This window comes from Caballeronia temeraria (assembly GCF_001544795.2).
Lineage (GTDB): Bacteria > Pseudomonadota > Gammaproteobacteria > Burkholderiales > Burkholderiaceae > Caballeronia > Caballeronia temeraria.
The window spans coordinates 283,755-341,425 of the sequence record NZ_FCOI02000005.1; the positions used below are offsets into that span (position 1 = coordinate 283,755).

Genomic DNA, 57,671 nt, shown 5'->3' on the forward strand with positions numbered 1-57,671 from the left:
CGCGCGGTCGACCTGCTCGCCGAATCCGTCGGTGCCGAACTCGCGCACGTAGCTGTCGGGATCGTGCTCCTTCGGCAGGAACAGGAACTTGATCGTCCGGTTGTCCGCCGCGTGCGGCAGCGCCGCTTCCAGCGCGCGACGCGCGGCGCGCCGGCCGGCCGAATCGCCGTCGAAACTGAATACGACCGTATCCGTCTGACGAAACAGTTTTTGCACGTGAATCGGCGTGCAAGCCGTGCCGAGCGTCGCCACCGCGTTCGCAAACCCGAGCTGCGCGAGCGCGACGACGTCCATATACCCTTCGACGACGAGCACGTAGCCCAGTTCACGAATCGCGAGACGCGCCTCGAACAGCCCGTACAGCTCGCTGCCCTTGCTGAAGAGCGGCGTCTCCGGCGAATTCAGGTATTTGGGCTCGCCGCCGTCGAGCACGCGACCGCCGAAGCCGATCACATTGCCCTTCACATTGCGGATCGGGAACATCACGCGTTCGCGGAAACGGTCGTAGCGTCGGGCCTGCCCTTGGGCGTCGGTTTTCTCGCTGACGATCACGAGACCCGCTTCGACCAGATTCTCGTCCCGATAATCCGGAAAAGCCGATTCGAGGTTCTGCCAGCCATCCGGCGCGTATCCAAGTCCGAAACGCGCGGCGACCTCGCCGGTCAAGCCGCGTTTCTTCAGATAGGCGATGGCCGTCGGCGCGCCGCGCAGTTGCTTGCGATAGAAATCGCACGCGGTCTGCATGACCTCCGTCAGCGCGACGCTGACCGCTTTGCTCGGCGCGCTCTCGCCGCCTCCGCCCCCACGGAAAGAGTTCGATGGCTCCTGCGGCACCGTCAGGCCCGCGCCTTGCGCGAGATCCTTCACGGCCTCGGGAAATGTGAGGCCGGTGTGCTCCATCAGAAAGCCGATGGCCGTGCCATGCGCGCCGCACCCGAAGCAGTGATAGAACTGCTTGGTCGGACTGACGGTAAACGACGGGCTCTTCTCGTTGTGAAACGGGCAGAGTCCCATGAAGTTCGCGCCGCCCTTTTTCAACTGGACGTAGCGGCCCACCACGTCGACGATATCGACGCGGTTGAGCAAATCCTGCAGGAAAGCGTGCGGAATCACCGATTCAGAGCGGCGGTGGTTACTTGGCGAGTGCGGCTTTCACCTGCGCGGAGACGGCGGTCATGTCCGCCTTGCCGGCGAGCTTGGGCTTCAGCACGCCCATCACCTTGCCCATGTCCTGCGGTCCGGCGGCGCCCGTGGCGGCGACGGCGGCCTGAACTTCGGCGGCGATCGCATCGGCGGAAAGCTGTTCGGGCATGTAGGCCGCGAGCACCGCCAGTTCTGCTTTTTCCTTGTCGGCGAGATCGGTGCGCGCGGCGGCCTCGAACTGGCTGATCGAGTCCTTGCGCTGCTTGATCATCTTGTCGATGACGGCGGTGATGCCCGCATCGTCGAGCGTGACGCGATCATCGACTTCGCGCTGCTTGATTGCCGCGAGCAGCAGGCGAATCGTGCCGAGGCGCTCGGTTTCTTTCGCGCGCATGGCAGTCTTCATGTCGTCGTTGATCTGGTCTTTGAGGCTCATCGTTCACCCGGTGCAATTGCGAAAATTTGGATTCCGGCCGGCGCCCGGCTATCTCGCGAACGCGAAAACCCGCCTGGGAACGCCCCGTCCACGGGACTTTCAGCGGACCTTTCCGAGATGCAGCGAAGGGATGCGGCGGCACTTGCCGCGATAGCCGTTTCAGCGCCTGCCAGAGCGGAGGGAATTCCTCCGATGACCGTCTGAGTATAGCAAACGGGTTCGCGTTTCGAGACTCGCCAAAACCCCCGTAAAGACGCGCTCAGGCGGTCGTCGCCGCGCCTCGCGCGAACTCGGCGGCGGCCTTGCCCGCCGCGACGCCCGATGCCCATGCCCACTGGAAGTTGTAGCCGCCGAGCCAGCCGGTGACATCGACTGCCTCGCCGATGAAATAAAGCCCGGCGACGCGCTCGCTCATCATCGTCGCCGACGACAGCTCGCGCGTATCGACGCCGCCGCGCGTGACTTCCGCCTTGCGATAGCCCTCGGTGCCGCTCGGCGTGAGCGTCCAGTCCGACAGCGACGCGCCCACTGCCTTCAACGTGCGATCGGGCAGATCGGCGAGGCGCGCATCGACTGCGACATGCTGCGCTTCGAGCCACGCGTGCGCGAGGCGCGCGGGCACGTGTTCGGCCAGAAAATTGCCGATCTGTTTTTTCGAGCCGGCTTTGGCTTCGATCAGCATGTCCGTGGCGTCGACCTCCGGAAGCAGATCGACGTGAATCGGCTCCGACGTGTTCCAGTAGCTCGATATCTGCAGCACGCCCGGCCCCGACACGCCGCGATGCGTGAGCAGCAGGTCTTCGTCGAATTCGCCGCGCGTCTTGCCTTTGCCCGTGCTGATGCGCACCGGCAGCGACAGCCCCGACAACTCGGCGAACGGCGTCCAGTCGGCGGATGTGAACGTGAGCGGCACGAGCGCCGGACGCGTATCGATGAGCTTGTGGCCGAACTGCTTCGCGACGCGATAGCCGAAATCCGTCGCGCCGATCTTCGGGATGGACAGACCGCCCGTCGCGATCACGAGCGCCGCCGCGCCGATCGCGCCCGCGTTCGTATCGAGCGTGAAGCGCGCGCCGTCATGACGAATTTCGTGCACGGCGACCGGACGCCGCCACACGACGCCGCCCGCATCGCACTCGCTTTTCAGCACGTCGATGATGGTTTCGCTCGAGTCGTCGCAGAAAAGCTGGCCCTTGTGCTTCTCGTGCCACTTCACGCGATACTGCTTGAGCAGCGCGAGAAAATCGCGCGGCGTGTAGCGCGCGAGCGCGGAGCGGCAGAAATGCGGATTCGCCGACAGAAAGTTGGCCGGCTGCGCGTTGATGTTCGTAAAGTTGCAGCGCCCGCCGCCGGAGATGCGGATTTTTTCGGCGAGACGCTCGGCGTGGTCGATGAGCACGACGCGGCGCCCGGACTGTGCGGCCACGGCCGCGCACATCATGCCGGCCGCGCCCGCGCCGATGACGGCGATATCAAAAGATTCCATGCCGCGCATTTTACCTTCGACACGCTCGATCACGCCCGCTGCTATACTTTTCTGTTCCCTCTAAAGCGTTGAATCCATGCTAGTTCTAGGCATCGAAAGCTCCTGCGACGAAACCGGCCTCGCCCTCTACGACACCGGGCGCGGCCTGCTTTCGCACGCGCTTCATTCGCAGATCGCGATGCATCGCGATTACGGCGGCGTCGTGCCGGAGCTGGCTTCGCGCGATCACATCCGCCGGGCGCTGCCGCTGCTGGAGGACGTGCTCGAGCAATCCGGCGCGCAACGCAGCGATATCGACGCCATCGCGTTCACGCAGGGACCGGGGCTCGCGGGCGCGCTGCTGGTCGGCGCGAGCATCGCCAATGCGCTGGCGATGGCGTGGGACAAGCCGACCGTCGGCATCCATCATCTGGAAGGGCATTTGCTGTCGCCGCTGCTCGTCGATGCCCCGCCGCCGTTTCCGTTCGTCGCGCTGCTCGTGTCGGGCGGACACACGCAGTTGATGCGCGTGACCGATGTCGGCGTCTACGAGACGCTCGGCGAAACCCTCGACGACGCCGCCGGCGAAGCCTTCGACAAAACCGCGAAACTGCTCGGCCTCGGCTATCCGGGCGGACCGGAAGTCTCGCGGCTCGCGGAATTCGGCACGCCGGGCGCGGTCGCGCTGCCGCGCCCGATGCTCCATTCCGGCGATCTCGATTTCAGCTTCAGCGGCCTGAAAACCGCCGTGCTCACGCATAGCCGCAAGCTCGGCAACACCGTCTGCGAGCAGGCGAAGGCCGATCTCGCGCGCGGTTTCGTCGATGCCGCGGTGGACGTGCTCGTCGCCAAATCGCTCGCCGCGTTGAAGAAAACCGGCTTGAAGCGGCTCGTCGTGGCGGGCGGCGTCGGCGCGAACCGGCAGTTGCGCGAGGCGCTGTCGGCGGCGGCGAAAAAGCGTCGCTTCGATGTCCACTATCCCGACCTGTCGCTGTGCACCGACAACGGCGCGATGATCGCGCTCGCGGGCGCGTTGCGCCTGTCGCGCTGGCCGGATCAGGCCGTGCGCGACTACGCGTTCACCGTGAAGCCGCGCTGGGATCTCACGTCGCTCGCGCGCGCCTGAGCCTTTTCATCGCGGCGGATTGAACGGCTGCACGATCGCCCTGAAGACCGGCAGCGTCTCGCAGCGGTCGCTATGGCCGATGAGCGCCGGCCAGCGCGTCGAGCTGAACATCTCCGGATGCGCCTCGCGCGCGAAACGCAACGCGCAGGCCACGGCGATATCGGCGTGGCCGATTGCATCGCCGAACCAGTAAGGCGTCGCGCGCGCGGCGCGATCCGCTTCCAGCGCATTCAACACGCGCTCGACCTGCCCCGTGCAGCGATCGAGCCACGCCTGCGATTTCTCCTTGTGCAGCACGCGTTCGTAGACGAGCGCGACGGCTTTGTCGGCGAGGCCCGTCGCGAGCGCGCAGACCTTCAGCGCCTGACGCCGTTCCGGCCCGCTTGATGCGACCATCGCGCGCGCGTCGCCCGCCTGTTCGTCGAGATAATCGAGGATCATCGTGCTTTCGATGAGCGTATCGCCCGAATCGAGCACGAGCGTCGGCACGCGGCACAGCGGGTTGAAGGGCGCGATCTTGTCGGCATCGGAGAACGTCGACCACGGGCGATGCTCGAACGGCATGTCATAGAGCTTCAGCGCGATGGCGACGCGCCGCACGAAGGGGGAATCGTATTGGCCGATGAGGATCAAGGTGCGCTCCGCTGAGTCGTGATGACGTGGACGGCCAGTTTAAGCGCGCGCGGGCCTCGGGAACAACGGCCACGCAAACGACGCGCACACGCCCGCCACGAGCCAGATCATCGGCCAGGAGCCGATCGCGAGCACATGCGGAATGGCGAGCGGCGTCACGAAAAAGCCGACGAAGACAGCCGTGTTCGCCATGCCGAGCGCCGTGCCGGCGCGTTCGGCGCCCGCGAGCGTCGCCAGTTCCGTGTACGCGACGCCGTGCCACGCCGACACACACACGCCCGCGAGAATCAGCATCGCCGCCAGCAGGACGGGCGCATGAGCAGCGCCGAACGCCGTCGCGATGCCGAGCGCGACGAACGACGCGCACGCCGCGATCGTCGATACGCGCAGATACGCGCGGCGATTGCCATGACGGTCGGTGTGGCGGCCGCTCCAGACGCGCATCGCGATGGCGCCCGTCTGGAGCGCGGCCATCGTCGCGCTGATCGCGCCCACGCCGAAGCGCGCGGCATCGTGCATGAAGATGGTCGCGAAGCTCAACACCGCGAACTGCGGCACGCACAACACGCCGATCCCGAGCACGACGCGCCAGACCAGCGCGTTCTTCAGCGGCGCGGCGCCTTCGCTCCGGATCGCCCGAGCATGGGTTCCGGGCGGCTCGTGCAGCCAGCGCCAGGCGAACACGCCGGATAGCGCGCACATCGCGGCGAGCACGCCGAACACCGCGCCGAATCCATGCGACGACGCGAGCCACGGCAGCAACGCCGCGCCGATGCCGCCGCCCAACGGCACGGCCGTCTGCCGGATGCTCATCGCGAGGCCGCGCTCGCCTTCGCCGAACCACGCCATCACCGCGCGCCCGCTCGATCCATTGACGCTGCCGCCGAGCAGCCCGAGCGCGCACATCGCGAAGACGAGCCAGCCGAAGCTCGCCGTGGCGGGCGTCGCGAAGAGCGTCATCGCGATGAGCACGGCTGCCGTCGAAAAAAGACCGGTCAGCAGGACGGGACGATCGCCCCATTTGTCGGTCAGCAGGCCCCACGGTAATTCGGAGAGCGCCACGCCCAGCCCCAGCGCGCCCAGCACCACGCCCAGATGCCCGTTACTCAGGTGGTAGGCGCTGCGCACCCAGACGGCGGTCGTCGGGAAGCCGGTCGCCGCCGCGGATACGCTCGCGTTCGCCGCGACGCCGACGCCCAGCACTTTCCATCGATGCGCGCCATCGAGCGCGGACATTCGTTTCGAGTTCAATACGAGAGGAGCGGCCATGTTGCAGTCCATCGAAAGAGTTGACTGCGGCCAGTTTGAAGGCTTAGGATCGTCCTGAAAATCGCGAAATTCGCGACTTATCGTTCATTTAAACAGGATGGTTAGCGTGTCCCAGACCACCTTCGATCTCGCCGTGCTGCGCAGCTTCGTCGCGGGCGTGGATCTCGGCAGCTTTGCGAAAGCAGCGGATCGCGTCGGGCGCTCGACGTCCGCCGTCAGCGCTCAGATTCACAAGCTGGAAGAGCAGGCCGGCACGCCGCTCTTTCGCAAGTCGGGGCGCGGCCTCGCGCTCACCGATGCGGGCGAAGTCATGCTCAATTACGCGCGGCGTCTGGTCGAACTGAACGACGAAGCCGCCGTCGCGGTGCGCGGCGTCGATCTGGAAGGCTGGATTCGGCTCGGCCTGCAGGAAGACTTCGGCGAAGTCGTGCTGCCCGATGTGCTCGGCCGTTTTGCGCGCGCGCATCCGAAAGTGCGCATCGAGGCGCGTGTGGCGCGCAATACGGAGTTGCTGGAACGCATCGGCGGCGCTCAGCTCGATCTCGCGCTCGTGTGGGGCGCGGCAGGCGTGCCCGACGAGAGTCAGGCGTCGAATCTGCCCGAACCGATCGCTGCGCCGCCGATGCGCTGGATCGCGTCATCGACGGTTCCCTGGCACTTCGACGCCGATGAGCCTTTGCCGCTCATCGCCTTCGATCGTCCGTGTCTCTTTCACAGCGCGGCGGCGGCGGCGCTCGATCGCGCGGGCATCAAATGGCGTGTGGCATTCACGAGCCCGAGCCTGTCCGGACTGTGGGCCGCGGCGGCGGCCGGGCTCGGCGTGACGGTGCGAACGAGCTACGGACTGCCGTCGACGGTGCGTCCGCTCGATGGCGGCGAAGGCGGTCTGCCCGCGCTGCCGTCGATTCCGCTGGCGCTGCATCGCGCGTCGGGCAAGGGATCGCCGCTGGTCGAGCGGTTGGCGTCGCTCGTGGTGGAATCGGTGCGGGAAGCGCACGTGTCCTCGGAAACGGCGCTCGCATAGAAAAAGAGCCGGTTCGAAACCGGCTCTCGTTCAGAAGCTCAGACGATCAGGCGTCGCGGCGCTTGTCGCGCTCGATCACCGCATACGCGCTGTGATTGTGGATCGACTCGAAGTTTTCCGCTTCCAGCGTATAAGCGACGATGCGCGCGTCCGCGTTCAGGCGCGTGGCGATATCTCGCACGAGGTCTTCGACGAACTTCGGATTTTCATACGCCCGCTCGGTCACGAACTTCTCGTCGGGGCGCTTGAGCAAGCCCCACAGTTCGCACGACGCCTCTTCTTCCGCGATACGGATCAGATCCTCGACCGGCACCTCTTCAGCCACTTCCGCCGCGATCGTCACGTGCGAGCGCTGGTTATGCGCGCCGTACTGCGAGATTTGCTTCGAGCACGGACACAGGCTCGTCACCGGCACGAGCACTTTGATCGACATGCGCGTGTCGCCATCGCGCCGCTCCACGATGAACGTCACTTCGTAGTCCAGCAGGCTTTTCACGCCCGAGACCGGCGCGGTCTTCATCACGAAATACGGCAGCGTCACTTCGATACGGCCCGCGTGCGCTTCGAGCTTCGCCAGCATCAACGCCAGCATGCCGCGCAGCGCGTGCTGATCGACGGGCAGGCGATTCTCTTCCAGCAACGCAACGAAACGCGACATGTGCGTGCCCTTCTGCTCGGCGGGCAGATGAACGTCGAGATTCCATGTACCGACGGTCGGCTTCAGCCCGTCTTCCGTCAACACCGTCAGCGGATAACGCACGCCCTTCACGCCGACGCGCTGAATCGCGATCTGACGCGTGTCGGGCGTGCTCTGAACGTCGGGCATCACGAAGGCGGGATTCATCTGATTCATTTGTTTTGTCCTTATGCGCCGCGCGTCGCGCGGGACGCGAGCGGTTCGAAACGTTCAAGCGCACACGGCGCGGGACGATGCCCGCGCCGTGTGCCAAAGCGTTGTTGCACGGCGCGCCCCGAGCGCGCCGTTCGAGCGAAGCGCCGTCAGGCGACGCGCTTCGTCAGCTTGCCTGCGTTGGCGCTTTCGATAGCGTCGATGAAGCGTTCGCGAATCGACTTGACGATGCCGGCTGCGTCCAGTCCGACGCTCGACAGCAGCTTGGCCGGATCGCCGTGATCGATGAATTCGTCCGGCAGACCGAGTTGCAGCACGGGCTTCAGGATCGAGCTTGCGAGCAGCGCTTCGACGCATGCGGAGCCCGCGCCGCCCATGATCGCGCCTTCCTCGATCGTCACGATGGCGTCGTGCGTCGCGGCCAGTTCGCGCAGCAGATCGGCGTCGACTGGCTTCACGAAACGCATGTTGGCGACGGTCAGATCCAGCGCTTCGGCGGCGGCGAGCGACGGCGCGACCATCGTGCCGAACGCGCAGATCGCGATGCGCTTGCCCGAGCCGAGCTTCTGCGTCGACTCGCGGCGAATCTCGCCACGGCCGACGGGAATCGCGGTCATCTGCTTGACGGTCGCCACGCCCGTACCCGCGCCGCGCGGATAGCGCACGGCCGTCGGGTTCGGCTGCTGGAGCGCCGTGTAGAGCATCTGACGGCACTCGTTTTCATCCGATGCCGCCATCACCGTCATGTTCGGGATGCAGCGCAGGAACGCGAGGTCATAGTTGCCCGCGTGCGTCGCGCCGTCCGCGCCGACGAGGCCCGCGCGGTCGATGGCGAATACCACCGGCAGGTTTTGCAGCGCGACGTCGTGGATCAGCTGGTCATACGCGCGTTGCAGGAAGGTCGAATAGATCGCGACGACCGGCTTCATGCCATCCGCGGCCAGCCCGCCCGCGAAGGTCACGGCGTGCTGCTCGGCAATGCCGACATCGAAATAACGCTCCGGGAAGCGCTTCTCGAACTCGACCATGCCGGAGCCTTCGCGCATTGCCGGCGTGATGCCGACCACGCGCGAGTCCTGCGCGGCGGCGTCGCACAGCCACTCGCCGAACACCTGCGTGTAGGTCTTCTTCGAAGGCGCCGTCGACGGCTTGATGCCCTCGGCCGGATTGAACTTGCCCGGGCCGTGATAGAGCACCGGATCGGCCTCGGCAAGCTTGTAGCCCTGGCCTTTCTTCGTCACGACGTGCAGGAATTGCGGGCCGCGCAGTTCCTTGATGTTCTGCAGCGTCGGGATCAGCGAATCGAGATCGTGACCGTCGATCGGGCCGATGTAGTTGAAGCCGAACTCTTCGAACAGCGTGGCCGGCACGATCATGCCCTTCGCGTGCTCTTCGAGCTTGCGCGCGAGATCGAGCACCGGCGGCGCATGGCGCAGCACGCGTTCGACGCCCGCGCGCGCGGCGGCGTAGAAACGGCCCGACATCAGACGCGCGAGATGGCGATTCAGTGCGCCGACCGGCGGCGAGATCGACATGTCGTTGTCGTTGAGGATGACGAGCAGCGGCACGTCGTCGGCGACGCCTGCGTTGTTCATCGCCTCGAAGGCCATGCCCGCGGTCATTGCGCCGTCGCCGATCACGGCGATCGAATAGCGGTTGTCACCCTGTAGCTTGTTGGCGATCGCCATGCCGAGCGCCGCCGAAATCGACGTGCTCGAATGCGCGGTGCCGAAGGTGTCGTATTCGGATTCGACGCGGCGCGGGAAGCCGGAGATGCCGCCGAGCTGGCGCAGCCCGGACATGCGGTCGCGGCGGCCGGTGAGGATCTTGTGCGGATACGTCTGATGACCGACGTCCCAGACGATGCGGTCACTAGGCGTATCGAACACATAGTGCAACGCGATCGTCAGCTCGACCGTGCCCAGATTGGACGACAGATGGCCGCCCGTCTGGGACACGCTGTCGAGCACGTAGGCCCGCAGCTCGTCGGCCAGCGGTTGCAGTTGGCGACGATCGAGGGCACGCAAATCGGCCGGATCGTCGATGGTTTTCAGCAAGTCGTACATCGTCGTCCCATTTTAGGAAAACTGGCGTGATTCGTTCGGCGCGATTGTTTCGGGTTTGCCCGATCGCGCCGTGGGGTTCGTCACGCGTTCAACAATCAATTCGCCCGGTTCACGACCAGGTCGGCAAGCTCGGCGAGACGCTGGCCGCGCGCGCCGAACGGCTCGATCGCGGCGTGCGCGTCGCGGCCGAGCTGCGCGGCGAGCTCACGCGATGCATCCAGCCCGATGATCGACACATACGTGGGCTTGTCGTGCTGCGCGTCCTTGCCGGCGGTCTTACCGAGCGTGGCGGAATCGGCGGTGACGTCCAGGATGTCGTCGACGACCTGGAAAGCGAGGCCGATCGCGGCCGCATACTGATCCAGCGACGTCAGCGCGTCGGCGCCCGGATGCTCGCCCGCGAGCGCGCCCATGCGCACCGACGCGCGCAACAACGCGCCTGTTTTCTTGCGATGCATCGTCTCGAGTTCGGGGCGCGACAGCTTGCGCCCGACGCTTTCGAGGTCGATTGCCTGCCCGCCTGCCATGCCGAGCGAACCGCTCGCAACCGCCAGCTCGCGCACGAGCGCGGCTTGCTGGGCATCGTTCAGACCATTGCCCTCGGCCGTCAGCGCGACGAACGCCTGCGATTGCAGCGCGTCACCGACGAGCAGTGCCGTCGCTTCGTCATATTGGATGTGTACGGTAGGCTTGCCGCGACGCAAGGCGTCGTCATCCATGGCGGGCATGTCGTCATGCACCAGCGAATAGACGTGAATCATCTCGAGCGCGGCGCTCGCCGCTTCCACGGCCTGCGCGTTCGCGCCGGTCAGCTCGCCCGCTGCGTGGACGAGCAGCGGCCGCACGCGCTTGCCGCCGCCCAGCACCGCATAACGCATGGCCTCATGCAAGCGCGCCGGCGCGACATCCGTGCCCGGAAGATAGTGTTCGAGTGCCGTCTCGACGCGATCGAGCGTCGCGCGCATCCATTGTTCGAAGGTCATAGGTCGTCGTCCCCGTTGTCGTTCGTGGCTCCGGCACCCTGGGTTGCGCGCTGTACCTCGGCGGGCAGCGGCTTGAGCGTCTCGCCGTCGAGAACGCGCACCTGCTGCTCGACTTTTTCGAGCTGCTGTTGGCAAAAGCCGACAAGCGCTGCGCCGCGACGATACGCCGCGAGCGATTCCTCGAGACTCAGCGCGCCCTCTTCCATGCGCGCAACGAGCGATTCGAGTTCTGCGAGCGCCGCCTCGTAGTTTTCGGGGAGCGGCGTGGGGTCTGCGCGCTGCGCGCCGGCGCCGGTGTGCTCGTCTGCTTCCTGAACAGCGGTCTTCGCCATGAATCGTGGATGTGCAATTGAATTTTTGGAACCAAGTCGCACATTCTACGGCAAAAGCCAAATTTTCGACCCGCATCCCGTTCATGCAGAGCGGCTAACACTGCTTTTCAGGATTGTCCGTCAAACGTGACGGCGCGCGCCATTCACACGCGATCGCGCAACGATTGCGCGGAACTCTCGCGACAATTTATACCCAAATCAAGACCTTAAGCACCCCAAGGATACGGATTTCGGTATAATCGCGGGCTCCCTAAATCGAATCTTCGATGGTTGGGTTGTTCACTGCTTTCACGTTTTCATCGGGAGTGGGAATGTCCAATCTGAGCAATGCATTGCAGCTGAACGCCATTCATAGTCAGCTGCCAGTCACGGCTTACTTTGACGAAGCGCTTCTTACGCGCGAACTCGACACACTTTTCAAGCAAGGTCCACGCTATATCGGGCACGAACTCATGGTTCCCGAGGCGGGAAACTATTTCGCGCTTCCGGGCGAAGGCGAAGGGCGCGTGCTCGTCCGTAATCAGCAGAACAATATCGAACTGCTGTCGAACGTGTGCCGCCATCGCCAGGCGATCATGCTCAATGGCCGCGGCAGCGCGGACAACATCGTCTGCCCGCTGCATCGCTGGACCTACGATCTCAACGGTCAACTGCTCGGCGCACCGCATTTCGCGGACAAGCCCTGCCTGAACCTCGGCAAGACTTCGCTGCAGAACTGGCAAGGCCTGCTCTTCGAATCGGAGGGCCGCAACGTCGCCGCGGATCTCGCGAGGCTTGGCACGGCGAAACACTTCGACTTTTCGGGCTTCATGTTCGATCACGTCGAAGTGCACGAGTGCAACTACAACTGGAAGACCTTCATCGAGGTCTATCTGGAGGACTATCACGTCGCGCCGTTCCATCCGGGACTCGGCAGCTTCGTGTCGTGCGACAACCTCGAATGGGAATTCGGCGACTGGTACAGCGTGCAGACGGTGGGCGTCCACAAGAATCTGGAAAAGCCCGGCAGCCCGACGTACCGCAAGTGGCACGACGAAGTCCTGCGCTTTCGCAATGGCGCACCGCCCGAATTCGGCGCGATCTGGATGGTGTACTACCCCGGTCTGATGATCGAGTGGTATCCGCACGTGCTGGTCGTGTCGTGGCTCATTCCGCAGGGCACGCAGAAGACGACGAACATCGTCGAGTTTTATTATCCGGAGGAAATCGCGCTGTTCGAGCGTGAGTTCATCGAGGCGGAGCGTGCGGCGTATATGGAAACTGCCCGCGAGGACGATGAAATCGCCGAACGCATGGACGCGGGCCGTCGCGCGCTGATGTCGCGTGGCGAGAATCAGGTCGGGCCGTATCAAAGCCCGATGGAATCCGGCATGCAGCACTTTCACGAGTTCCTGCGGCATCAACTCGGCGCGATCTGACATAGGCCATTCGGCCAGTGTTACGAAAAGGCGGGCTTTCGGGCTCGCCTTTTTGTTTAGACTAACGGTACAAGTCCTCGCCTATGAGCGACGTTCAGGAGCCGTCATGCCGCACACTCACTACACCACGCTCATCTCGGCGACCAATCTCGCCGAACGGCTCGCCGCCGCGCCCGGCAGCATGCTCGTCTTCGATTGCCGCTTCGATCTCGCCGCGCCGGAGTCGGGCGAAGCGGCCTACGCGCAAGGACATATTCCCGGCGCGCATTATCTTCATCTGGATCGCGACTTGTCCGGTGCCAAGACCGGGGCGAACGGCCGCCATCCGTTGCCGGAGCGTGCCGCGCTCGTCGCCAGACTGGCGAGCTTCGGCCTGAACGAAGGCCAGCAAGTCGTTGCTTATGACGCGCAAGGCGGCATGTACGCCGCGCGTCTCTGGTGGCTCCTGCGCTGGCTCGGGCACGATTCCGTCGCGCTGCTCGACGGCGGCCTGCAAGCCTGGGAAGCCGCGGGCAATGCGCTCGACGCCGCCGTGCCGCCGAAAACCCAGGGCACGTTCAAGGCCGGCGCGCCGCTTCAGGTGACCATCGACGCTCAGGCGATCGAACGCAGCATCGGCACGCGCGATCATCTGCTGATCGATGCGCGCGCCGCCGATCGTTATCGTGGAGAGAACGAGACGATCGATCCCGTCGGCGGCCACATTCCGGGCGCGCTGAATCATTTCTTCAAGAACAACCTGACGGCGGAAGGCCGCTTCAAGACGGCTCACGAGTTGCGCGAGGCATTCGGCTCGCTCGTCGGCACGACGCCGGCGGATCGCATCGTCCTGCAATGCGGCTCGGGCGTGACGGCGTGCCATAACGCGCTCGCGATGGAGATCGCCGGCCTGCACGGCGCGGCGCTCTATCCGGGCTCGTGGAGCGAATGGAGCGCCGATCCGGGCCGCCCGGTCGCGACCGGCCCGAATCCCTGAACGCCGTTATTTGACGCCGTGCTCGCGGAACCACGCGAGCGCGCGCTTCCAGGCGTCATCCGCGTCCGCCTTGCGATAGCTCGGCCGATAATCCGCGAAGAACGCATGCCCCGCGTCGTCGTAGACGACGAACTGCGAATTCTTCGCGGGCGGCGGGTCGTTTGCGAGCGCCTGCTTCATCTGCTCGAGCGTGTCCTGCGGGATGCTCTGATCCTGCCGTCCATAGAGTCCGAGCACGGGCACCTTGAGCTGACTCGCGAGGTCGATCGGATTGCTCGGCGTGTTCTCGGTCTTGCTGCCGACGACCCGCCCGTAGAAAGCGACGGCGGCCTTCAGATTCGGATTGTGCTCCGCGTAGAGCCACGAGATGCGTCCGCCCCAGCAGAAGCCGACGATGCCCACGCGCTTCGGATCGCCGCCATGCTCGCCGGCCCATTTGACGGTCTGATCGATGTCGGAGATCACTTGCGAATCGGGCACTTTCGACACGAGTTGCTCGTTGAGCTGCTGCATCGACTTATACGCCGATGCATCGCCCTGACGCGTGTAGAGATCCGGTGCGATGGCGAGATAACCGAGTTTCGCGAAGCGCCTGCACACGTCGGCGATATGCTCGTGGACCCCGAAAATCTCATGGATCACGATGATGACCGGCAAATGCGTCTTGCCCTTCGGTTGCGCGCGATACGCCGGCACGAGCGTGCCGTCCGCGCCGCGAATGCCGATCGCGCCCGCGTCCAGGCCGTCGCTGTCGGTATGAATGGTTTGCGCGGACACCGGCAGCACGGCGGCCGCGAAGCCGGTGCCGAAAGTCGCCTTGATGAAAGTGCGCCGGTTGAACGGAACGTGCGGAATGAGGCTGTCGACTTCAGGGTCTAGCATACGAAGCTCCCGCGGCAAGGCCGTCGCGTCGTGTCGCACGGCATGCGACGGCGTGGATCGGATCGTGGAATCGCGCGGCGCGCTCAAGGGTGCACGCAACGCGGCGCTGCTGAGTAATGAACGCGCGTCCTAAATTGGACGCGCCGCCCATTCTAAACAGCTTCCAACGAATGACGCAGGCGTTCTATTCCGTGTCAGTGCAGCTTGACGCGCGGCGCGGTGGAACGGCGCAGCCAGTGCGCGACGGTATCGAGCACCATGCGCGCGTAGCCGTGCAGCGCCGCCACGTGCAAACGGTACAGCGACATGTACATGAAGCGCGCGAAGAGCCCTTCGATCAGCATGTTGCCGCCGATCAGCCCGCCCATCAGATTGCCGACCGCGCTGTAATGCCCGAGCGACACCAGCGAGCCGAAGTCGCGGTAGGTGTACTCGGGCAGCGGCTTGCCCTGCAGCATCCGCTCGAACGACTTGAACAGAAAGCTCGCCTGCTGATGCGCGGCCTGCGCGCGCGGCGGCACGTTGCGCTCGTTGCCGGGCCACGGACAGGCGGCGCAGTCGCCGAGCGCGAAGACGTTGTCGTCGGTTTCGGTTTGCAGCGTGCGGCGCACGACGAGCTGGCCGAGCCGGTTGGTCGGGAGACCATCGAGATTGGCGAGGATCGCGGGCGCCTTGATGCCCGCCGCCCAGACGGTGAGATCGGCGCGAATCGTCTTGCCGCTCGCCGTGCGGATCGTGTCGCGCGAAACCTGCGCGACCGTTTCCGCCGTCATCAGCTTCACGCCGAGCTTGGTCAGCAGTTCCGCCGTCGCAATGGACACGCGCTCCTGCAACGCGGGCAGAATGCGCGGCCCCGCTTCGATCAGCACGATGCCGATATCGTGCTTCGGATCGAGCTTGTGCAATCCGTATGCGGAAAGCACCTGCGCGGTGTTGCGCAATTCCGCCGACAATTCGACGCCCGTCGCGCCCGCGCCGACGATCGCCACCTGGATGCGCGGCACCGGATCGACGCCCGGCTCGTCCTCGGCTTCGTCCACGCCCGCCGCGACCGGCTCGGGCGCGAAATGCTCCGCGCGCATGCAGGCCGCGATCAGGCGCTTGCGAAAGAGTTCGGCCTGGCCGACGGTATCGAGCGCGATGGAATTCTGCTGCGCGCCTTCGACGCCGAAGAAATGCGTCGTGCTGCCGATGGCGATAATGAGCGTGTCGTACTCCAGCTCGCGCTCGGGCAGGAGTTCGCCCGCTTCTTCATCGCGCAACGGGCCGATCGTGATGCGCTTCGTCGCACGGTTCAGTCCGACGAGTTCGCCCTGCTGAAACTCGAAGCCATGCCATAAGGCTTGCGCGGCGTATTCGAGCTCTTGCGTGAACGGGTCCATGCTGCCCGCCGCGACTTCATGCAGGAGCGGTTTCCAGATGTGGGTCGGATTGCGGTCGACGAGCGTGACTTGCGCTTTTGGCGGCGCTTTGCCGTCCGTCGAGCCGAAGCGGTCGCCGAGACGCGTCGCGAGTTCGAGGCCGCCGGCCCCTCCGCCGACGATGATGAAGCGATGCATGGAACTCTCCCTGTGCTTTTATATTCGATCGGCCTTCGTGCTTGTCTTCCTCGATTCAAACATTGTGCGGAGCTTCGATGACAGTCACAAGCGCGTCACCAACATGTAGGACATACGCGACATGTGCCGCATATGTCCTTGCGCAAAGAATTTCAGTGCGCTTCTTCCCAGTTATTGCCGACGCCCACTTCCGCGACGAGCGGCACGTTCAGCTTCGCGACGCCGCACATCAGTTCAGGTAAGCGCTTCCTGACATCGGGCAGCGCTTCCTCGGGCACTTCGAGCACGAGTTCATCGTGCACCTGCATGATCATCTTCGCGCCGTTGCCCGATGTTTCGAGCCAGTCCTGCACGGCGATCATCGAGAGCTTGATGAGATCCGCTGCGGTGCCCTGCATCGGCGCGTTGATCGCGGCACGTTCCGCCGCCTGCCGGCGCGGGCCGCTGCCGCCGTTGATTTCGGGCAGCCACAGGCGCCGGCCGAACACGGTTTCGACGAAGCCGTTCGCCTTCGCGCTCAGACGCGTGTTCTCCATGTATGCGGCCACGCCCGGATAACGCGCGAAATAGCGGTCGATATAAAGCTTCGCCGCATCGCGCGTGATGCCGAGATTCGACGCGAGCCCGAACGAGCTCATGCCGTAGATCAGCCCGAAGTTGATGACCTTCGCGATGCGGCGCTGGTCGTTGTCGACTTCGAGCGGCGTCACGCTGAACACTTCCGACGCCGTCGCGCGATGCACGTCCTCGCCTTCCTTGAACGCGCGCATCAGCGATTGGTCGCCGGAAATATGGGCCATGATGCGCAGTTCGATCTGCGAGTAATCCGCCGATACGATCTTGCATCCCGGCGACGCGATGAACGCTTCGCGAATGCGCCGCCCTTCGCCCGTGCGCACCGGAATGTTCTGCAGGTTCGGCTCGTTCGACGACAAACGCCCCGTCACCGCGACGGCCTGCGCGTAGTTCGTATGCACGCGCCCGGTCGATGCGTTGACCATGCGCGGCAGCTTGTCCGTGTACGTGGACTTGAGCTTGGACAGCCCGCGATGTTCGAGCAGCACCTTCGGCAGCGGATAGTCTTCGGCGAGCTTCTGCAGCACTTCTTCATCGGTGGAGGGCGCGCCGCTCGGCGTCTTCTTCACGACCGGCAATTGCAGCTTCTCGAAGAAAATCTGGCCGATCTGCTTCGGTGAGCCGAGATTGAATTCGCCGCCCGCGAGCTCGTACGCCTGCGCCTGCAAATCGATGAGACGCTTCGCGATCTCATTGCTCTGCTTGTCGAGCCGTTCGCGATCGATCAGGACTCCGTTACGTTCCATCTTGCGCAGCACGCGCGAAGTCGGCAGCTCGATGTCGCGATACACGCGCAACAAGCCTTCCTCCTGCGCCACCTGCGGATAGAGCGCGTGATGCAGACGCAGCGTGATATCGGCGTCTTCGGCCGCATAAGCGGAGGCCTTGTCGAGCGGCACTTCGTCGAAACCGATCTGCGATGCGCCCTTACCCGCGACGTCCTCGTACTTGATTGTCTTCACGCCGAGATGACGCAACGCGAGGTTGTCCATGTCGTGCGGACGATGCGACTCCAGCACGTACGATTGCAGCAGCGTGTCATGTTCGACGCCGCGCAATTCGATGCCGTAGTTGGCGAGCACCTGCTCGTCGTACTTCAGATGTTGACCGACCTTTTTCTTCGATGCATCCTCGAGCCAGGGCTTGAGCTTCGCGAGCACTTCGTCGCGCGGCAACTGCTCGGGCGCGTCCGGCCCGCGATGCGCGACCGGAATGTAGGCCGCATGACCTGGCTCCGTCGACACCGACATGCCGACGATCTGCGCGGTCATCGGATCGAGCGACGTGGTCTCGCTGTCGAAGGACGTGATCTCGGCTTCGTTGATGCGCTTGAGCCAGGTATCGAACTGCTCCCACGTCTGCACCGTCTCGTAGTGATGCACGATTTCGGTGACCTGCGCGGGCGGCGTGTCGGTCGGACCTTCGACGGCATCGGCGATTTCGATCTCGCGCAGCCAGGTCTTGAAGCCATGACGCATGAACACGTCGCGCAGTTCGTCGCGCGACTCGGGACGCGCGATGAGCGTGTCGCCGATGGATTCGATCTGCGAAGTGAGGTCGCATTCCGTGTGGACGGTGACAAGTTTCCGCGCCATCGGCAGGAAGTCGAGAGCCTTGCGCAGATTGTCTCCTACCGCACCCTTGATCTCGCCCGCATGTTCTACGATGCCATCAAGGGTTTCGTATTGCGTGAGCCACTTGAGCGCCGTTTTGGGACCGCACTTTTCGACGCCCGGCACGTTGTCGACGGTATCGCCGATCAGCGACAAGTAGTCGACGATACGCTCCGGCGGCACGCCGAACTTGGCGAGCACGCCGGCGCGGTCGAGCGTTTCGTTGGTCATCGTATTGATGAGGGTGACATGATCCGTCACGAGTTGAGCCAGATCCTTGTCGCCCGTCGACACGATCACCTTCATGCCGCGCTTCTCGGCTGCGACTGCGAGCGTGCCGATGACGTCGTCCGCCTCGACGCCTTCGATCATGACGAGCGGCCAGCCGAGCGCGCGCACCGCGACGTGAATGGGCTCGATCTGTCTGGAGAGGTCTTCCGGCATCGAGGGCCGGTTGGCCTTGTAGTCGGCGTACCAGTCGTCGCGGAAAGTCTTGCCTTTGGCATCAAATACGCACGCGCTATACTCTGCATTGATTTCGCGCCGCAAGCGCCGCAGCATGTTGATCATTCCATACAGAGCGCCGGTGGGCCCGCCGTCGGGGCCTCGCAGGTCCGGCATTGCATGGTAGGCCCGGTACAAGTAACTAGAACCGTCGACCAATAGCAGGGTCTTACCTTCAAGACTTAGTTCTTCAGGCATTATGAACAAGAGAAAAGTGATTCCGAGTCTGCGATCACTCGCAGATCAAGAGCGCGCGACGGCCAAGAAGGCTCGCGCATCGTGGCAGATGTTCACGATTATGGCAGAGTTTATCGAGGCGACCGAGTACCTCTCGGAGATCCGGCCTGCCATCAGCATCTATGGTTCGGCGCGGCTGAAACCGGAGTCGCCGTACTATCAGCTCACGATCGAAATCGCGCAGAAATTCTCCGACGCGGGCTTCGCCGTCATATCGGGCGGCGGACCGGGCATCATGGAAGCGGCGAACAAGGGCGCGCACGCGGGCAAATCGCCTTCGGTGGGCTTGAATATCGAACTGCCGCACGAGCAATCGGGCAATCAGTGGCAGGACATCTCGCTGCGTTTCCGTCACTTCTTCACGCGCAAGGTCACGTTCGTGAAGAACTCGGACGCGGTCGTCGTGATGCCGGGCGGCTTCGGCACGCTGGATGAACTCGCCGAAGTGCTGACGCTCATCCAGACGAAGAAGTCGCGCCATGTGCCGATCGTGCTCGTCGGCGCGGAGTTCTGGGCCGGGTTGCTCGACTGGTTCAAGAACACGCTTCTGACCAACGGCGTGATCAGCCCGAAGGATCTGGATCTGATGCAGGTCATCGACGATCCGGATCAGGTGCTCGATGCCGTGCTGCGGTTCTATGAGGATCGTGAGGATTCGGTCGAGCAGCCGGCGGAAAGTAAGTCGGATGAAGATCGGATGTTCTATTTGTAATCATTGCCCAAGAGCGAACGCCGCGAGATCGCGGCCGTTCGCTTTTTTATCTGGCGAGTCTCGGTGAAAAATATAGTTATCCAAATTAGTGGGACATTGCTTGAGAAGTCCTGCGCAACTCGCTAAGATCGCGCGCCGTAATACCTTATAGTCAGTCGCCGCATCCAGCGGCTATTTTTTTGTCTCGCTCATAGTTTTTATCAATCTACTTCAGTTTTTGAGATAGAGACTCAATTGTGAGGCAGTCTTCCTTGCATCAGGCAATACCAATGAAACGCACCCGCCGGAATCTTTCGCTGCGGCTGGCAATCTCAGCCGCCGCAATGGCATTTGCCCTCTCCGCTTGTCACGATAAAAATCCGGACCGACCTGCGCCCGAGACGCCTGCGCAAAAAGCCGCGGCACTCGCTCAAAGAAAGAAGGACTTGCTCGACAGTGTGTCGGGAGTCTGGAAGCCCCTTGAAGGTGATGGCCTGCTGACTGTCTACGCGTCTGCGGGCAAAGCGCAAATGGCAGATGGTGACGATCCGCTTCCCGTAGGCCTTGGCGATGTGGATCCAGACAATCAGACTGTCGTCATCAAGATAAATTGGGCGACCAGGGATGAGCTTCGCACGCTCGCGCTCCACGATCCAACTGAAGGATCGGCGCCAGCCACTCTTCAAGTCACGGACGGAAATGGCAATCAGACTGAGTACACCTTCGTGCGCAAAGTCAGCAACGACGATCTGAATCGAATCTCTAGGCTCGGAGCCTCGCCAGTGAAGGCGACAACCGACGCAAACGCGGCGCCTCAAGCACAGCTCGCCGCTGCAACGAACCGCGGGGTGGTTGATATGTGGCTCGGCGGTATTGACATGAACCTGCGCTCGTGTCCCGGTTCAACGTGCGCAGCAGTGCTGATTGTCCCGAAGGATTCGAAGCTGAGCGTGGACACGTCCACTATGCGGTACGTCACCGAAACATCCGGCAATAACACGCCTTGGGTGCGTGTGACGTATGAGGGCGCCTATTGCACGGCGGACGAGCAGGATTCGCAGACTGGCTGCGCACCGTCTCACGGAACCGAAGCCCCCGTCACCGGCTGGATGAACTACACGCGGCTGATGGCAACGCCGCGCCCACAGCAGTAATCGACGATGGGGCGGCCTTGCAACCGCCCCATCGCGTTACTGAAACGCCACCTCCGCGAAGCTCCGCAACTTCCGCGAATGCAGCTTCGACAACCCATTCTCGCGCAGCAGTTCCATCGCCTTGACGCCGATCTGCAAATGCTGATCCACTTGCGCCCGATAAAACTGATCGGCCATTCCCGGCAGCTTCAATTCCCCATGCAGCGGTTTATCGGAGACGCATAACAACGTCCCGTACGGCACGCGAAACCTGAAACCATTCGCCGCGATCGTCGCGCTTTCCATATCGAGCGCCACCGCGCGGCTTTGCGACAAACGCCGCACCGGCTCGCGATGATCGCGCAGTTCCCAGTTACGGTTATCGACGCTTGCGACCGTGCCCGTGCGCATCACGCGCTTCAGGTCGACACCCTCGAGCTGCGTCACCTGCGCGACCGCGCGTTCCAGCGCAACCTGCACTTCCGCGAGCGCAGGCACCGGTACCCACAGCGGCAGGTCGTCATCGAGTACGTGATCCTCGCGCACGTAACCATGCGCCAGCACGTAATCGCCCAGACGCTGCGTATTGCGCAAGCCCGCGCAGTGCCCGAGCATGATCCACGCATGCGGACGCAGCACCGCGATGTGATCCGTAATTGTCTTCGCGTTCGACGGCCCCACTCCGATGTTCACCATCGTGATGCCGCTGCCATCCGCGCGCTTCAGGTGATACGCGGGCATCTGCGGCAGACGCGCGGGCTGCGCGCCTTCCTCGGGCTGCTCGCCGAGGTTCGCGTTATACATGACGACATCGCCCGGCTCCACGAACGACGAATACTCGCTGCGATACGCGCGCGTTTCCTCGTCGTCGGCGCGCGACATCATGGTGCGGCCGAGCTTCACGAACTCATCGATATAAAACTGGTAGTTCGTGTACAGCACATAGTTCTGGAAATGCGTGGGCGACGTCGCCGTATAGTGTCTCAGCCGATGCAGCGAGAAATCGACACGCGCCGCCGTGAACAGCGCGAGCGGATGCGGCTCGCCCGGCCCCGGCTCGTACGTGCCGTTGACGATGCGATCGTCGAGCAGCGCGAGGTCCGGCGTATCGAAGATATTGCGCATCGCGAGCAGCCGATCGCGGTCGAGATCGCCTTCGAGATGAATGCCTTCGGCAAACGCGAAGTGAATCGGAATGGGATGCGCGGACACGCCCACTTCGAGGCCCACGTGATGGTTTTTCGTCAGCAGTCGCAACTGCTCGCGATAATAATCGCCGAACAGATCGGGCCGCGTGAGCGTCGTCTCGTAGATGCCCGGCCCGGCCACGAAGCCGTACGAGCGCCGCGAATCGATCTGCGAGTTGAGCTCGGTGCGCACGCGCACGAACGGATAGCACGCGCGCACGCGATGCGTGAACTGCTCGTTGCGGCGATAGCGCGCGAATGCATCGCGCAGAAATGCGGTGTTCGCTTCATAGATCGCAGAAAGGCGCGCGACGGCCGCGGCGGGATCTTCGAAGGATTCGGTCGGAAAGTCGTTGGCGGGCGTGCCTTGCGTGCTCTGAGTCCGGTCGTTTGTCATGATCTTGTGTCTTCTTCAAATGCCCTCGTAATGAATCGACATTAACACGGAAGAATGTGTGAACCATGAAGTCCCTCTTCACGTGAGTGCGTGCGATCACACCTCGCAACACCTTTTTGGTTTGAGAAGTCATGATTCGCGAAAGCGGCGCAAAATAAGGCGTTGGCTGTGTGTTCGGCGCTCAGTCAGCAATCGTTTTGTTAGAATCCGGCCATCGCCTGGAGAACCATCATGAAGCCGCACCTTTGCGCCGCCGCCGCGGCCGTCCTCGCCGCAGCAAGCTTCGGCGCATTCGCACAGCCGGCGCAGCAAGCCGCTCAAGCGGATCCCCAACCGGCGGCGCAGAAAATGTCGCCGGAAGAAGCCGCGGGCCTTCCCGATCTGAAAGCCATCAACCGTCCGCCCGCGAACGTCAGCTCGAAAGTCGAGATTTCGCCGCCGCGCACGCCGAGCTATCACGAATTGAGCACCAATGGCACGGAAATCACCGAATTCCGCGACAAGGGCAAGCCGGTCGAGATCGACGTGCGTTCGAATTTCGGCACGCGCTATCAGATGAGCTCGCCCGCAGATACCTCGCCGCAAGTGCGCGACAACGGCAAGGCAAGCACGCGTCTGCCGTCGATCAACCTGCACTACTGATCCCGTAAGATTGCTTCCGGCCCGTTCCTTCCGGGCCGGTCGCGGCACCGCGGCTCCTTGTCCGGCGCCACCATTCACAGGCCTCTTCCCGGCCGTCCAACCTGACCGACGTTTCCCGCATGGCCGTCTTCACTCCCGTCACCAACGCCGATCTCGGCGACTGGCTGCAAGACTTCGATCTCGGCGATGTCGTCGAATTTCGCGGCATCCAGTCGGGCATCGAGAACAGCAATTTCTTTCTCACGACGACGCACGGCGAATACGTGCTCACGATCTTCGAGAATCTCACGGCAACGCAACTGCCGTTTTATCTCGATCTGATGCGCCATCTGGCGTCGCATCGCGTGCCCGTGCCCGATCCGATGCCGCGCCGCGACGGTTCGCTCTTCGGCATGCTGCACGGCAAGCCCGCGTCGATCGTGACGAAGCTCGAAGGCGCGCCCGAACTCGCACCCACGCCCGCGCACTGCATCGAAGTCGGACAGATGCTCGCGCGCCTGCACCTCGCCGGGCGCGACTTCGCGCAGCATCAGCCGAATCTGCGCAGCCTTTCGTGGTGGCAGGAAAAGGCGCCGTCGATCGTCGAGTTTCTGAGCCGCGAGCAGCGCGAACTGTTCGAAAACGAACTCGCTCATCAGGCGGCGTTTTTCGGCTCGGCGGATTACGCGTCGCTGCCCGAAGGTCCGTGTCATTGCGATCTGTTCCGCGACAACGTGCTGTTCGCGCACGGCCGCGAGCACGCGCGCCTCGGCGGCTTCTTCGACTTCTATTTCGCGGGCGTCGACAAGTGGCTTTTCGATGTCGCCGTGACGGTGAACGACTGGTGCATCGATCTCGAAACGGGCGTGCTCGATCCGGCGCGCGTCGATGCGATGCTGCGCGCATATCAGACCGTGCGGCCGTTCACGCCTGCCGAAGAGCGTCACTGGAACGACATGCTGCGCGCCGGCGCGATGCGCTTCTGGGTCTCGCGCCTGTTCGACTTCCATCGCCCGCGCGAAGCACAAATGCTGAAGGCGCACGATCCCGGCCATTTCGAACGCATTCTGCGCGAGCGCGTCAAAGCCGCTTCACCCGTTAATCGATAACCAGCGACATGCGACTCATCGAAGTTCCGGCCAAGACCGGCTACGTGTGGTTCCGCCAGGGCATCTGGCTGTTCCGCCGCAACCCGTTTGCGTTTCTCACGGTGTTCTTCGCCTATCTGTTCGTGATGACGCTGATCTCGCGCGTGCCGCTCGTCGGACCGCTGCTGCCGCTGCTGTTCATTCCGGGCGTCGCGGTCGGCTTCATGGCGGCGTGCCGCAACACGATCGCGGGCAAGCCCGTCTGGCCGACCATTCTCGTCGACGGATTCCGTTCGTATGGCAGCGTCGTCGCGCGCAGGCTGCTCGCGCTGGGCGCGCTCTACATCGTCGCGATGATGGTCATCTTCACGGCATCGGCGCTCGTCGACGGCGGCACGCTGCTCAACATCATGATGGGCGACGGACCGAGCGGCGATCCCGAGACGGTCGCCGCGAGCTTCAGCCCGCTTGCAGTGCTCGTCGCGATGGCGTGCTACATCCCCGTCGCGATGTTGTTCTGGTTCGCGCCGATTCTCGTCGCGTGGCACGACGTGCCGCCCGCGAAGGCGCTGTTCTTCAGCCTGGTGTCGTGCTGGCGCAATCGCGGCGCGTTCATTTTCTACGGCGTACTGTGGATCGCCATCGCGCTGGCGGTTTCGTTCGGCCTGACCGCGCTGATGCAGGCGCTCGGAACCGGACAGGAGATGGCGCTCGCGGTGCTGATGCCCGCGTCGATCATCGTCACGACCGCGCTGTATTGCTCGTTCTACGCGACGTATCGCGGTTGCTTCGGCGTGCAATCGCCCGATTCGCCGGACATTCCCGACGCGACCGGCACCCCCAACGCCTGACCGGATCGCCGCGCGCTACGTACGCGCGCGGCGATCGTTCGTGCACGAAGCATTACACGTACACTAGCAAGACCGGCCTTCACGGCCCTTCCGCACGACGCCTTCGTCATGACTTCGTCAAACGCCTTGCCTGAGTTTCCGCTCGAGCTCGATCAGCAGTTGTGCTTCGCGCTCTATTCGACTTCGCTCGCGATGACGAAGGCGTACAAGCCGCTCCTGGACAAGCTCGGCCTGACGTATCCGCAATATCTGGCGATGCTCGTGCTCTGGGAAGCCGACGACCTCACCGTCAAGGAAATCGCCGCGCGCCTCTCGCTCGACTCGGCGACGATGACGCCGCTGCTCAAGCGTCTCGAAGCGCAGGGTTACGTCGAGCGCGTGCGCGGCGTCGAGGATGAGCGGCAAGTCCATATCCACCTGACCGAGGCCGGCAGCGCGCTCAAGCAGGCCGCCCGCGCAATTCCGGCGGAAATCTACTGCGCATCCGGCTCCGACCTCGACGCGATGTTGCGCCTGCGCAGCGATCTGGCCCGGCTGCGCGCGTCGCTCGGCGAATACCTCGACAACTGATCTTTAAGCGATAGCGACCGGCTAACGCCGCGATCACGATATTTTAATTTGCACACTAATTATTATCGCGATACATTTACGCCCGTGGTGAACGCAACTTCGATCTGACAACCGAAACACGGAGAGAACTGATGAACATCCTGTACAAAGCAACGGCGACGAGCACCGGCGGACGTGATGGCCGCGCGATTTCCTCGGATGAGCAACTTAACGTGAAACTGAGCGCGCCGAAGGAACTGGGCGGATCGGGCGCGGCGGGAACGAATCCCGAGCAGTTGTTCGCCGCCGGCTATTCGGCGTGCTTCCTGTCCGCGATGAAGTTCGTCGCAGGCCAGCAAAAGCGCGCGGTTCCGGCCGACACGACCGTCACCGCCGATGTGGGCGTCGGTCCCAACGATGCAGGCGGTTTCAAGCTCGACATCGAATTGCGCGTTTCGCTCCCCGGCCTCGATGCGACGGAAGCCCACGCGCTGGTGGAAGCCGCACACAAGGTCTGCCCGTACTCGAACGCGACGCGCAATAACGTCGATGTGCGCGTGAAGGTCATCTAAACGAAGCGCGAGCCGAAAAGAAAAATGCCGGCCCGAAGGCCGGCATTTTCAGAACCGCCGTCAATGATCCGGCATTCGCCGGAATCAAAAGCTTAGTTCGACATCCACGCCGGATGACGCGCCACGGCACGCTGGTCCAGCTTCTTCATACGATATTCGAGATCGTAAATGTCGGTGGCTTCGGCGAGATAGGCGTCGTCGCGTGCGCGATCGCGCTGGTCGGCGGACTTCGTCAGAAACAGGAAAATGCGGCTGATCAGGAACATGGTGGGCCTCGCTTGAATACTGGGGTTATTACCTATGAGACCGATTATAGGGTAATCCCTGATCCAACACCAGCCTTTTCCGCTAGAACGCTGATACTAAAGACTAAATTGCAACACTCGAAACGCCGGACACGGCCATCAGGCGACGTACGCGTCGCGTGCAGCCTCGCCCGGACGCCGCTGATGCTTGAAAAATTCCCACATCACCGCCGACGAATCCGGCCCTTTCGATGAATGAAACGCGACAGTGTCGTCGCCGCCCGCCCACGAATGGCCGAGACCGCGCACGATCGAAGTCTTGACGACGCGTCGGCCGCTCTTGACGTAATCCGTGACGACGCCGTCCGGATGCGTCTCTTCGCGCGCCTCGCCCGCCCGGCGATTGCCCGCGGCATCGAGGAAACCATTCAGCCTCAGAAACTGCTTCGTCAGTTGCTCGGCATTCGCAGCCGTCACCACGGAATCCAGTTCGCCGTGCACGATGATCGCCGGCATGCCTGGATAATCGCGGACGTCGACGGCCGCGTCGATCAGCGTGACGGGATCGCTTCGAGCGCCGCGGCGCATGACGTCCATCGCGCCGATAGCCGAGCGCGCTTCGCCGAAAACCACGCCCGAATGCAGGCCGACAGCCGCGAACACGTGCGGATAACGCACGGCGAGCAGCGCCGCGAGTCCCGCGCCGGCGGACATGCCCGCGACATAGACGCGCTCTGGATCCAGATCGTGCTCTTCGATCATCGCGTTCACGAGCGACACCACGGACGCAGCCTCGCCGCCGCCTCCGCCGCCGGAATCGTCATACCAGCGCCAACAGCGATGCGCGTGATCGTGCTTCGACTGCTCCGGGTACAACACGGCGAAACCGTACCGGTCGGCCAGCAGATTGATGCGCGTGCCTTGCGCGAACTCGTCCGCGTTCTGCTTGCAGCCGTGCAGCATCACGACCAGCGGCATCGGTTCCGCGCCGGTTTTCGGCGGCATATAGAGCGCGTACGACAAATGATTGACGAAACGTCCGGTCGTCGGCGGCGCCGAGTGATAGGAGCGCGCCCATTTGCCGCGCGCCCATGCGGACGCACGCGGCCGCACGCGCGATTCGCGCTGCGCGGGACGCGCGCTGGCGCGAGGCGCCGCAGTCGACTTGGCCGACGCACCCGATTTCAGCTTCGATTTGACGGTCTTCGCGCGCGCGGGCTTCGCCGCCGCACGGGGCTTCGGTGCGCGAATCGCTTCGACCTGGCCAGCGACCAGGCGTCTCAAGCCGCGCAGCCAGAGCTTGGTAAGGCTCTTCGACATTCGGCTTTGTCCTCCACATACGTGCAATGAGATGGCGCGGCAAAAAAGCGCGCCGGGTTGTGCATTGCACAATAACACCAAAACGGCGGGGTGGCGTATGTGCCTTGCTTACATATCGGGATGAATTAAGAGCAGTTCAAGAAAATAGCCAAAATTAAACGAAAGTTACGCGATGTAACCGCAACCTGGTTTCAGCAATGTCGTAAAATTCAGTATCTTCCCAAGCGTTATACTGGCGTGGATTTGCGGCGGTTTGTCGAAGCATTCGTATCGACATCATTCCGGCGTAGCCACTGCCGCACTGCAGCAACCTCCATTCCCAAGAAAAACCCATGAACGTGGACCTTTCCGTTTCCACCTGGATTTCCGTGACCGCTCTCGGCAGCGTCGGCGTGATGGGGCCGGTGGCGCTCATCGTCGCTGCCTGGCTCGCCTTAGGCTACCGCTGGAAGTACGCGGGCGCGTGGCTCGCGCTGCTCGGCGCGGCGAGCGGCCTCGTCGCGTTGAGCAAGATTGCTTTCATCGGCTGGGGTATCGGGGTGCGCCATCTCGATTTCACCGGCATCAGCGGACATGCGCTCATGTCCACGGCGGTGCTGCCGGTCGCGATATTCGTCGCGCTGCTGCCCACGCGCGGCGCGGTACGCGCCATCGGCGTTGCGATCGGGCTGTTATTGGGCGTGTGGGTCGGTGTATCGCGGGTCGTGCTCGACGCGCATTCGGTATCGGAAGTGGTGGCGGGCTGTGCGCTCGGCGCGACGGTCGCGCTCGCGTTCGTGTGGTTCGCGTGGCGCGCCGAGTCCGGCAAGCTCGCGCCGGCGCCCGTTGCCGCGAGTCTCGCGGCGGTCGTCGTGGCCTTGCACGGCGTGCCGGTGCCGACTCAACACTGGATCACGGAAATCGCGCTCGGGCTCTCGGGCCACGAGCGTCCGTATGTGCGGGCGAGCTGGAAGGCGAAGGCTTTTCGCGCGCCGGAACGCCGCACGGAACTGCAACCGGACGAACGCACGGCCGCCTGACACGGCCGTCGCGTTCGCGGCATGAACCTTTAGTCGTTCACGCCGATGATCACGCTCGACGCCTTGATCACCGCGACGGCCTTCTGACCTTGCGCGAGACCGAGCGTATCGGCGCTCTGATTCGTGATGATCGCGGTGATCGTCGTGCCGCCGTCGAGCGACAGCGACACTTCCGCGTTCACCGCGCCCTTCGTCACGCTGGCCACCGTGCCGCGCAACTGATTGCGCGCCGACAGCTTCGCGTTCGTGTCTTCCATCAGCATGACCCACGACGCCTTGATGAGCGCGAAGGCATCGCTGCCTTCCTTCAGACCCAGCGACTGCGTGCTTTCGTGCGTGACGACCGCGACGATCGTCTGTCCGCCGGGCAAGCCGAGCTCGATTTCATCGTTGACGGCGCCGCGCGTGACCTTCGTCACCTTCCCGGCCAGTTGATTGCGCGCGCTTGTCTTCATGCCTAGTCTTCCGATCAGTTGCCAGTCGTGGGCGAAGCCTTCGATGGCCGCGCCCGCCCGTTCCAGAAATTTCCGATGCTCGCGCTCGATCGCACCATAGGTGTCGATGAGGCGCAGCGCGGCCGGCGTGAGCGTCGTGCCGCCGCCGCCCTTGCCGCCGGTCGCGCTCATCACGAGCGGCTCGCCGGCAAGGTTGTTCATCGTATCGACGGCGTCCCACGCGCCCTTGTAACTCATGCCGACGGCCTTCGCCGCTGCGGTGATCGATCCCGAGTCGCGAATCGCGGCCAGCAGTGCGATGCGCGCCGAGCCGCCCAGCGTTTCCGTGCCGCTTCGCAGCCAGACGGAACCACCGAGTTTCAGCGGATCGCGCACCTTCGACGGTGCTGTTTTACTCATCTATCGCCTCTGGGATCGTGCTGAAACAATGAACGCGTGACGCATTATATCGATGCCTTCACACGCGGACGATGCATCGAACGAAGCAGCCGCTCGCCTTCCTGCGCGTCCTTGCGCGCCGACGCCGCGCCCCACGCCCGCGCGAAGCCGCGCTGATAATCGCTGGCTTCGGGCAGCGCCGAGAGCCGGTCGGCGGCGACGGCCGCGTCGTTCGCTTCGCCCAGCACCGTCTGCAATGCGCCGAGCAGCTTCGCGGTGTCCGTGCGCGTGCGCCGCGACGTCACCGAGCGGAAGAATTCGAGCGCATAGCGCAGGCGCTTTGCATGGATGCGCACGCGATGCCGCTCGCGCGCTTCGAGCGACACGAGATCGGGCACGCGCGCAATCCGCCGATAGTCCTTGCGGATGCGCTTCCCGGCATACGTGACGAAGTGCATTGGCGCTTCGTCTTCGTGCGATGCAAACCGCGCGAGCCACTCGACGACCGCGAGCGTCAGACGCGCGTGACGCTTCGACGCGAGCGCCTCGCGCGCCAAATCCCGCGCGGCACGGCGCTTCGCATCCGCGGCGGCGATAACGGATTGCCAGCGTTCGGCATCGTCGTCCGATTCGGCGTAGGCGGGCAACGTGCTGTCGGTGAAGACGTCCCAGTCGCGTGCATCGGCGAGCAGGTCGCCGAACCACTTCAGATCGGGTGCGATGCGCGTGTTCCAGGCATCGTCGATATCGCCGGGGAAGAGCTTCAGCAGCGTCTTCAGCCGGCGCTGCGCGACGCGCAACTGATGCACGTGCTCGTCGCCGAGACCCGCTTGCGCAGCCATCGCGTTGCCGAACCACTGCCCGGCCACCGACGACGCAATCGCGACGAACGCTTCGCGGCGCGTCGCCGTGCGCGGCAGATCGAGTTTCGCGGCATGCACGGGTTCCGCGTCGGATCGATGCGCATCGTCCGGCGCGATGAAAAACGGCGCGGCGTCGATCGCCTCGCCCGCGAGCGCGAAGACGGCGTCCAGCGCGCCGTTCACCGATGGCGCCGCGAACCGCAGCATCGGCCGCCCGCCTTCCGCCGTTTCGAGCGCCACGCGAATGTCCGCGCCGCCCGCATCGACGCGCCATTCGATGCGTTCGACCTCGCGCTCGACCTCGGGCGCGCCGTCGTCGAGCGTCGCGGTGCTTTCAGGCGCCACGTCCAGATGCGCTTTCGCGAGCGGCTCGCGCAACGCTTCGTCGACCTCCGCGAACTCGGTCAGCGACGCCTTCAAATCCTCGCCCGCAGGCCGCGCAAAGGTCCGATAGCGTGTAAAGCCGGGCATCGGCCCGCCCTTCTCATGCACGGCGCACAGCGTGCGCGCGCCCGACCGCGTTTCTAGCGACAGCCGCCAACCCGCCGCGTCCAGCGGGACATCGCGCGTTGCGAAGCGCGTGCGGACGGGCGTCACGCCCGCGAATGCGGCGATGCGCTGCAACGCGTCGGCGAGCGTGCCGAACGATCCGCCGTCCGATGGATGCGCCTGCAGCGTCACCTCGATCCACATCGTCATGAAGTCTCCCGGAGCGGTCTCGCGCCGCCCGTCAATTCATACGAAATGACCGTTGTTCGCCGGTTCATGAAATCGACACACGCGCCGGGAAACATGCCCATTTGAACTTCCGAAACGCTTCTCGTCTGCTTTTTCACCTTCAGATACGACCTCGCGCAAGACCAGCCCCAAGGACGCGTTCATGAACCAGATTGCATTTCCCCAATCCCAAGCGGGCCGCACGCTCGGGCAGCGCCTCGCGCTGCTGCTGTTCCTGCTCGCCATCGGCGCGGGCGCGGTGTACTGCGTCCTGCATCTGCTCGAAGACCTCGCGCCCGTGCGCGAATCGTCGGCGTTTCCGTACATCCTGCTCGGCATCGCGCTACTGATCGCGCTCGGCTTCGAATTCGTCAACGGCTTTCACGACACCGCGAACGCCGTCGCCACCGTAATTTACACGCACTCTTTGACGCCAAACTTAGCGGTCGTCTGGTCGGGCGCATGGAATTTCATCGGCGTGCTGATTTCGAGCGGCGCGGTCGCGTTCGGCATCCTGCAATTGCTGCCGGTGGAGCTGATTCTCGGCGTCGGCAGCTCGCAGGGCTTCGCGATGGTCTTCGCGCTCCTGATCGCGGCAATCATCTGGAATCTCGGCACGTGGGCGCTCGGCCTGCCTTCGTCGAGCTCGCATACGCTGATCGGCTCGGTGATCGGCGTCGGCCTCATGAACCAGATGCTGCACGGCACGAACGGCACGTCGGGCGTCGACTGGAGCCAGGCGATGTCCGTCGGCAAGTCGCTGCTGTTCTCGCCGCTGGTCGGCTTCATCCTCGCGGGCTTTCTGCTCTACGTGCTGAAGCTCGTCGTGCGCGTGCCCGCGCTCTACAAGGAGCCGGAGAAGAACACGCCGCCGCCGTTCTGGATTCGCTGCCTGCTGATCCTGACCTGCACGGGCGTGTCGTTCGCGCACGGTTCGAACGATGGCCAGAAAGGCATGGGCCTCATCATGCTGATCCTGATCGGCACCGTGCCGACCGCTTACGCGCTGAACAAGGCGGTGACGGCGAATGAGACGCAGACGTTCGTCGCGGTGAGCCACAGCGCATCGGAAGTGCTGCAGCGTTACAGCAACGGCGCCGCGCCCGCCGCCGACGCGCGTGCGCAAGTCGAAAAATACGTGCAGACGAAGACGCTCGCGCCGGACACGATCGCGTCGCTGAAGAGCGTGGTCGACTCGATCGAATCGCAGATCCGTCCGAATCAGACGATGGCCGAAGTGCCGCAAGGCAACGTCCGCAACGTGCGCAACGAGATGTACATCGCGTCCGAAGCGCTGCGCATCATGGAGAAGCAGAAGGCGCCCGTGTTCTCCAAGGACGATGACGGCGTGCTCAACAACTACAAGAAGCAACTCGACCATGCGACCAAGTTCATTCCGACGTGGGTGAAGGTCGCCGTCGCGGTGGCGCTGGGACTCGGCACGATGGTCGGCTGGAAGCGCATCGTCGTGACGGTCGGCGAGCGTATCGGCAAGACGCATCTGACGTATGGACAAGGCGCGTCGGCGGAACTCGTCGCGATGCTGACCATCGGCGCCGCCGATGCCTACGGCCTGCCGGTCAGCACGACGCACGTGCTGTCCTCAGGCGTCGCGGGCACGATGGCCGCGAACGGCTCCGGCCTGCAATGGCGCACCGTGCGCAGCCTCGCGCTCGCGTGGATTCTGACGCTGCCGGTTTCGATCGCGCTCGCGGGCCTCTTGTTCTGGGCGTTCCGCAGCATCTTCTGATGTTCTGATCCTGCTTACGAGCGGCGCGCGCATCGCCTTCGACGGGCTTTCGCGCGCCGTGCAAGTTTTGCCCACCCTGCCTCGTTTCGCCTCTCCTTTTCGACAATGGTCTGCTCAGGCGCACGTTTCCTCGCGGCGCGGGAAGCCTTGTGCCACGGGCTTTTATGCTCACTGGCACGGCCATTGCTCTACTGCTCACGTCGATCGCAAGACTGATCGTGCCGGCGGCTACGAACCGCCGCTCCCCGGCGCATGACTGTCGATGACAGTTGGGAGGCTGCGCCGGGCGCCGATGCGTCACGCGGTCATTTGAACTAGGAGAAATCGAATGACGATCGGAACCATACTGCTGATCATCCTGATCCTGCTCTTGATCGGCGCCATCCCTTCCTGGCCGCACAGCCGCAGCTGGGGCTACGGGCCGAGCGGGATCGTCGGCGTCGTGCTGGTCGTGGTGATCGTTCTGCTGTTGATGGGACGTTTGTGACCCGTTGTGGCCTCGCGCGGCCGCATTCAGCTGCACAAGAAAAAAGGGGCGCTCCGTCGGGGCGCCCCTTTTTATATGGATGGTGACAGCCGTCAAACACGCATCACTTGCCCGTTCGGCTCGATCTTGCGCGGGATGACCGGCTCGGTCTGCCGCGGCGACGACGATGCCTTCGGATGCGCCGTGACCGGCGATTGATCGATCTGGGCTTTATCGGCGACCTGCTTCACCGATGTCGCGCTCTTGTGCTTTTTCCTGGCCGCCGTCTGCGTGGCCGAATGGGTCTTGCTCTTGCCCTTCACGGGCTGCGCTTCAGGAGGATTCCAGACTTCCGTGTAATGCTCGGCCGCAAAAAGCGACGACGAGCCGATCAGAAGAACAACGATCAGGAATACGCGCTTCAAGTGATTCGCTCCAACGGTTAGTGGCCCGCTCTGCGCGAGAGGATGGCGTCGAGCGTCTGCTCGGATGTTTCCAGCTCGCGCAACGCGGCGTCGAGACGCTCGAGCGAGCGCGCGACGGAGCGCCCGTCATGCACGAGATCCGGCTCGCCTCGCGTGGCGTCGAACGCGGCGTTGACCGCGCGCGTCGCGCGCATGAAACGTTCGAGCGCGGCGGCTTCCAACGGGTCGTTGCGTGGATTCATCGGCAAGCTCCTGTTGCAGACAAGCTGTACGAATATACAGTAAGCCGACGTCGTGGCAAACAAGCGCCGCGTCGCGTGGTGAAAATGCCGAAGCGCCTCTTGACCGCCGCGCCGCGCCGGCTTCGGCTGCGTGCGGCGGCATTTTGTCGCGTGGTGCGGCGGCATCCTTCGCGATTAAGTCGCCCTTAATTCTCCCGTTACACACTCGTCTCGCGATCCGGCTCCATTGCAGCCGTCCACGCCGGACGGCCGAGCCATCACCGAGAGGGAATGTGCCATGCCATCCAATACCGCCGCGCGCCGAAGCGCCTCCAATCTCGCCCCGACGTTGCGCAAGCAATACGCGCTCACACTGCGCGAATGCCGCCTGTCCTTGCCGGTCGAACCGCCGTGGAGCCCGCCTTATCGCATGGTCGAATGGGTGCTGAAGAATGACCAGCGTGTGCAGCGCCGTGTGGTTCCCGCCGATTGCACGCCCTCGCAAATCGCCGATGCGCTCAAATCCCACGTGCCCGGCCGCCGCTACGGCCCGAACGACGAAGAGGACTGATCCGGCGCTGCGAGTAAAAAGTCTCATGGCATGCTTGTATTAATCCAAATGTGGACTAATATACCGTTCAAGTTCCTTTTGAGACTTGATGACATGCCTAACGCCGCACGCGCCGAACCTACGCCGGCCGGCCACCCGGTGCCGCGTCCGGCGCTGGATTCGAGCGATTTGTCCGCCGCCGGCCTGCGCGCCTTTTTCAATATTGCCCGCGACTGGGCGCTATCGGCGGAAGAGCAGATTACGCTGCTGGGCTCGCCGGGGCGCTCCACGTACTTCAAGTGGAAGCATGACCCCGAGTCCGCCCGGCTCGCACGCGACACGCTCGAGCGCCTTTCGCTGATTCTCGGCATCTACAAGGCGCTGCAAATCCTCCTTCCCGATCCCAAAGCCGCCGATACCTGGATTCGCCGCCCCAACGCCGCGCCGCCCTTCGGCGGGCGTCCGGCGCTCGATCGTCTGCTGGCGGGCAATATCAGCGATCTCGTCGCCGTGCGCCAATATCTCGACGCGATGCGAGGCGGCTGGGCGTGATGGGAATCGCTTTCAGCAAGGACGCGCCGAACTGGCGCGAGCGGTGGCCGCATAGCCTGCTCGACTGGTCGCCCGCGTATCGCGTGATTCCCACGCGTTTTCCGGCCGTCAATCTCTTCGATCGCGTCGCATCGCCGCAGGATTTCGAAGCGCTCTATGCGCTGGAAGCCATGACCAACGACCGTCTGCGCACGGAAGTCGGCGAACTCGATCTCGTGCCCGCCGAGGAACGCTGTTTCGGTCCGGGCTGCGGGCCGATCATGGCCGCGTTCACGCATCTGAATCCGGCCGGCAGCCGCTTCTCCGACGGCAGCTACGGCGTGTTCTATTGCGGCCGCGAACGGCAGACGGCGATCGCGGAGACGCGCTATCACTCGGGGCTTTTTCTCGCCGCGACGAACGAAGCGCCGATGCGTCAGCAGATGCGTCTCTACACGGTGATGGCGCACGGCGAAGTCGTCGATCTGCGCGGCGATGCAATCGCGCAGGCGGGCCTCGATCCGCGCATTCTCGCGCCGGACGACTACGGCCCCGGCAAGGCGCTCGGACGCGCGGTGCGGGCGGCGGGCGCGTCGGGGATCGCGTATCCGTCGGTGCGCGATCCGCAAGGCGAATGCCTCGCCGCGTTGCGCACGACGATGCTGCGCGATTGCCGTCACGCGGCGTATCTCGAATACAACTGGAATGGCGAGACGATCGATTACGTGTTCGAGCTGAATCAGGTCGGCTGAACGGGCAAACGTTTCACGCGCCTCGGCCGATCGCCACCGCCGTTTCGGTGCGCGTGCGCGCGAGCTTCTTCGACGCCGGCCGCGCCGCCTTTCTCGCCGGCTTTTTCGCGACCTGCTCAAGCGCCTGCGACGCCGCGCTCTTGCTGCCCGCCTTCAGCGCACCGGCGCGCGCCTTGCGGCTCGATTCGCCGAGCAGCCGGGAGAGTCGCGCATCGCTCGGCGCTGCGCCCTTGCGATTCTTGCGCGCCGCCTCGCGCGTGCGGCGTTTCGCGTCCTTTTCGAGGAAGATGGCAAGCGCGGCCTCGTCGGTCTTGAGTCCGTGACGGCGCGACGCGGGCATCGACTCGGCCAGCTCGCCCGCTTCGAATGCCTCGATCACGGCCGGATGCACATAGCATTTGCGGCACACGGCGGGCGTGTTGCGCAGCAGTTGCGCGACTTCCTTCACCGTGCCGACGACATGCTTGCGCGCCTCGGTCACCGTCTCCCATTGAAGCTTTCTCAGCGCCGCGAGCGCGAACACACTGCCGGCCCACGTGCGATAGTCCTTCGCCGTAAACTCCGCGCCGGTGATCTCGTGCAGATACTCGTTGATGTCGGATGAAGAGACCGAATGACGTTCGCCGTCTTCATCGAGATACTGGAAGAGATCCTGACCCGGCAGATCCATGCAGCGTTTGACGATGCGCGCGACTCGCGCGTCGCTCACGGCGACATCGTGCTCGATGCCGCTCTTGCCGCGAAACCTGAACCGCAACGTTCCCGCCGATACCTTCAGATGGCGTTTTCTCAGCGTCGTCAGTCCGTACGAGCGGTTCTCGCGCGCGTATTCTTCACTGCCGACCCGGATCAGCGTCGTGTCGAGCAGACGCACGACGGTCGCGAGCACCTTGTTGCGCGGCATGCCATCGAGCGACAGATCGCGTGCGACGCGCGAGCGCAGTTTCGGCAGCACCGCGGAAAACGCGAGCATGCGTTCGTACTTGTTGGCGTCGCGGGTTTCGCGCCACTGCGGGTGATAGCGATATTGCTTGCGGCCGCGCGCATCGCGTCCGGTCGCCTGCAGATGGCCGCGCGCGTCCGGGCAAATCCAGACCGCGGTATAGGCGGGCGGAATCGCGAGTGCGTTGATGCGGCGAATCTCGGCTTCGTCGTCGATGCGCTTGCCCTGCGTGTTGAAGTACGCGAACGCGCCGTCGATCCATTCGCGCGTGTAGCCGCGCCGTGAATCGTCGACGTAGCGCAATCCCGGCGGCAAATCTTCCAGGCAACCTTGCACGCCGGCCGTCAGACGGTCGCTGGCCCCGCCGCCTGTCTCGTCGTTCGTTCGGATTCTAGCCACCGTGCGCCTCGCCTGATTGTTCTTCTGTCGATGGCGATGCTTCGAGCAACATGCGTGCCGCGTGATGCGGACGTCACGGCAACGCAAGCTCGCGCGCGCCTTCCGACGAGGCCCAGCGCTCTTTCACGGACCAGCGTTCGTCGGTGCCGGCCTGGACGATCGTCAGCCGGCCTTCCGGCGCAAACGCGCAGGTATCGATGTAAATCTGCGAGCCGATCTGCTTCACCGCGCGCGTCGGCGTATGGCCGCAGTAGGTCGGCGACAGCCCGAACTGCTGGGCCGGGTCCGCATGACCGAGCGCGAGGCCGCGGCCCCACAGAATCTGGTTGCGCACGTCTTCGTGGAAATCGCCGGCATCGAGTTCGGCGTCGTTGCCGAAGAACTCTGCGTGCAGCACGTTGAAGCGCCGCTCGCCCTCGCCGACGATACGCACGAGCGGCAGCGTCGAGAGCCGCGTGGCAAGCGCGGAGAGTTCGTCGTCGGGAACGGTTTCGGCCCACGCGCCGCCGATCGCGTACCAGGACTGCCGCCGCATCGCGCCGGTCGCGACCGAGATCAGCGCATCCTCGTGATTGCCGAGCACCGGAAAGAACCACGGCTTGTCGATGAGATCGATGGCCGCGAGCGAGTCCGTGCCGCGATCGACCAGATCGCCGACGGAAAACAGCCGGTCCCGCGCGCCATCGAAGCCGATTTCGTGCAGAAGATAACGCAGCGCATCGACGCAGCCATGCAGATCGCCGACCACGAAATCGCGGCCGAGATCATTGGCAGGATGCCTGCAGACGATAGGATAGGTAGGACCATTCATGCGTCGATGATAGCGCTGCTCAATGACGCCGTGTGAGGGGTGGATCGCTTTTGCAAGCAATACGCAAGCCGCCACGACACTCGTTACAGCGGCGTTACCGGCGCGCCTGTCCCGCGCGTAAAAAATGCAGCTTACGCCGATCAGGACAGCAGCTATTGCCGCAACGAGTGGACCGTTTTTGCATCGATCGTGGCGCGTGGATCGCCGAAGTGGCGCGTCACGTAATTGCTCAGAACGGCGATCTGCTCGTCCGTGAACTCCGCGGCGAACGCGGGCATCAGCGCGTGCGCATCGCGCGTCGGCCGGTTCACGCCGCGCAGGATGACGAGGACGAGATTGCGCGTCGTCGCCGTGCCGAGCGCGCCGGTCACGCCGTCATGCACGAGCGATGGAAACACCTTGCCGCCCTCGCCCGTCACACCGTGGCAACTGGCGCACGCGTTCGCGTAGAGCCGCGCGCCTTCCGAATCGATCGATGTGACGTCCACGCGCGCCGCCCGGCCGAAGCTCGCCGGCGCGCGCGCGTCCTTCACCGCGATCGGCGGAACGGTGCGCAGATACGCGATCGTCGCGCGCAGATCGGCGGGCGTCAGATACTGCGTGCTCGTCGCGACGACTTCGGCCATCGGTCCGAGCGCGTAGGCGCGGCCAGGCGCGGCGCCCGTCGACAGAAAGCGCAGCAGTTCATCGTCGCGCCATGCGCCGATGCCCGCGATGCGATCCGGCGTCAGATTGCCCGCCTGCCAGCCCGCGACCGTCGCGCCGGCAAGACGTTCGCCGCGCTTCAGCCCGCCGAGCCAGTCGCGCGGCGTATGACACTCGCCGCAATGCCCGAGCCCTTCGACGAGATACGCGCCGCGATTCCACTCCGCGCTCTTAGACGCATCGGGCACGAAGCGTCCCCGCGAAAAGTTGACGAGATTCCACAGCGCCATCAGCCAGCGCTGATCGAACGGAAACGAAAGCGTGTTGCGCGGCGTCACGGCGCGCACGGGCGGCACGGTCGCGAGAAAGGCGCGCATCGCGAGGAGATCGGCGTCGGACAGCAGCGTGTAAGACGTGTACGGAAACGCGGGATAAAGCCGCTCGCCGTTTCTGCCGATGCCCTCGCGCATCGCGCGGATGAACTGCGCATCGGTCCATGCGCCGATGCCCGTTTCGCGATCGCTCGTGATGTTCGGCGCGAACACGTTGCCGAACGGCGTCGTGATGGGCCGGCCGCCCGCGAACGGCCGCGCGGGATCGGCGGTGTGGCAGTTCATGCAGCCGCCCGCGCGCACGAGATAGTCGCCCTGCCCGATTTTGGTTTGCGCGTTGGCCGCGCCGAGCGCGCCCGTCAGCAGGACGATCAGGCACGCGAGCCGCGCCCTCATCGCAGTGACGCTTCGATCGTGCCGGCGAGCCGCAGCGACAACGCCGCGATCGTCAGCGTGCAGTTGGCCGAGCCGCCCGCGGGCATCACCGCGCTTCCGGCGATGAACAGGTTCGGATGATCGTGCGCACGGCATTCGGCATCGACGACGGAATCGCGCGCATCGCGGCCCATGATCGCCGTGCCCATGATGTGGCTGCTCGCGCCGGGCGTATCGTTGTATTCGATTTCCGTGCCCTCGAAAATCCCGGCGATGCGCTCGAACTGCGCGTGCGTATCGGCGGCGCTTTTGCGCACGTAATCGTCGATCGAATACGCGATCTCCGGGCGCGGCAAGCCGAGCGCATCCTTCTGCGCCGACAACATCACGCGATTTTCACTCGACGGCAGTTGCTCGTGAAAGCTGCCGAACGTGAGCCTGCGCGCGCATTGCTCGCGAATCTGCCGATCGAGTTCGCCGCCCGTCAGCCCTTTGCCGAGCAGGTTCCAGGTGACGGCGAGCGTCGGCGCGGCGTTCGACAGATGCAGCTTCTTCGCCGACTGCTGCGCGCGAAACGGCCCGTCGCGGAAATCGACGATCGACGACATTTCCACCGGCCCGCGCCCCGGCCACAACGCTTCATTGGCGAGGAAGTTGACGCTCGTGCCGGGATGATCCATCAGATTGCGCCCGACCTGATCCGAGCCGTTCGCGATGCCCTTCGGAAAGCGCGCCGACGTCGACATTAAAAGCAGCTTCGGCGTCTCGATACCGTTTGCCGCGATCACGAAGCGCTTGCCGGTCACGCGCGTCGAGAGGCCGTTCGGGTCCTTGCAGTGAATCGCGACGATCTCGCCGCGATCGTTCGCCTCGATGCGATACGCGAGCGCCTGCGCGATGAGCGTCGCGCCCGCGCCCTCGGCCTTGTCGGCGTGCGTCGCGCCGTTGTAGAGCGCGCCGATCGGGCAGATCGGCATGCAATTGTTGTTGCCGCAGCACGCGGGGCGCGCGTCGTACGGACGGCTGTTGCGCGCCATCGGCTCGGGCACCACGCGATACGACTGCGCGCCGAGCACTTCGGCGACGCGATGATCCATCCACGAGAGCGGCAGCGCGTTCATCGGATACGGCGTCGAGCGCGGCGAGCCGAGATCGATGTCCGGGCCCGCCACGCCCAGCTCCGCTTCGGCCTGACCGTACCAGGGTTCGAGCGTCTCGTAGGGAAACGGCCAGTCGCGCCCGACGCCGTACAGCGTCTTCAGGCGAAAGTCCGAGGGCAAAAGACGCCACGCGGCGCCCGCCCAATGCCACGTCGTGCCGCCGACGAGCCGCAGATATTGCGGCCGATACGGCGTCGCGCCGCGATCGATCAGATACGCGCCGGGATTCATCGGCTCGGGGCGCGGCGCATGACGCAGCAGCGGATACGGCGCGCAGAGATCGCGCTTGTCGACGGCGCGGCGAAAGTTCTCGACGATCTGCCAGCGCGCGAGACGCGGCCCGGCTTCGAGCAGGATCACCGACGCGCCCGCTTTCGCCAGCCGATACGCGACGAGACTGCCCGCCACGCCCGATCCAACGACCACGACATCCGCCGAAGTGGAACCCGCCATGCACCGTGCCCTTGTCTTGAGTTGCGTGCGCGGCGCTCAGGGCTTCTTCGCCCAGTCGGCCGGCTCGCCGCGGCAGTATGAGGGAATCGTGAGCATGTCGCCGACGGGATCGAACATCAGTGCGCGTTCGAACGCAACGACCTCGACATGCGGCGGCTCGCCGGCGACGCCGAGATACCATGCGCGCATCACGCTGCCGACGGTTTTGGCGAGCTCGGGACGCGTGGCGTCGAGCGCGGCGGTGATGATGTCGGTCGGCGTGCCGCCGTGCGTCGCGAGCCATTTGCCGAGCGCGGCGATCTTCGCGTCGAAACCGGCGTCGTTGCGGGCGAGCGCCGCGTGCACGCGTTCGGCGAGCAGCGGATCGAAACTCGCGCGGCCGGTGAGTTTCATCGATACGGCGAGGAACGCGTCGAGTCCGGTCGCCCGCGTCTGCTGGGCGCGCGAGGCCGGCAACGCCAGCGCGAGCGATGCGCAGGCGCCCGCCATGATTCCCCTTCGCATCGCAAACGACGTCATGTGAGGCGCCTCACCTTGTTGAAAGGCAATGAAGCAATAATCGCAGCGTCGGGCGATGCCTGCCTCACATGCGGATAAAAACCCAATGAAGCACATTTTCCCGCCGGTCCTGCGCAACCGGCCGCGCGCGCTGATCGGTCTTGTGGTTGGTTGCGTCGTCGCCGCTTTGGTTCCGGCGCATGTGCGGCCGACCGCGCGCGCACTCATCGGCTGGGACTCGGCCGTGTGGCTCTACCTCGCGCTCATTTGGGTGAAGATGGCCTCCGCGCGCCAGAGCGACGTGCAGGAACTCGCCGAGCGCGAGGACGAAAACGCCGCGACCGTGCTGATGGTCGTGAGCGTCGCGGCGATTGCGAGCATCGTGGCGATCGTCGTCGAGCTGTCGACGGCGAAGCACATGGGCGCCGGCGCGGTGCTGCATTACGTGATCACCGGCGCGACAATGCTCGGCGCCTGGTTCCTCATTCCGACGATGTTCACGCTCCACTACGCGCGCCACTATTATCAGTCGCCGGACAACGATACCGCGCTCAGGTTTCCCGACCGCCATCTGAAGCCGGGTTACTGGGACTTCCTCTACTTCTCCTTCACCATCGCGGTCGCGTCGCAGACCGCCGACATCGCGCTTGCATCGACGTCGGTGCGCCGCACGGCGCTCGCGCAATCGGTCCTGTCGTTCTTCTTCAATCTCGCGGTGCTCGGGCTCTCGATCAACATCGCCGCGAGCATGGTCGGCGGCTGAAACGACGCTGTCACCCGCGCGCCATAAGCTCATCGGACGCGCCATGTAAAAACGCGGCGCGCGCCGCTGTCAGTTTTACACGCGGCACGTTCGTGCCTTTTCTCGCGTTGCCGGATGCGTGCGCCGGCGGTCTCGTCGTGCCATAGGCGGAAATGAACGTGCTGCAGCGCACACACGTCCCCGGCCAGTGGCACAGCGATTGCTGCAATGCGCCAGCCAATCAGAAGAAACCCGATCAGCACTCGCACGCGCGGCCTCCCGCCCGCGCGTCCGGCTTGCACAGGAGCCCATTTTGCCTTTGAACGTTCTGCTGGTCGCATCCGAAGCCGTCCCGCTCGCCAAGACCGGCGGACTCGGCGACATGGTCAGCGCCTATGCTGCCGCGCTGCGCGAAGCCGGCGTCGATGCCACCATCCTGCTTCCCGCCTATCCGAACGCCATCGCCCAGGCGGAAGGCCTGAGCAAGGTCGGCACGCTCGCCGGCCTGCCCGGCGGCGACGCGACGCTCTTGCGCGGCCGCATGCCCGACACCGGCGTGCCGGTTCTGCTGCTGCGCTGCGACACGCTCTATGCGCGCGACGGGCTGTATCAGGACGAGCAGGGCCGCGACTATCAGGACAATGCGATTCGCTTCGCCACGCTGTCGGCCGCCGCGGTCCGGATCGCGCAGGGCGTGCGCGGCGTGAAGAAGCCCGACATCGTGCACGCGCACGACTGGCACACGGGCCTCACGCCGCTCCTCATGAAGCACGCCGGCGTGCACGCAAAGAGCGTATTCACGATCCACAATCTCGCATTCCAGGGCAACTACGCGCTCTCGCTTGGTGCGTCGCTCGGCGTGCCCGGGAAATGGCTCGTGCATGCGTTCGAAGATTCGCAGAGCATCGAGTTCTACGGCGCGTTGAGTCTGATGAAAGCGGGCATCGTGCATGCCGATCGCATCACGACCGTCTCCCAGACTTACGCGCGCGAAATCCTCACGCCGCGCTTCGGTCATCTGATGGAAGGCGTGCTGCAAAGCTGCGCCGGCAAGCTGTCGGGTGTCGTCAACGGCATCGACGAAACAACGTGGAATCCCGCCGTGGATCCGCTCATCGAACGCAACTATTCGTTCGACGATATGCGCGGCAAGCACGCCTGCAAGCGCACGCTGCAACGCATGTTCGGCCTGCCCGTCGATCCGTTCGCGCCGCTCATGGCGATCGGCAGCCGCATGACCGGTCAGAAGCTCGCCGATGTCGCGCTCGAAGCGTTGCCGCGTCTACTCGCGCGACATCCGCGTCTGCAACTCGCGGTGATCGGCAAGGGCGAGGCGTACATCGAAGCCGGGTTCAGGAAGCTCGCGCAGGAATGGCCGGATCGCGTGGGCGTGTATATCGGATATGACGAGCGGCGCGCACATGCACTGCACGCGGGCGCGGACATTCTTCTGCACGGCAGCCGCTTCGAGCCGTGCGGCCTCACGCAGATGTACGCGATGCGTTACGGCACGCTGCCGGTCGCATCGCGCGTGGGCGGTCTCGCCGACACGATCGTCGATGCGGCGCAAAACGAGTTGCACGGCATGCGCGACGTGCTGCGTCCATCGGTTTGGCTGCGCGACGGCACGCACGACATGCCGGTCGCGGCGATCCCCGCGCCGCGCGCCTCGCACGCGCCCACCGGCTTTCTCTTCGACGGCGAACGCGCGGACGATATCGTCAACGCCGCAAGCCGCGCGCTCGATGCCTACATGCGCCCGCAAGTGTGGCGCGCGTTGCAGCGCAACGCGATGTCGTGCGATTTCGGATGGAACGAAGCCGTGACGGCGATGGTCGCACTGTACGTCGGCCTGAGCGACGCGCGTCCGAGCCGCACCGCATTGCGTGCGCGCCGCGCGGCCGATGTCATGCAGACGCCCGCGCTCGCGCAGGACGCGCAGTCGCTTGCGCGCACTGCCTGAGCACGCCGGCGGCAGATATCCGGCAGTTGTTCCATAGTAGTGCCTCGATGTAGCCGACCGGGCGCGGCACGCAACGTGCTGCCCCGCCCCATGCGGCTCTAAGAAAATCACTTGGGGACCGTGGCGCCCACCGTGAGCGCAGTAAGCGCTCGATGCACGGTGCATCGCGACAACGCGGCCAGGCAGGCGTCGATTCGAGCGGCGCCAGGGTGTAATCTGAGTTCCGCCTGAGAGTCCGCGCGATTCGTGACGCGCGGACCAGCTCTTCAGCCAGTTTGGCCCGTGAGCGTGATCGCGATCGATGCCCGCATCCCCGCCACCGCAGGACGACTCTGGAAAAGACGAACGATGGAAAACCATCAAGCTCCTCATGCGTATGCGCCACGTATCTATTTCATCGATCCCCTTCTCGTCGGCCCGCTCGCGAACTGGCCCGCCCAGTTCGAGCACGCGGCCGGCCTCGGCTTCGATCACGTCCTGATCGGCTCGCCGTTCGTGCCCGGCAGCAACGGGCATCGCGAGGCGGTCGCGGATCATCATCGGCTGCACCCTGTCTTCGAATCCGATGCGAGCGCATCCGACGGCCTGCGCCAGCTCGCCGACGCGGCGAAACAGCACAAGCTGACGCTGCTCGTCGATATCGTGATCGATCGCGTGAGCGCCGAAGGCGGTCTCTATCAGGAGAACAGACACTGGTTCCAGCCGTTCGAGAGCGCCGATGCGCGCCTCGATCCGCGCAAGCCGCCGCGTCAGCGCGATGTCGCCTGGGCGAACTTCGCCGATGGCGAGGCCGCGCATCATCTGACCGAATGGTGGGCGCGCGAGCTGAACCTGCTCGCCGATGCGGGCGTCGGCGGCTTTCGCTTCGATTCGCCGGACGCGGTGCCCGCGCACGTGTGGCGCAGGCTCGGCGCGGCGGTGCGCGAGAAGCATCTGGAGACCCGCTGGCTCGCATGGACCGTCGGCGTCACGCGGCATGATCTGCATGGTCTCGCCGATGCCGGATTCGACGCGGTGTTCGCCTCGACGCGCTGGTGGGACTTCAAGAGCGCATGGCTCTTCGACGAGCACGCGGCGCTCGCGCGCATCGCATCGCCGGTCACGTTTCCGGAAGACCCGTTCGGCGCGCGGCTCATCAGCGATCTCGCCGATACGAGCGACACGGCGCTCGTCGAACGCGCGTACACCCGCGCCCTCGACACGGCCGCCGCGCTCGGCACCGGCATCATGGTGCCGATGGGCTTCGAGTACGGCGTCGCCCTGCCGATGTCGCCGCAATACGGCGTCGCGGCGGAGTACGAGCGCGCGAAGAACGAGAAGCGCATCGACCTCACGGCGCGCATCCGGCGCGCGAACGAGTTGCAGCGCAATGTCGGCACGCTCGCGAGCGTGGGCGAACTGCGCGCGCTGACGGGCGCGGGCACGCCGTACGCCGCGCTCATTCGCGCCGATGGCGGCGATCTGCGCAACAGCAACGACGCCGTGCTCGCCGTGATCAATCCCGATCTCGTCGCGCCCGTGCATGTCGATACACTGCATCTGCTCGAATCGGTGCCGGGCAACTACACGCGTTTCGCGCTCATCGACGATACGATGGGCAAGCCCGAGCGCCTCGCGCCCTTCACGCTCAAGGCGGGCGAAGTGCGCCTGTATCGCGCGGAAGCCGAGCCGTTCATCCTGCTCGCGCAGCCGCAGGTGAAGCGCGGCGCGAAAGCCGCCGACAAGAAGTCCGTCGCCGAGGCGATCGCCGCGCCGCGCGTGTCGATCGAAAGCGTGACGCCGTCCGTCGATCATGGGCGCTTCCCGGCGAAGCGCATCGTCGGCGAGGCGGTGGAAATTCAGGCCGCGATCTTCGCGGAAGGTCACGACAAGATCGCCGCCGCCGTGCAATGGCGCGCCGCCGACGAAACCGGCTGGCACGAAGCGCCGATGCGCGCCGTGCAGCCCGCCGGCCTCGATCTCTGGAGCACGCGCATTCCGCTCGAGCGCGTGGGCCGTCACGAGTTCGTCGTGATGGCGTGGCGCGACGATTACGCGTCGCTCGTCGATCACATGCAGAAGAAGCTGAAGGCCGGGCAGACGGTGGAACTCGAAGTCGAGGAAGCGAAGCATCTGTTCGCGCTGATCCTTGCCGAAGTGAAGACCGCCGACGATGCCGACAGCGACAGCGCGCCGCTCGAAGCGATCGTCAAGGAATTCACGAAGGCCAACGACGCGCGCAAGCTCGAACTCGTGCTCGCGAGCGCGACCGCGAAGGCGGTGGCGGCGGCGCGGCATCGCCCGTTCCTGTCGCGCGATCCGGTGGTGTATCGCGTGGATTCGGAACGCGCCGCCGCACGCTTCGCGAGCTGGTACGAGATCTTCCCGCGTTCGATGAGCGACGACGTGAATCGTCACGGCACGTTCATCGACGTGATCGGCAAGCTGCCGCGCATCCGCGAGATGGGCTTCGACGTGCTCTATTTCCCGCCGATCCATCCAATCGGCATTGCGAATCGCAAAGGCAAGAACAATACGCTGACCGCACAGCCGGGCGATGTCGGCAGTCCCTACGCGATCGGCGGCAAGGAAGGCGGCCACGATGCGCTGCATCCCGAGCTCGGCAATCTCGACGACTTCAAGCGCATGCTCGAAGCCGCGCACGAACACGGGCTCGAAATCGCGCTCGACTTCGCGGTGCAATGCTCGCCGGATCATCCGTGGCTCAAGGAGCATCCGACATGGTTCGCGTGGCGTCCCGACGGCACGCTGCGTTATGCGGAGAATCCGCCGAAGAAGTATCAGGACATCGTGAATCCGGACTTCTACGCGAAAGACGCGAAACCCGAATTGTGGCTCGCGCTGCGCGACGTGTTTTTGCACTGGATCGCGGCGGGCGTGCGCATCTTCCGCGTCGATAACCCGCATACGAAGCCGTTTCCGTTCTGGGAATGGGTGATCGGCGACGTGCGCGCGCGTCATCCCGATGTGATCTTCCTCGCCGAGGCGTTCACACGGCCGCGCGTGATGAATCGCCTCGCAAAGCTCGGTTTCTCGCAGTCGTACACGTACTTCACGTGGCGCGAGAGCAAGCGCGATTTTCTGGAGTACATGCACGATCTCACGCAGACGGATGCGAAGGAATTCTTCCGCCCGAACTTCTTCGTGAATACGCCCGACATCAATCCGCGCTTCCTGCAAAGCTCGGGACGCCCCGGCTTCGTGATTCGCGCGGCGCTGGCCGCGACCTTATCTGGATTGTGGGGCGTGTATAGCGGCTTCGAGCTGTGCGAATCGGCGGCGCTGCCGAACAGCGAAGAGTATCTGGACTCCGAGAAGTACGAGCTGAAGGCGTGGGACTGGAACCGGCCCGGCAACATCGTGACCGAGATCACGGCGCTCAATCGCATTCGCCGCGCGAATCCCGCCTTGCAGACGCATCTGGGCATCAACTTCCTGCCCGCGCATAACGATCACATCCTGTTCTTCGAGAAGGCGAATGCATCGCGCGACAACGTGGTGCTCGTCGCGATCAATCTCGATCCGTTCAACGAGCAGGGCGCCGATGTCGAACTGCCATGGCAGACGCTCGAACGCTGGGGCGTGCACGAGTCGGATGCGATCGCGGTCGAGGATCAGGTGACAGGCGAAAAATTCGAATGGCGCGGCAGGCGTCAGCATGTGCGGCTCGATCCGCATTCGCTGCCCTTCGCGATCTGGCGCATATCGCCGACGTGGGGCCTGCCGAAGCCGCAGCCAGCCGGAGAAGGATGAATCCTGAGCAACGAACGAGAGCACACCAATAACAAGGGCGAATAGCCAGGCATTGGCCCATAAGGACATTGGAGCGAAACGTGGATACAAGGGTGAAGCGCAACAAGAAGGCGTCGATTCTCAACGACGATCCGCTTTGGTACAAAGACGCGATCATCTATCAGGTTCACATCAAGTCTTTCTTCGATGCGAATAACGACGGCATCGGCGATTTTCCGGGCCTGCTTGCCAAGCTGGACTACATCGCGGAGCTGGGCGTCGATGCGATCTGGCTGCTGCCGTTCTATCCATCGCCACGGCGCGACGACGGCTACGACATCGCCGATTACCGCAACGTGCATCCGGACTACGGCACGATCTCGGATGTCAAGCGCTTCATTCAGGAAGCGCACGCGCGCGGCATACGCGTGATCACCGAGCTCGTCATCAATCACACGTCGGATCAGCATCCGTGGTTTCAGCGCGCGCGTCATGCGAAGCCGGGCTCGAATCATCGCAACTACTACGTGTGGTCCGATACCGACAAGAAGTATGAAGAAACGCGCATCATCTTCATCGACTCGGAGCCTTCGAACTGGACGCACGATCCGGTCGCGGGCCAATACTACTGGCACCGCTTCTATGCGCATCAGCCCGATCTGAACTTCGACAATCCGGCGGTCCTCAAGGAAGTGCTTTCCGTCATGCGCTTCTGGCTCGATATGGGCATCGACGGGCTGCGGCTGGACGCGGTGCCGTATCTCGTCGAGCGCGAAGGCACGAACAACGAGAACCTGCCCGAAACGCACTCGATCCTCAAGAAGATTCGCGCGACCATCGACGCCGAGTATCCGAACCGCATGCTGCTCGCGGAAGCGAACCAGTGGCCGGAAGACGTGAAGGAATATTTCGGCGATGAAGACGAATGCCACATGGCGTTCCACTTCCCGCTCATGCCGCGCATCTACATGTCGATTGCGAGCGAGGACCGCTTTCCGATCACCGACATCATGCGTCAGACGCCGGATCTCGCCGAAACGAATCAATGGGCGATCTTCCTGCGCAATCACGACGAACTCACGCTCGAAATGGTCACGGACTCCGAGCGCGATTACTTGTGGAACACGTATGCGAGCGATCGTCGCGCCCGTCTGAATCTCGGCATTCGCCGGCGTCTCGCGCCGCTGATGGAGCGTGATCGCCGGCGTATCGAACTGATCAATTCGCTGCTGCTGTCGATGCCCGGCACGCCCGTCATCTATTACGGCGACGAGCTCGGCATGGGCGACAACATCCACTTGGGCGATCGCGACGGCGTGCGCACGCCGATGCAATGGTCGTCCGACCGCAACGGCGGCTTCTCGCGCGCCGATCCGGAGCAACTCGTATTGCCGCCCGTGATGGGCTCGCTCTACGGCTATGACGCGGTGAACGTCGAATCGCAAAGCCGCGATCCGCATTCGCTGCTGAACTGGACGCGCAAGATGCTTGCGGTGCGCCGCTCGAAGCATGCGTTCGGACGCGGCACGATCCGCTTTTTGCGGCCTGCGAATCGCAAGATCCTTGCGTATCTGCGCGAGCTCGAAGGCGAGCCGCCGATCCTGTGCGTGGCGAATCTGTCGCGCGCACCGCAAGCGGTCGAACTCGATCTCTCCGAATTCGATGGCTCCGTGCCGCTCGAAATGACCGCCGATTCGCCGTTCCCGGCCATCGGCAAGCTCACGTATCTGCTGACTTTCCCGCCCTACGGCTTCCTGTGGTTCCAGCTTTGCCCGGGCAACATGCGGCCCGCGTGGGCACAGGCGCCGTCCGAGCAGTTGCCCGAATTCGTCACGATGGTGATTCGCGCGGGCCAGACCGGACCGACGCCGGAGAACGTGCGCCTGCTCGAATCCGAAGTGCTGCCGAACTATCTGAGCAAGCGCCGCTGGTTTGCATCGAAGGATCAGAAGCTGCATGCGGTGCGCCTCGCCGCATTGACGACGATCGAAGGCGCGGGCTTCGCGTTCACCGAGATCGAAGCCGATGTCGGCGATCATTGCGAGCGCTATGTGCTGCCGCTGTCCATCGCGTGGGGCACGGAGACGACCTCGCCGCTCTACATGCAACTCGCGCTCGCGCGCGTGCGCCGCAACCGCAACATCGGGCATCTGACCGATGCGTTCTCGGTGCCGCAATTCACCTATGGCGTGATCCGCAAGCTCAAGGAACGCGCGGTCGTGCCGACGGTGCAAAAGAGCGAGATCCGCTTCCTTCCGACGCCGCTCTTCGACACGCTCAATCTCTATCCCGCCGATCCGCCCGAGATTCGCTGGCTCGCAGCGGAACAGAGCAACAGTTCGCTCGTGATCGGCGACAAGATCGTGCTGAAGCTCGTGCGCCGTGTCGTCGGCGGCATTCATCCCGAAGCGGAGATGAGCCGCTATCTGACGCAGCTCGGCTATGCGAACACCGGCCCGCTGTATGGCGAAGTCGTGCGCGTCGATCCGCAGGGCGTGCCGCATACGCTCATCATCCTGCAGGGCTTCATCGACAATCAGGGCGATGCGTGGAACTACGCGCTCGACTATCTGCGCCGCGTCGTCGACGAACTCGCGGTCGCGGTGGAATCCGAAGAGCACGCGCAGGAACGCGATGCGCAAGCGGAAGGCTTCGCGGGCTACGGCAATATCGCGGGCATCATCGGCAAGCGGCTCGGCGAGTTGCACGTGGCGCTCGCATCGCCGACCGACGACGAAGCCTTCTCCCCGCAACGCGCGAGCGCCGAGGACGTCAAGGGCTGGATCGACGGCACGCTGAAGCTGCTCGAATCGGCGCTCGACATCCTGGCGCAGAAGATCGGCGAGTTCAACGAGCACGACCGTTTCCTCGCGCAAAGCCTGCTCGATCGTCGCGAGATGCTCGTCGATACCGTGAAGCAACTCGTCGCGCCCGATGCCGATGCGCTGCGCATCCGCATCCACGGCGACTTCCATCTCGGCCAGGTGCTGATGGCGCAGGGCGATGCGTATCTCATCGACTTCGAAGGTGAGCCTGCGCGCCCGCTCGACGAGCGCCGCAAGAAGACGAGTCCGCTGCGCGACGTCGCGGGCCTGCTGCGCTCGCTGTCGTATGCGAGCGCGGCGGCGCAATCGACGACGGAGAACGCGCCCGCGCAAACGGCGGATCGCAAGCGCGCGCTGTTCGAGCGGATGCGCGCGTTCGCCGAGGAGAGCTTCTTGCGGGAGTACACGGAGGCGATCGCAACGTCGCCTGAAACGATCGCGGCCGAAGGCGTATTCCAACCGCTGCTCGATCTCTTCCTGATCGAGAAGGCCGCTTACGAAATCCGCTACGAAGCAGCGAACCGGCCGACCTGGATCGGCCTTCCGTTGCGGGGTCTCGCGTCGCTCGCGAGCCGCCTGCTGGGAGACACGGGCGAGCCGCCCGCGCCCGGCACGCGACCCACGTTCGGAGCAACCAAGGACAATCCGGATGGAACCCACCATGAACAATCGTAGCGATCCGGCGGATACCAGGAATCCGGCGCACGGACTCAATCCGCTCGACATCGACGCACTCGTCGAGGCCCGTCATCCCGACGCGTTCTCGATGCTCGGTCTGCACGAAACCGATCTGGGGCACATCGTGCGCGTGTTTCTGCCGGGCGCGTCGTCGGTGAGTGTCGCGGATGCGGGCAACGGCGAGCATCTCGGCTCGCTCGCGCGTATCCACGATGCGGGGCTTTACGCGGGCTTCGTCACGAGGCCGGCGGCGTATCGTCTGCAGATCGACTGGCACGGCACGCCGCAGGAAACGCACGACACATATTCGTTCGGCCCCGTGCTCACCGACGACGCGCTCACGCGCCTCTCGCACGCGGACCCGTATGCGGTGCTCGAATGCCTCGGTTCGCGGCCGGTCACGCACGGCAACGTCGCGGGCGTGCGCTTCGCGGTGTGGGCGCCGAATGCGCGGCGCGTGTCGGTGGTCGGCGACTTCAACACGTGGGATGGCCGCCGTCATCCGATGCGCCTGCGTCATGGCTCGGGCGTGTGGGAGCTGTTCATTCCGGGCATCGGCGCGGGCACGCGCTACAAGTACGAGATCGTCACGCGCGACGGCCACACGCTGCCGCTCAAGGCCGATCCCTGCGCGATGCAGAGCGAGAAGCCGCCGTCGACGGCATCGGTCGTCGCGGATGCGGATGCCATCGATCACTATGCCTGGACCGATGCGGAATGGATGACCACGCGCGGCGGCAAGCAGACGGCGCAATCGCCGATCACGATTTACGAGGCGCATGCCGAATCGTGGTTGCGCGTGACCGAAGAAGACAATCGCGGCATGAATTGGCACGAGCTTGCCGAGCGCCTGATTCCCTATGCGAAGGGCATGGGCTTCACGCATCTGGAATTCATGCCGATCGCGGAGCATCCGTTCGGCGGTTCGTGGGGTTATCAGCCGCTTGGGCAGTTCGCGCCGTCCGCGCGCTTCGGCACGCCGGAGCAGTTCGCGGAGTTCGTGAATCGCGCGCATGAGGCAGGGCTTGGCGTGATCATCGACTGGGTGCCGGCGCACTTTCCGAACGATGCGCACGGCTTGGTGCAATTCGACGGCACGCCGTTGTATGAACACGCGGACCCGCGCGAAGGCTATCACCAGGACTGGAACACGATGATCTACAACCTCGGCCGCAACGAGGTGAGCGCGTTCCTGATCGCATCGGGGCTGGCGTGGCTGAAGCGTTATCACGTCGATGGATTGCGTGTCGATGCGGTCGCGTCGATGCTGTATCGCGACTATTCGCGCAAGGCCGGCGAGTGGGTGCCGAACATTCATGGCGGGCGCGAGAATCTGGAATCGATCGCGTTTCTGAAGCGGCTGAATCATGAAGTGCGGCAGATTCCCGGCGCGATCACGGTGGCGGAGGAATCGACTGCATGGCCGGGCGTGACGGCGAGCGTGGAGAACGGCGGACTCGGGTTCGATTTCAAGTGGAACATGGGCTGGATGCACGACACGCTGCATTACATGCAGGAAGATCCGGTGTATCGGCAGTATCACCATCATCTGTATACGTTCGGGATGGTGTATGCGTATTCCGAGCGGTTCGTGCTGCCTTTGTCGCACGATGAAGTCGTGCATGGCAAAGGGTCGTTGATCAACAAGATGCCGGGCGACCGGTGGCAGAAGTTTGCCAATCTGCGCGCGTATTTCGGCTTCATGTGGACGCATCCGGGCAAGAAGCTGTTGTTCATGGGCGGGGAGTTCGGGCAGTTCGCCGAGTTCAATCACGATGAATCACCGCATTGGCATTTGCTCGATGACTCGCTGCATGGCGGGTTGCAGAAGCTCGTGCGTGACCTGAATCATCTCTATACGAGCGAGCCTGCGCTGCATAAGCTCGATAGCGATTCGCGCGGCTTCGAGTGGATCATCGGGGATGACAATGCGAATAGCGTTTATGCGTATCGGCGGACGGATGCCGAAGGGCATGATCTTGTGGTCGTGTGCAATATGACGCCGGTGCCTCGTTTGGCCTATCGCATAGGGTTGCCGCGGCGCGGGCGGTGGAGCGAAGTCTTTAACTCCGATGCCTCCGTTTATGGCGGGTCGAATATGGGGAATGGCGGCGTGATTCATACGGATGACTATCCTAGTCATGGGCGGGAGCAGTCAGCTGCTTTGACTCTTCCTCCCTTGGCGACCATTGTTTTGCGGGCGGATTGATGTTTATTTTTCGCCGGATCCCGGTTTCGTGTTGGTCTATTAGCACTGCCCCTGTGCGGGGCGGCAGTCACTTTCTTTGCTGCTGCAAAGAAAGTAACCAAAGAAAGCAGCTCGTTCAGGCCCGCGGTCACACGCAATTTGGGTAGTCCTCTCGTCCCAGGCGGCACTCGCCTAAAGAGTGCCCTCGAAGAACTAACCGGACTTGGATCGCGCACGGTCCGACTAGCTAGTCATTCTAGGGCGCTGGTTCAGCGCGAAAGAGTTCCGGCACCGCGCTACGCGCTGCCGCCGGGTCTGCAAGGGAAACCATTGGTTCGCATGCGCTGTGCGAACGGGTGGACCCCTCGGCCGCGAAGCGGGCCGGTGCTATTTGGTGCTGAACCAGTTTGTTGAATGGTGCGATGTGGCAGACCGTGCGCGAGCCAAGCCCGATGGGGTGTTTGAGGGCACTCTTTAGGCGAGTGCCGCCGGGGACGAGAGAACTACCCAAACTACGTGTGACCGCGGGCGTATCGAGCTGCTTTCTTTGGTTACTTTCTTTGCAGCAGCAAAGAAAGTGACTGCCGCCCCGCACAGGGGCAGCGCTAATAGACCAACACGAAAACGGGACCCAGCGACACAAAAGCATCAGCAAAAAAACGCACATACACTAACCGAAGCAACAGCCCGCCGGCAAAAAAGGCAAAAAAACCCCAAAGAGGATGCGCCAACATGGCAAATGCACTCCCCGACAAGTTGCTCCCGGGCGCACCCTACCCGCTCGGAGCCAACTGGGACGGTCTCGGCGTCAACTTCGCGGTGTTCTCGTCCAATGCTCACCGCATCGAGGTATGTCTCTTCGACAGCACCGGCCGCAAGGAACTGATGCGTTTCGACCTGCCCGAGTGTACCGATGAAATCTGGCACGGTTATCTGCCCGGCGCGCACCCCGGCACCGTCTACGGTTTTCGCGCGCACGGTCCGTATCAGCCGCAGCACGGTCATCGCTTCAATCCGCACAAGCTGCTGCTCGATCCGTACGCGAAAAAGCTCGTCGGTCCCTGGCGATGGTCCGACGCCCTCTTCGGCTATCGCGTGCATTCGAACCGGCTCGACATGTCGATGGACCGCCGCGACTCCGCACCGGCGATGCCCAAATGCATCGTCACCGACGACGCCTTCGACTGGTCGCGCGACGTGCGCCCCGATACGCCCTGGGGCGAAACCATCGTCTACGAAACGCACGTGCGCGGCACCTCGATGATGCGCAACGACATCCGCCAGCACGAACGCGGCACCTTCGCGGCGCTCTCGTCGCCGTGGTTCATCGAGCACTTGCAGAAGCTCGGCATCACCGCCGTCGAATTTCTTCCGGTGCATGCGTTCCTCAACGACCGCTTTCTCGTCGAACGCGGTCTCAGGAATTACTGGGGCTACAACACCGCCGCGTTCTTCGCGCCCGAGCCGTCCTATCTGTCGACACATCGGCTCAACGAAATGCGCATCGCCGTGCGTCAGTTGCACGCGGCAGGCATCGAAGTGTTTCTCGATGTCGTCTACAACCACACATGCGAAGGCAACGAACTCGGGCCGACGGTCTCGTGGCGCGGCCTCGACAACGCAAGCTACTACCGCCTGATTCCCGGCGACGAACGTCACTACATCAACGAGACCGGCTGCGGCAATACCGTGAACCTCTCGCATCCGCGCGTGCTGCAGATGGTGATGGACTCGCTGCGCTACTGGTCCACGGCGTTCAACATCGACGGCTTTCGTTTCGATCTGGGCGTCACGCTCGGCCGTGAAGGCCACGGCTTCGATCCGGGCTCGGGCTTCTTCGATGCCGTCCGTCAGGACCCGATCCTCTCCACGCGCAAGCTCATCTCCGAGCCGTGGGATATCGGGCCGGACGGTTATCAGGTCGGCAATCATCCGCCAGGCTTCGCGGAATGGAACGACAAGTATCGCGACGGCGTGCGACGTTTCTGGCGCGGCGATGCCGGCATGCGTCCCGATCTCGCCGCGCGTCTCACCGGCTCCGCCGAACTCTTCAACCGGCGCTTCAGGAAGCCGTGGGCATCGGTGAACTTCGTCGCGTCGCATGACGGCTTCACGCTCGCGGATGTCACCGCGTATTCGCACAAGCACAACGAAGCCAATCAGGAAGGCAACAACGACGGCCACAACGAGAATTGCAGCGCAAACTGGGGCGTCGAAGGCCCGACCGACGATCCCGCGATCCTCGACGTGCGCGCGCGTCTCGCCCGCTCGATGGCCGCGACCACGCTGCTCTCGCTCGGCACGCCGATGCTGCTCGCCGGCGATGAATTCGGCCGCACGCAGCAAGGCAACAACAACGCCTATTGCCAGGACAACGAGATTTCCTGGCTCGACTGGGCAGCGGCGCGCAGTCCGCAGGGCATCGAGATGACGGCGTTCATCGCAAGAGTTATTGCACTGCGCAAAAACTACCCGGTATTGCGCGAAACGCGCTTCCTTTACGGCGATCGCGAAGTGCTGCCGGGTCTCTACGATGTGAGCTGGTTCGATGAACGCGGCAACGCGCTCGCGATCGAATCATGGCAGGACCCCGAAGGCCGCGCGCTCACGCTGCGGCGCGCAGGCCCGGGTGTCGACGGCGAAATCGACGTGCTGCTGATCATGTTCAACGCGTCGTCGCAGGCGCTCGTGTTCACGCCGCCCGCGCCGCACTTGGAATGGAACGTGCTCATGGATAGCGCGGAGCCGGATTCCGTGACGCGGCCGCTCGTCGGCAGCGACATCGAACTGGCTGCGCACAGCATCGTGGTGATGCTGGCCGAGCCGACCGGCGATGTCGACTGGCAGGCGGTCTGGATGGCGGGCGCGCATCAGGGACCGCGACTTCTGACGGCATTGCCGCCCGATCCCGGCACGATGCCTTCGCATCGGGACCCCGAAATCGATTCGCCTCATTGACGCACCGACACCTACGCAGCCCACCGCAGCAAAACAGGCAGGAAATCATGTCCGAACGTCCGATCGATCCGCACAAGCATCAACATGCGTATTGCCTTCCTTTCGGCGCTCATCTGACGGGCGCCGTGCGCGACAATCCGCGCACGCGTTTCCGTTTCTGGGCGCCCTCGCGCGATGCCGTGCAAGTGGAAATCCAGCGCGCGGGCGGCGCGCCCGAGCTTATCGACATGCAGGCGACCGGCGACGGATGGTTCGAAGCCGAGGCCGATGGCGGCGCGGGCACGCTGTATCGATATCGCCTGGACGACGATCTCGCGGTGCCCGACCCCGCTTCGCGCTTTCAGCCGCAGGACGTGCACGGCCCGAGCGAAGTCGTCGATCCGCGCGCGTATCGTTGGACGCATACGAACTGGCACGGCCGTCCGTGGGAAGAAACGGTGCTCTACGAAGTGCACGTCGGCGCGATGGGCGGTTTCGCGGGCGTCACCGCGCGCCTTCCCGAGTTCGCGCAACTCGGCGTGACGGCCATCGAACTGATGCCGCTCAACGACTTCTCCGGCACGCGCAACTGGGGCTACGACGGCGTGCTGCCCTATGCGCCCGACTCGGCGTATGGCCGCCCCGAAGATCTGAAGCAGCTCGTCGATACCGCACACGGCCTGGGCCTGATGGTCTTTCTCGATGTGGTCTACAACCACTTCGGCCCGGACGGCAATTATCTGCACGCGTATGCGAAAACCTTCTTCCGCGAAGGCGTGAATACGCCCTGGGGCCCGGCGATCGACTTCGAGCGTCCGCAAGTGCGCGACTTCTTTTTCGACAATGCCCTGTATTGGCTCAAGGAATATCGTTTCGACGGCCTGCGCCTCGACGCGGTGCACGCGATCGACGACGACGAATGGCTGCGCGAGCTGGCGCATCGCATTCGCAGTTCCGTCGAGGCGAGCCGTCATGTGCATCTCGTGCTGGAGAACGAGCACAACACGGCGAATCTGCTCGAAACGCATTTCGACGCGCAATGGAACGACGACGCGCACAACACGCTGCACGTGCTGCTGACCGGCGAGGACGAGAGCTACTACGGCGCGTATTGCGA

At 64.1% G+C, this 57,671-nt stretch carries 48 protein-coding genes (2 of these 48 cut by a window edge); 24 read left to right on the forward strand and 24 right to left on the reverse strand.

The genetic code is table 11. The features are described from left to right. From dnaG to AWB76_RS10590, 3 genes are all read right to left on the reverse strand, one after another. Positions 1 to 1,113: the 5' portion of a DNA primase gene (dnaG, locus tag AWB76_RS10580; RefSeq protein WP_061160087.1), read on the reverse strand. It extends 768 nt beyond the left edge of the window; 1,113 of the gene's 1,881 nt are visible here — the first part of the coding sequence; its start codon is at positions 1,111 to 1,113; its stop codon lies beyond the left edge, outside the window. A 19-nt stretch (positions 1,114 to 1,132) separates the two neighbouring features. Further along, on the reverse strand, positions 1,133 to 1,579 hold the full coding sequence (locus AWB76_RS10585) for a GatB/YqeY domain-containing protein (RefSeq protein WP_061160088.1): 447 nt from the start codon (positions 1,577 to 1,579) through the stop codon (positions 1,133 to 1,135). A gap of 259 nt (positions 1,580 to 1,838) precedes the next feature. Then, positions 1,839 to 3,065, reverse strand: a complete 1,227-nt coding sequence (locus AWB76_RS10590; protein WP_061160190.1) for a BaiN/RdsA family NAD(P)/FAD-dependent oxidoreductase — start codon at positions 3,063 to 3,065, stop codon at positions 1,839 to 1,841. 76 nt (positions 3,066 to 3,141) lie between these two features. On the opposite strand from AWB76_RS10590, the gene tsaD reads away from it, so the two are divergent. Further along, complete coding sequence (tsaD, locus tag AWB76_RS10595) at positions 3,142 to 4,170, forward strand: tRNA (adenosine(37)-N6)-threonylcarbamoyltransferase complex transferase subunit TsaD (RefSeq protein ID WP_061160089.1); 1,029 nt, start codon at positions 3,142 to 3,144, stop codon at positions 4,168 to 4,170. Between the two features lie 6 nt (positions 4,171 to 4,176). Here tsaD and AWB76_RS10600 read toward each other — a convergent pair whose 3' ends face one another. Both AWB76_RS10600 and AWB76_RS10605 read right to left on the reverse strand, forming a co-directional pair. Further along, positions 4,177 to 4,803: a glutathione S-transferase family protein gene (locus AWB76_RS10600; protein WP_061160090.1), complete on the reverse strand. Its 627-nt coding sequence runs from the start codon at positions 4,801 to 4,803 to the stop codon at positions 4,177 to 4,179. A gap of 39 nt (positions 4,804 to 4,842) precedes the next feature. Continuing rightward, positions 4,843 to 6,072: an MFS transporter gene (locus tag AWB76_RS10605; protein WP_061160191.1), complete on the reverse strand. Its 1,230-nt coding sequence runs from the start codon at positions 6,070 to 6,072 to the stop codon at positions 4,843 to 4,845. A 97-nt stretch (positions 6,073 to 6,169) separates the two neighbouring features. On the opposite strand from AWB76_RS10605, the gene AWB76_RS10610 reads away from it, so the two are divergent. Further along, positions 6,170 to 7,096 (forward strand): LysR substrate-binding domain-containing protein, encoded by a 927-nt coding sequence (locus tag AWB76_RS10610; RefSeq protein ID WP_208606557.1) that lies wholly within the window; start codon positions 6,170 to 6,172, stop codon positions 7,094 to 7,096. A 46-nt stretch (positions 7,097 to 7,142) separates the two neighbouring features. On the opposite strand, the gene folE2 is transcribed toward AWB76_RS10610, so the two are convergent. The 4 genes from folE2 to AWB76_RS10630 form a co-directional block, all read right to left on the reverse strand. Beyond that, positions 7,143 to 7,949, reverse strand: a complete 807-nt coding sequence (gene folE2, locus AWB76_RS10615) for a GTP cyclohydrolase FolE2 (RefSeq protein WP_061160091.1) — start codon at positions 7,947 to 7,949, stop codon at positions 7,143 to 7,145. Positions 7,950 to 8,095: 146 nt separating this feature from the next. Beyond that, a complete protein-coding gene (dxs, locus tag AWB76_RS10620; protein WP_061160092.1) occupies positions 8,096 to 10,012 on the reverse strand; it encodes a 1-deoxy-D-xylulose-5-phosphate synthase in 1,917 nt (638 codons plus the stop codon). A 95-nt stretch (positions 10,013 to 10,107) separates the two neighbouring features. Further along, entirely contained in the window at positions 10,108 to 10,995 is an 888-nt protein-coding gene (locus AWB76_RS10625; RefSeq protein ID WP_061160093.1) for a polyprenyl synthetase family protein, read from the reverse strand. Next, a complete protein-coding gene (locus AWB76_RS10630; protein WP_061160094.1) occupies positions 10,992 to 11,327 on the reverse strand; it encodes an exodeoxyribonuclease VII small subunit in 336 nt (111 codons plus the stop codon). The genes AWB76_RS10625 and AWB76_RS10630 overlap by 4 nt, the downstream gene beginning before the upstream one ends. A 311-nt stretch (positions 11,328 to 11,638) precedes the next feature. Here AWB76_RS10630 and AWB76_RS10635 point away from each other — a divergent pair, with 311 nt between their 5' ends. Together AWB76_RS10635 and AWB76_RS10640 are read left to right on the forward strand one after the other, a co-directional pair. Beyond that, on the forward strand, positions 11,639 to 12,745 hold the full coding sequence (locus AWB76_RS10635) for an aromatic ring-hydroxylating oxygenase subunit alpha (RefSeq protein WP_061160095.1): 1,107 nt from the start codon (positions 11,639 to 11,641) through the stop codon (positions 12,743 to 12,745). A 106-nt stretch (positions 12,746 to 12,851) separates the two neighbouring features. Further along, a complete protein-coding gene (locus tag AWB76_RS10640; protein ID WP_061160096.1) occupies positions 12,852 to 13,721 on the forward strand; it encodes a sulfurtransferase in 870 nt (289 codons plus the stop codon). Positions 13,722 to 13,727: 6 nt separating this feature from the next. Here the strand turns inward: AWB76_RS10640 and AWB76_RS10645 are convergent, their stop codons facing one another. The 3 genes from AWB76_RS10645 to polA form a co-directional block, all read right to left on the reverse strand. Beyond that, positions 13,728 to 14,603 (reverse strand): dienelactone hydrolase family protein, encoded by an 876-nt coding sequence (locus tag AWB76_RS10645; RefSeq protein WP_061160097.1) that lies wholly within the window; start codon positions 14,601 to 14,603, stop codon positions 13,728 to 13,730. 194 nt (positions 14,604 to 14,797) lie between these two features. Next, on the reverse strand, positions 14,798 to 16,162 hold the full coding sequence (locus tag AWB76_RS10650; RefSeq protein ID WP_061160098.1) for an NAD(P)/FAD-dependent oxidoreductase: 1,365 nt from the start codon (positions 16,160 to 16,162) through the stop codon (positions 14,798 to 14,800). Positions 16,163 to 16,314: 152 nt separating this feature from the next. Further along, on the reverse strand, positions 16,315 to 19,053 hold the full coding sequence (gene polA / locus AWB76_RS10655; protein WP_061160099.1) for a DNA polymerase I: 2,739 nt from the start codon (positions 19,051 to 19,053) through the stop codon (positions 16,315 to 16,317). 1 nt (position 19,054) lies between these two features. On the opposite strand from polA, the gene AWB76_RS10660 reads away from it, so the two are divergent. Together AWB76_RS10660 and AWB76_RS10665 are read left to right on the forward strand one after the other, a co-directional pair. After that, complete coding sequence (locus AWB76_RS10660) at positions 19,055 to 19,804, forward strand: LOG family protein (RefSeq protein ID WP_061118313.1); 750 nt, start codon at positions 19,055 to 19,057, stop codon at positions 19,802 to 19,804. Between the two features lie 269 nt (positions 19,805 to 20,073). Further along, complete coding sequence (locus AWB76_RS10665) at positions 20,074 to 20,937, forward strand: hypothetical protein (RefSeq protein ID WP_157696092.1); 864 nt, start codon at positions 20,074 to 20,076, stop codon at positions 20,935 to 20,937. 36 nt (positions 20,938 to 20,973) lie between these two features. Here AWB76_RS10665 and AWB76_RS10670 read toward each other — a convergent pair whose 3' ends face one another. Then, entirely contained in the window at positions 20,974 to 22,500 is a 1,527-nt protein-coding gene (locus AWB76_RS10670; RefSeq protein ID WP_061160101.1) for an AMP nucleosidase, read from the reverse strand. A gap of 231 nt (positions 22,501 to 22,731) precedes the next feature. On the opposite strand from AWB76_RS10670, the gene AWB76_RS10675 reads away from it, so the two are divergent. The 5 genes from AWB76_RS10675 to AWB76_RS10695 all read left to right on the forward strand — a co-directional run bounded on the left by AWB76_RS10675 (position 22,732) and on the right by AWB76_RS10695 (position 26,181). Beyond that, the gene (locus AWB76_RS10675) at positions 22,732 to 23,142 is read left to right on the forward strand and encodes a hypothetical protein (RefSeq protein ID WP_061160102.1); all 411 of its coding nucleotides are present in this window, start codon (positions 22,732 to 22,734) and stop codon (positions 23,140 to 23,142) included. Positions 23,143 to 23,261: 119 nt separating this feature from the next. Next, positions 23,262 to 24,230 carry a homoserine kinase gene (locus AWB76_RS10680; protein ID WP_061160103.1) on the forward strand — a complete coding sequence of 323 codons (969 nt, stop codon included), beginning with the start codon at positions 23,262 to 23,264 and terminating at the stop codon, positions 24,228 to 24,230. An 8-nt stretch (positions 24,231 to 24,238) separates the two neighbouring features. After that, positions 24,239 to 25,060: a BPSS1780 family membrane protein gene (locus AWB76_RS10685; RefSeq protein WP_061160104.1), complete on the forward strand. Its 822-nt coding sequence runs from the start codon at positions 24,239 to 24,241 to the stop codon at positions 25,058 to 25,060. A gap of 108 nt (positions 25,061 to 25,168) precedes the next feature. After that, the gene (locus AWB76_RS10690; protein ID WP_061160105.1) at positions 25,169 to 25,630 is read left to right on the forward strand and encodes a MarR family winged helix-turn-helix transcriptional regulator; all 462 of its coding nucleotides are present in this window, start codon (positions 25,169 to 25,171) and stop codon (positions 25,628 to 25,630) included. A 131-nt stretch (positions 25,631 to 25,761) separates the two neighbouring features. Continuing rightward, positions 25,762 to 26,181 carry an organic hydroperoxide resistance protein gene (locus tag AWB76_RS10695; protein WP_061160106.1) on the forward strand — a complete coding sequence of 140 codons (420 nt, stop codon included), beginning with the start codon at positions 25,762 to 25,764 and terminating at the stop codon, positions 26,179 to 26,181. A 92-nt stretch (positions 26,182 to 26,273) separates the two neighbouring features. Here AWB76_RS10695 and AWB76_RS38765 read toward each other — a convergent pair whose 3' ends face one another. Both AWB76_RS38765 and AWB76_RS10700 read right to left on the reverse strand, forming a co-directional pair. Further along, a complete protein-coding gene (locus tag AWB76_RS38765) occupies positions 26,274 to 26,447 on the reverse strand; it encodes a DUF3563 family protein (RefSeq protein ID WP_064506473.1) in 174 nt (57 codons plus the stop codon). 138 nt (positions 26,448 to 26,585) lie between these two features. Beyond that, on the reverse strand, positions 26,586 to 27,746 hold the full coding sequence (locus AWB76_RS10700) for an extracellular catalytic domain type 1 short-chain-length polyhydroxyalkanoate depolymerase (protein ID WP_061160107.1): 1,161 nt from the start codon (positions 27,744 to 27,746) through the stop codon (positions 26,586 to 26,588). Positions 27,747 to 28,078: 332 nt separating this feature from the next. Between AWB76_RS10700 and AWB76_RS10705 the strand changes: the two genes are divergently transcribed. Continuing rightward, positions 28,079 to 28,765, forward strand: coding sequence for a phosphatase PAP2 family protein (locus tag AWB76_RS10705; protein WP_061160108.1), 687 nt, complete (start codon positions 28,079 to 28,081; stop codon positions 28,763 to 28,765). Between the two features lie 29 nt (positions 28,766 to 28,794). Here the strand turns inward: AWB76_RS10705 and AWB76_RS10710 are convergent, their stop codons facing one another. Next, positions 28,795 to 29,619, reverse strand: coding sequence for a TOBE domain-containing protein (locus tag AWB76_RS10710; protein ID WP_061160109.1), 825 nt, complete (start codon positions 29,617 to 29,619; stop codon positions 28,795 to 28,797). Between the two features lie 44 nt (positions 29,620 to 29,663). Continuing rightward, a complete protein-coding gene (locus tag AWB76_RS10715; RefSeq protein ID WP_061160110.1) occupies positions 29,664 to 31,160 on the reverse strand; it encodes a CHAD domain-containing protein in 1,497 nt (498 codons plus the stop codon). Between the two features lie 181 nt (positions 31,161 to 31,341). On the opposite strand from AWB76_RS10715, the gene AWB76_RS10720 reads away from it, so the two are divergent. Together AWB76_RS10720 and AWB76_RS38770 are read left to right on the forward strand one after the other, a co-directional pair. Continuing rightward, positions 31,342 to 32,928: an inorganic phosphate transporter gene (locus AWB76_RS10720; protein WP_061160111.1), complete on the forward strand. Its 1,587-nt coding sequence runs from the start codon at positions 31,342 to 31,344 to the stop codon at positions 32,926 to 32,928. Positions 32,929 to 33,256: 328 nt separating this feature from the next. After that, positions 33,257 to 33,415, forward strand: coding sequence for a DUF3309 family protein (locus tag AWB76_RS38770; RefSeq protein ID WP_064506474.1), 159 nt, complete (start codon positions 33,257 to 33,259; stop codon positions 33,413 to 33,415). Positions 33,416 to 33,507: 92 nt separating this feature from the next. Here the strand turns inward: AWB76_RS38770 and AWB76_RS10725 are convergent, their stop codons facing one another. Together AWB76_RS10725 and AWB76_RS10730 are read right to left on the reverse strand one after the other, a co-directional pair. Then, complete coding sequence (locus tag AWB76_RS10725) at positions 33,508 to 33,819, reverse strand: hypothetical protein (RefSeq protein ID WP_061160112.1); 312 nt, start codon at positions 33,817 to 33,819, stop codon at positions 33,508 to 33,510. Positions 33,820 to 33,836: 17 nt separating this feature from the next. Continuing rightward, positions 33,837 to 34,061, reverse strand: coding sequence for a hypothetical protein (locus AWB76_RS10730; RefSeq protein ID WP_061160193.1), 225 nt, complete (start codon positions 34,059 to 34,061; stop codon positions 33,837 to 33,839). Between the two features lie 277 nt (positions 34,062 to 34,338). On the opposite strand from AWB76_RS10730, the gene AWB76_RS10735 reads away from it, so the two are divergent. The 3 genes from AWB76_RS10735 (at position 34,339) to AWB76_RS10745 (ending at position 35,873) form a co-directional block, all read left to right on the forward strand. Further along, entirely contained in the window at positions 34,339 to 34,611 is a 273-nt protein-coding gene (locus tag AWB76_RS10735; RefSeq protein ID WP_061160113.1) for a DUF2866 domain-containing protein, read from the forward strand. A 93-nt stretch (positions 34,612 to 34,704) separates the two neighbouring features. After that, complete coding sequence (locus AWB76_RS10740) at positions 34,705 to 35,142, forward strand: MbcA/ParS/Xre antitoxin family protein (RefSeq protein ID WP_061160114.1); 438 nt, start codon at positions 34,705 to 34,707, stop codon at positions 35,140 to 35,142. Further along, entirely contained in the window at positions 35,142 to 35,873 is a 732-nt protein-coding gene (locus AWB76_RS10745; protein WP_061160115.1) for an RES family NAD+ phosphorylase, read from the forward strand. Before AWB76_RS10740 ends, AWB76_RS10745 begins: the two co-directional genes overlap by 1 nt. A 13-nt stretch (positions 35,874 to 35,886) precedes the next feature. Here AWB76_RS10745 and AWB76_RS10750 read toward each other — a convergent pair whose 3' ends face one another. The 5 genes from AWB76_RS10750 to AWB76_RS10770 all read right to left on the reverse strand — a co-directional run bounded on the left by AWB76_RS10750 (position 35,887) and on the right by AWB76_RS10770 (position 41,510). Continuing rightward, entirely contained in the window at positions 35,887 to 37,215 is a 1,329-nt protein-coding gene (locus AWB76_RS10750; protein WP_061160116.1) for a DNA topoisomerase IB, read from the reverse strand. Between the two features lie 73 nt (positions 37,216 to 37,288). Then, complete coding sequence (locus tag AWB76_RS10755; RefSeq protein ID WP_096031278.1) at positions 37,289 to 38,026, reverse strand: metallophosphoesterase; 738 nt, start codon at positions 38,024 to 38,026, stop codon at positions 37,289 to 37,291. A 152-nt stretch (positions 38,027 to 38,178) separates the two neighbouring features. Continuing rightward, the gene (locus AWB76_RS10760; protein WP_061160118.1) at positions 38,179 to 39,399 is read right to left on the reverse strand and encodes a c-type cytochrome; all 1,221 of its coding nucleotides are present in this window, start codon (positions 39,397 to 39,399) and stop codon (positions 38,179 to 38,181) included. Further along, positions 39,396 to 40,991 (reverse strand): GMC family oxidoreductase, encoded by a 1,596-nt coding sequence (locus AWB76_RS10765; RefSeq protein ID WP_061160119.1) that lies wholly within the window; start codon positions 40,989 to 40,991, stop codon positions 39,396 to 39,398. The genes AWB76_RS10760 and AWB76_RS10765 overlap by 4 nt, the downstream gene beginning before the upstream one ends. 36 nt (positions 40,992 to 41,027) lie before the next feature. Continuing rightward, on the reverse strand, positions 41,028 to 41,510 hold the full coding sequence (locus AWB76_RS10770) for a sugar dehydrogenase complex small subunit (protein WP_061160120.1): 483 nt from the start codon (positions 41,508 to 41,510) through the stop codon (positions 41,028 to 41,030). An 85-nt stretch (positions 41,511 to 41,595) separates the two neighbouring features. Here AWB76_RS10770 and AWB76_RS10775 point away from each other — a divergent pair, with 85 nt between their 5' ends. The 7 genes from AWB76_RS10775 to treZ form a co-directional block, all read left to right on the forward strand. Continuing rightward, positions 41,596 to 42,252 carry a DUF1345 domain-containing protein gene (locus AWB76_RS10775; protein WP_061160121.1) on the forward strand — a complete coding sequence of 219 codons (657 nt, stop codon included), beginning with the start codon at positions 41,596 to 41,598 and terminating at the stop codon, positions 42,250 to 42,252. A gap of 292 nt (positions 42,253 to 42,544) precedes the next feature. After that, positions 42,545 to 44,194, forward strand: coding sequence for a glycogen synthase GlgA (gene glgA / locus AWB76_RS10780; RefSeq protein ID WP_061160122.1), 1,650 nt, complete (start codon positions 42,545 to 42,547; stop codon positions 44,192 to 44,194). A gap of 348 nt (positions 44,195 to 44,542) precedes the next feature. Further along, positions 44,543 to 47,947: a maltotransferase domain-containing protein gene (locus AWB76_RS10785; protein ID WP_063936325.1), complete on the forward strand. Its 3,405-nt coding sequence runs from the start codon at positions 44,543 to 44,545 to the stop codon at positions 47,945 to 47,947. 92 nt (positions 47,948 to 48,039) lie between these two features. Beyond that, entirely contained in the window at positions 48,040 to 51,426 is a 3,387-nt protein-coding gene (treS, locus tag AWB76_RS10790; protein ID WP_096031279.1) for a maltose alpha-D-glucosyltransferase, read from the forward strand. Further along, positions 51,413 to 53,638 carry a 1,4-alpha-glucan branching protein GlgB gene (gene glgB, locus AWB76_RS10795; RefSeq protein ID WP_061160124.1) on the forward strand — a complete coding sequence of 742 codons (2,226 nt, stop codon included), beginning with the start codon at positions 51,413 to 51,415 and terminating at the stop codon, positions 53,636 to 53,638. The genes treS and glgB overlap by 14 nt, the downstream gene beginning before the upstream one ends. Before the next feature lie 711 nt (positions 53,639 to 54,349). Beyond that, positions 54,350 to 56,575 (forward strand): glycogen debranching protein GlgX, encoded by a 2,226-nt coding sequence (glgX, locus tag AWB76_RS10800; RefSeq protein WP_061160125.1) that lies wholly within the window; start codon positions 54,350 to 54,352, stop codon positions 56,573 to 56,575. 47 nt (positions 56,576 to 56,622) lie between these two features. After that, on the forward strand, positions 56,623 to 57,671 hold the 5' portion of the coding sequence (gene treZ / locus AWB76_RS10805) for a malto-oligosyltrehalose trehalohydrolase (protein ID WP_061160126.1). It continues 850 nt past the right edge of the window; the window shows 1,049 of its 1,899 coding nt (coding positions 1-1,049); the start codon lies at positions 56,623 to 56,625; the stop codon falls past the right edge of the window.

Bases quoted from the DNA above. Each gene is read 5' to 3' on its own strand.
- AWB76_RS10585 (WP_061160088.1), bottom strand. From the start codon at position 1,579: ATGAGCCTCAAAGACCAGATCAACGACGACATGAAGACTGCCATGCGC.
- AWB76_RS10590 (WP_061160190.1), bottom strand. From the start codon at position 3,065: ATGGAATCTTTTGATATCGCCGTCATCGGCGCGGGCGCGGCCGGCATG.
- tsaD (WP_061160089.1), top strand. From the start codon at position 3,142: ATGCTAGTTCTAGGCATCGAAAGCTCCTGCGACGAAACCGGCCTCGCC.
- AWB76_RS10605 (WP_061160191.1), bottom strand. From the start codon at position 6,072: ATGGCCGCTCCTCTCGTATTGAACTCGAAACGAATGTCCGCGCTCGAT.
- AWB76_RS10610 (WP_208606557.1), top strand. From the start codon at position 6,170: ATGGTTAGCGTGTCCCAGACCACCTTCGATCTCGCCGTGCTGCGCAGC.
- folE2 (WP_061160091.1), bottom strand. From the start codon at position 7,949: ATGAATCAGATGAATCCCGCCTTCGTGATGCCCGACGTTCAGAGCACG.
- dxs (WP_061160092.1), bottom strand. From the start codon at position 10,012: ATGTACGACTTGCTGAAAACCATCGACGATCCGGCCGATTTGCGTGCC.
- AWB76_RS10625 (WP_061160093.1), bottom strand. From the start codon at position 10,995: ATGACCTTCGAACAATGGATGCGCGCGACGCTCGATCGCGTCGAGACG.
- AWB76_RS10630 (WP_061160094.1), bottom strand. From the start codon at position 11,327: ATGGCGAAGACCGCTGTTCAGGAAGCAGACGAGCACACCGGCGCCGGC.
- AWB76_RS10635 (WP_061160095.1), top strand. From the start codon at position 11,639: ATGTCCAATCTGAGCAATGCATTGCAGCTGAACGCCATTCATAGTCAG.
- AWB76_RS10640 (WP_061160096.1), top strand. From the start codon at position 12,852: ATGCCGCACACTCACTACACCACGCTCATCTCGGCGACCAATCTCGCC.
- AWB76_RS10645 (WP_061160097.1), bottom strand. From the start codon at position 14,603: ATGCTAGACCCTGAAGTCGACAGCCTCATTCCGCACGTTCCGTTCAAC.
- AWB76_RS10650 (WP_061160098.1), bottom strand. From the start codon at position 16,162: ATGCATCGCTTCATCATCGTCGGCGGAGGGGCCGGCGGCCTCGAACTC.
- polA (WP_061160099.1), bottom strand. From the start codon at position 19,053: ATGCCTGAAGAACTAAGTCTTGAAGGTAAGACCCTGCTATTGGTCGAC.
- AWB76_RS10660 (WP_061118313.1), top strand. From the start codon at position 19,055: ATGAACAAGAGAAAAGTGATTCCGAGTCTGCGATCACTCGCAGATCAA.
- AWB76_RS10665 (WP_157696092.1), top strand. From the start codon at position 20,074: ATGAAACGCACCCGCCGGAATCTTTCGCTGCGGCTGGCAATCTCAGCC.
- AWB76_RS10670 (WP_061160101.1), bottom strand. From the start codon at position 22,500: ATGACAAACGACCGGACTCAGAGCACGCAAGGCACGCCCGCCAACGAC.
- AWB76_RS10675 (WP_061160102.1), top strand. From the start codon at position 22,732: ATGAAGCCGCACCTTTGCGCCGCCGCCGCGGCCGTCCTCGCCGCAGCA.
- AWB76_RS10680 (WP_061160103.1), top strand. From the start codon at position 23,262: ATGGCCGTCTTCACTCCCGTCACCAACGCCGATCTCGGCGACTGGCTG.
- AWB76_RS10685 (WP_061160104.1), top strand. From the start codon at position 24,239: ATGCGACTCATCGAAGTTCCGGCCAAGACCGGCTACGTGTGGTTCCGC.
- AWB76_RS10690 (WP_061160105.1), top strand. From the start codon at position 25,169: ATGACTTCGTCAAACGCCTTGCCTGAGTTTCCGCTCGAGCTCGATCAG.
- AWB76_RS10695 (WP_061160106.1), top strand. From the start codon at position 25,762: ATGAACATCCTGTACAAAGCAACGGCGACGAGCACCGGCGGACGTGAT.
- AWB76_RS38765 (WP_064506473.1), bottom strand. From the start codon at position 26,447: ATGTTCCTGATCAGCCGCATTTTCCTGTTTCTGACGAAGTCCGCCGAC.
- AWB76_RS10700 (WP_061160107.1), bottom strand. From the start codon at position 27,746: ATGTCGAAGAGCCTTACCAAGCTCTGGCTGCGCGGCTTGAGACGCCTG.
- AWB76_RS10705 (WP_061160108.1), top strand. From the start codon at position 28,079: ATGAACGTGGACCTTTCCGTTTCCACCTGGATTTCCGTGACCGCTCTC.
- AWB76_RS10710 (WP_061160109.1), bottom strand. From the start codon at position 29,619: ATGAGTAAAACAGCACCGTCGAAGGTGCGCGATCCGCTGAAACTCGGT.
- AWB76_RS10715 (WP_061160110.1), bottom strand. From the start codon at position 31,160: ATGACGATGTGGATCGAGGTGACGCTGCAGGCGCATCCATCGGACGGC.
- AWB76_RS10720 (WP_061160111.1), top strand. From the start codon at position 31,342: ATGAACCAGATTGCATTTCCCCAATCCCAAGCGGGCCGCACGCTCGGG.
- AWB76_RS38770 (WP_064506474.1), top strand. From the start codon at position 33,257: ATGACGATCGGAACCATACTGCTGATCATCCTGATCCTGCTCTTGATC.
- AWB76_RS10730 (WP_061160193.1), bottom strand. From the start codon at position 34,061: ATGAATCCACGCAACGACCCGTTGGAAGCCGCCGCGCTCGAACGTTTC.
- AWB76_RS10735 (WP_061160113.1), top strand. From the start codon at position 34,339: ATGCCATCCAATACCGCCGCGCGCCGAAGCGCCTCCAATCTCGCCCCG.
- AWB76_RS10740 (WP_061160114.1), top strand. From the start codon at position 34,705: ATGCCTAACGCCGCACGCGCCGAACCTACGCCGGCCGGCCACCCGGTG.
- AWB76_RS10745 (WP_061160115.1), top strand. From the start codon at position 35,142: ATGGGAATCGCTTTCAGCAAGGACGCGCCGAACTGGCGCGAGCGGTGG.
- AWB76_RS10755 (WP_096031278.1), bottom strand. From the start codon at position 38,026: ATGAATGGTCCTACCTATCCTATCGTCTGCAGGCATCCTGCCAATGAT.
- AWB76_RS10760 (WP_061160118.1), bottom strand. From the start codon at position 39,399: ATGAGGGCGCGGCTCGCGTGCCTGATCGTCCTGCTGACGGGCGCGCTC.
- AWB76_RS10765 (WP_061160119.1), bottom strand. From the start codon at position 40,991: ATGGCGGGTTCCACTTCGGCGGATGTCGTGGTCGTTGGATCGGGCGTG.
- AWB76_RS10770 (WP_061160120.1), bottom strand. From the start codon at position 41,510: ATGACGTCGTTTGCGATGCGAAGGGGAATCATGGCGGGCGCCTGCGCA.
- AWB76_RS10775 (WP_061160121.1), top strand. From the start codon at position 41,596: ATGAAGCACATTTTCCCGCCGGTCCTGCGCAACCGGCCGCGCGCGCTG.
- AWB76_RS10785 (WP_063936325.1), top strand. From the start codon at position 44,543: ATGGAAAACCATCAAGCTCCTCATGCGTATGCGCCACGTATCTATTTC.
- glgB (WP_061160124.1), top strand. From the start codon at position 51,413: ATGAACAATCGTAGCGATCCGGCGGATACCAGGAATCCGGCGCACGGA.
- glgX (WP_061160125.1), top strand. From the start codon at position 54,350: ATGGCAAATGCACTCCCCGACAAGTTGCTCCCGGGCGCACCCTACCCG.